Raw genomic sequence first — 40,676 nt, 5'->3', positions numbered from 1 at the left:
GCGCTTGCCCGCAAATTGCTCGCCATCGCAAACGCCATCATCAGGGACAAAACAACCTTCCGACGAACCACCTGACAAACACAGTTGCCAGCCAGCCCAAGTCATTGGACTGGAGGGACGATTCAGTACAGCAGACGCGGCGCTGCCGAGATCAGAAATTCTCCCAATCGGCGGGCACGAGTGCGAGGTTGGATCTCGTGCCGCCGCGCAGCGCCTTCGCGGTCGGGTGCAGTTGCGTGGCCGGATGGGGTGCCCTGTTGTCGCTTGCGGACGGCGCTTCCCCTCCGATGCGGAACTGACGGAGCATGGCGTGCAGCGCGTCGGCCTCTTGAGACATCCTGTGGCTCGCGGCCGTGCTTTCCTCCACCATGGCGGCGTTCTGCTGCGTCGTCTGGTCCATTGCATTGACCGCCTGATTGATCTCCTTGAGGCCGGTCGACTGCTCTCGGGCGGCTTTCACGATCGCCGACACGTTGTGATTTATCTCCTGCATCTGCGCCAGGATGGTCTCCAGGGCGGTCCCGGTCTGACCGACCAGCGATACGCCGTTCCTCACATGCTCGCCTGAAGCGGTGATCAGGGCCTTGATGTCCTTTGCGGCGCTTGCCGAGCGCTGCGCCAGCTCGCGGACCTCCTGAGCCACCACGGCAAAGCCCTTGCCGGCCTCTCCGGCACGTGCCGCCTCGACGCCGGCATTCAGGGCCAGCAGGTTCGTCTGGAAGGCGATGTCGTCGATGACGCCGATGATGTTGCTGATCTCGCGCGAGGACTGTTCGATCTGATCCATGGCGCTGATAGCGTTTTTGACGACGAGGCCGGAACGCTCGGCGCCGTCCTTCGTCTTCGCAACCAGATTGCCTGCCTCCTCAGCGCGGCGGCTCGAGCCTGTCACGGTCGTGGTGATCTCGTCCAGTGCTGCGGCCGTCTCTTCAACGGAGGCCGCCTGCTGTTCTGTGCGCTTCGACAGATCGTCGGCAGCCGATCGGATCTCGCGCGATCCAGCGGCGATCGCGCTGGCGTTCTCGCCGACCGTCTGCATGGCCCGACAGAGGCGCACAAGCGCTTCGTTGAAGTCCTTGCGCACCCTTTCCATGCTCGGAACGAAGGGTGTATCGAGCGATTGTGCCAGATCGCCCTCGGCAAGCGCACGCAGGCCGGCGCCGAGGGAATTGATTGCAGCCATGCGCTCGGTGACGTCGGTCGCGAACTTCACCACCTTGCAGACCCGGCCGTTCGGATCGCGGATCGGGTTGTAGGCTGCCTGGATCCAGACTTCCTTGCCGCCCTTGCCATAGCGGACGAACTCGTTGGCGATGAATTCTCCCTGGGCGAGCCGCTTCCAGAAGTCTGCATATTCGGTTGTGGCGGTATATGTCGGTTCGCAGAACATGCTGTGGTGCCGGCCCTGAATTTCGGAGAGGTGGTAGCCAAGCGTATCGCAGAAGTTCTCGTTGGCGCTCAGGACCTCGCCGGTCGGGGTGAACTCGATCATCGCCTGCGAGCGGGAAATGGCATCGAGTTTGCCGGCATTTTCCGTGGCCTTCATCTTGGCTGCGGTGATGTCGGCTGCGAATTTGACGACCTTGTAGGGCTTGCCGTTGCGGAAGACTGGATTGTAGCTCGCCTGGATCCAGACCTCCCGTCCGCCCTTGGCGAGACGTCGATAGGCATTGCTGTCGAACTCGCCGCGGCCGAGGCGAGCCCAGAAGTGGCGATACTCCTCGGACGCCACGAAATCGGGGGCGCAGAAGATGCTATGGTGTTGGCCCGTGATCTCTTGCAGGCTGTAGCCGAGCGTCCTGCAGAAGTTTTCGTTCGCGTGGATGACTTTGCCGGTCAGATCGAACTGAATGATGGCCTGCGACTTGGACAGGGCTTCGATGATCTGCCGTGCGTCCAGGCTCCTGGTGAAAGAGAACATGATCCCCTCTGAAATTTTTGATGCGCGCGCAGGTCCGCATTGTCGGCGGACGATTCGTTTTGCCGAACCGTTCTCAGAAAGCTGACGATGCGCAGGCTCAGGCGGCCAGTTCGTCGTTTTCCCGCTCCTTGAACATGCGGGCGAGATTGAGGAAGCAGATCATGCCCTGATCATTGGCGATGATGCCTTCCGCAAAGCTCTTGTCGAAAGAGGCGGTGACTTCCGGCACGGGCTGCACCTGGCTGCCCTGCACGGTCAGAATGTCGGAAACGCGGTCGACGACGAGCCCGATGACCATGTTGTGGACCTCGGCGACCACGATCGCGCTGCGTTCGTTGGTGACGGTCGACTTCATGCCGAGCTTGTGAGCGAGGTCTATGATAGGGATCACCGTACCGCGCAGATTCATAACGCCGATCACCTCCGGCGGAGCATGCGGAATGGGCGTCGACGGGGCCCAGCCGCGGATCTCGCGGATCGTCGTGGTCTTGACGCAAAATTCCTGTTCGTGCAGGCGGAACGCTATGATCTCAAGCGTCTCGCCGTCAAATGCGGCTGCTTTCGGCATGGTTGTCATCGAAAGTCCTTTCAGCTTTCAGTAGACGCTCCCCTGGATGCTGCAGGCGCAGTGCTCATCCGGGAGTGGTGGTCCGCCGATGACATCCGGCGCGGCGCAAGCCGCTTCATGCGCGGAGAATCCGCTTTGCGCTCTGTATGCCTATTCTAAGCGCGGATTCGTTAAGCTTTTGCTGAAGATGGTCGTCCCGTTGGAGCGGAGCCGAGCCGAGCATCAGCATCAGGCGGCGCGGGTCGGGCGGTCCAGGATGCGGCGGCCGAAGAGGCTTGCGGTCAGTTCGACCAGGATGCGCGCGCTTTTTCCCCGGTCGTCGAGAAACGGATTGAGCTCGACCACGTCGAGCGACGAAACGAGGCCGCTGTCGCATAGCACCTCCATGATAAGATGTGCCTCGCGAAACGTCGCACCGCCAGGGACCGTCGTGCCGACGCCAGGGGCAAGCTCCGGATCCATGAAATCCACGTCGAGGCTGACATGCAGGAGGCCGTTGGCAGCCCGTACCTCGTCGACGATCTGGCGGATAATATGAGCCATGCCCATCTCGTCGATGGTGCGCATATCGAAGACATTGACGCCGTGCTCTGCGATCTCCTCGCGCTCGCGGGCATCCACCGAACGGATCCCGACCTGGTAAACCCTCTTCGGATCGACCAGCGGCCGGTCTCTCGGAAGGATCGGAGCGAACTCCGCTTCGCCGCAAAAGAAGGCGACGGGCATGCCGTGCATATTCCCCGAGGGCGAGGTCACCGGCGAATTGAAGTCGGCATGCGCATCGAGCCACAGGACGAAGAGGGGCCGTCCGACCTCATGAGCATGCCGCGCCATGCCGGAAACGCTACCCATCGAAAGGGCGTGGTCGCCGCCGAGAATGATGGGGATATTTCCCTTGCGCGCGGTGTCATGCACGGCTTCGTCGAGCGCCCGGGCGAAAGCCGCAACGGTCTGCAGATTGTTGGCGCCCGGATGTTTGGCGAGGTCTCGCGCCGGAACCGGCTTCAGGTCCCCCTCGTCGGTGACCGTATGGCCCAGTTCCGCAAGGACGGTGTCTATGCCTGCTATCCTGAGCGCCGTCGGCCCCATGCCTGCGCCGCGGCGGCCGGAGCCTTCCTCTATGGGTGCGCCGATCAATGTGATGGTTTTCATGTCCGCATCTTCCCTTTGCTGGTCTTGTGAGTCCGGAGCCCCGTAAAACCCGGCAGATTATCGTCAAAAAGCGTGTCGGCAAAAAGATGGAAAACTGCCGATCGGCAAGTTAAGATGTGCAAAGTGAGAAGCCCGTTTCGACAAAATGACAAGATGGATGATCTCGATCAGGCGCTCATCGGCGCCCTCCGGCAAAATTCCCGCATGCCAGTCTCGACGCTTTCGGCGATCACTGGCGTCTCGCGTGCGACAGTCGCTGCGCGCATCGACCGTCTGGTGGCCAATGGCACGATTGCCGCCTTCACCATCCGCACCGGCGCCGAAATACCCGCTTCCGGCGTCCGGGCCATCGTCATGATCGAGGTTCACGGAAAGATGGCAGACCGTGTCGCGGAGCAATTGCGCGGGCTGCCGCAGGTGCGGGCCCTGCACAGCACCAACGGCCGGTGGGACTTCATCGCCGAGCTTGAGGATCGGGATCTTGCGAGTTTCGACGAGACCTTGCGGCGCATTCGATTGATCGATGGAATTACCGTGACCGAAACGAACATCCTGTTGAAGACCAGCAAGCTGACAGGGGCGTGGTGAGCGCAGCCGCGTCCCCGCACGACAGCAGTTCATAGTCTTTTTGTTCTTGATTTGTTCATGTCTTCCGGTAAGATGTTCGTCTCAGCAAACAAGAGAGGCATGAGTACGGGCGCGGTCTTCGCGGCGGTCTCATTATTGAACAATGGCGTTTTTGGTCCCGGGTTCCACCCGCCCGAAATCATCGCGTGCCAGGGAGGTTGCCATGGCCAGTTATTCCGGCGCGCCGTCGGTGCGTCAGATCTGCATAAAGCTCTTCGTCAGGCATGGGGACGAAGAGCGGGCGATTGCGTTCTACCGCGATGTGTTCGGCGCCGAATTGCTTCAGAAGCATGAGTGGAGCGGCATTCTGACGAGCGCCGATCTCTCCATCGGCGACTCGGTTTTCCGGGTGGCCGGTGCCAATCCGCGCCGGGACGCCGAACCGCGGCTCGGCGGCCCGCGATCTCCGCACGCCCTCGGCACGACCGCGGCAATCCTCGAACTTCATGTGGATGATGTGGACCGCGTGCTCGAGCGTGCCATCGGAAGTGGCGCCAGTCTGCGCAACGTGGCCGAAACGCTGCCGACCGGCGACCGCGTCGGCGCTCTCATCGATCCGTTCGGTCACATCTGGGCGTTGTTCACGGCAACGGGCGAGAGCGAGGCGCTGGATGCGTTCGGAGTCGACCGCAATGCCGCGTGAGGCGGGCGGAAAACCGCACACACTTTTCGCGCTTTAAGGCAGGCTCCGTCATCCGAACCGCTGAATGATCGGCGCAATGCACAGTCCGCCGTGACCGATCGGCGGACCGAGTCATTTCGGTGAATCAATATTCCCTTTCGAAGAATATGCCACCGGCGGCCGAGCCGTCCCCGGCTGCTTCGCCCTTCAGTTTCACGCCCCGGCCGATATCGAGATTGATGATCGCTTTGCTGGAGGCCGAGTCGGAACCCTGCTGCAATTCGAGATAGGTCCGGTCGTTCAGATATTTTCCGGCGCGTACCTGAGCGCCGCCGCTCTCGTCGGTCGTGACGTCGAGATCGTCGACGCCGAGCTTGTTGCGCAGCCCGTCGAGCAGCGACGTGGAGCCGCCGCCGGCAAGCTGGCCCACGGCCGAAGCGAGCTGTGCGATCTGGAAGGCGGAGAGATTGTTGAGCGACCGGTTGAAGATGAGCTGCGCCAGGATCTCATCCTGCGGAAGCGCAGGAGACGAGGAGAAGGTCACCCTCGGGTTGTTTGCAGGACCGGCGACGTTGACGGTAATCGTCGTCGAGCCGGCGCTCGACGTGGCGTCGAGATCAAGCGTGGGAATGAGGTCTCCGCCGAAGCCGATGTGACCGTCGGTAAAGGTCAGGCGTTTGCCGAGAATCTCAAGGCGCCCGCGGCGCATGTCGAATCCGCCGGAAACGATCGGCTGGACGGCAGTGCCGCGGATCGTCAGATCGCCGCCGAGTTCGGCATCGATGCCGCGCCCGCGTACGAAAAACTGGCCCGGTGAATTGACCGCGAGATCGAAGGCGATGGCGCCGCTCGCCTCGGTGCCTGCGGACGTATCCCGGCGCAGGTCTTTCGTCATCTGCCGAACGCTAGCCGGGGCGTTGCGATGCTTGATGTCGATTTCCGAGAGCGAGGCCGGCAGCCTCTCCGGTATGGTGATCGCGGCCCTGCGGATCGTCAATCTTCCACCAAGCACGGGCGACGAGACGAGCGGGCCGTTGAGCGTCAGGTCGCCGGCCAGGTTTGCGGTAAACAGCGTGCCGTCGACATAAGTAGCGTCGTTGAGCCGGATTCTGAGGTCTGCGGGGAAGCCGGAGCCGGGGACGATGCCAATGGTTCCGCTCGCCGCGACCGATCCGCCGCTGGCGAGATTGGCCGAGAGGCGCGAGATCGTCGCCTGTCTTCCGTCGAGCGCGACATTGGCCGTTAGGTCGTTGAGCGCGAGATTGCGGCGAACGTCCACCAGCCGGGCGCCAGAAGTAGAGACGGTGCCGGCAATCTGCGGCGCCCTTGCCGAGCCGGAGAGCGCCAGATCGACCCGGGCCGACCCGGTCAGGGTAAAGCCCTGCTGCGCCATGATATTGGCAAGCAGAGCGAACGGCACGTCGCCGGCGAACTTCATCGAGATAGGCATGTTGCCGCCGAGATCGACATTGCCGCCGCCTCGGAAGGAGAGATTTCCCGGACCGGAGACAGTGGCATCGACGGTCACCCGGTTGTCTGCGAAGCGGCCCTTTGCCGCAACGTCCAGCGAGGACACGCCGGCGCCACGTGCCGCGGCAACCGAGGCGCCGCTCCATCTCAGGTCGTAGACGACGACCGGAGCCGCCGCCGTTCCGTCCAGGTCCACCGTACCGGCGATCGTGCCTTCCGCTCCGAGCGTCGGGGCGAAGGTGTTGATCAGCGCGGCGGGCAGCGCGTTGAGTTTGGCCGAGATGTCGAGCGTCTGTCCCGCTGAGCCGGCCACCGTGACGGTTCCCTTCGATGCCTCGATGGTCAGGGCATCGAGAAGCACTGTGCCGTTGTCGATGGCGACGATGGTAGGACGCGCAAGTTTCAACGGTATTCGCTTCGGACTTGCCGCGAATGAAGCCAGCCGGATTTCGGTGCGTCCGCCGCTTGCCGTCATGTCGCCTCTCGCCGAGAGAGGTCCGCCATCATATCTGCCGTCGATGGCAAAGCCGGTTCTGCCCCCCTGCTGATTGAAGGTGAGATTGAGCCCGGTGACGCGATTCTGACCCTGGGCCAAGCTTTCCGCCTTGACGCTTCCCCGTATCGCGAGTGCCGCCACATCGGCGATGCTGATATCGGCAACCGGCTTTGCGATCGTAAGATCACCGCGTTTGATGCCGCTGCCGCTCGCCTTCAGCGATACCGAAGTTACACCGTCCGCCGTTCTGATAGATGCGGAGCCGGAAAGATCTCCGGAAACCCTCTCGCCGGCCATGGCGGCTAGCAGGCCGAGATCGGGGAGGTTGAAGTCGATCGTACCCTCCGGCTTGAAGCCTGTCGCCAGGTCGATCCGGCCCGTCAACCGGTTATCGCCGATCTTCGCCTCCAGGGTCGGAATCGAGGTTTGGCCGTCTTTCGAAACCACTTCGGCCTTGACGTCGATCGGCTGACCGTCGAGGGCTCCCGTCGCTGTCAGCTTTGCCTGCGGGCTGCCAGGTCTGGCGGTCGCGTCGGCCGTGATCACGAAATCCGAGAGCGTTCGCCCGGCGAGAGCCGCGCCGCTGGAGGTCACTTCCGCCTTGACGCCGAGCGCATCGAGCGGCCCGGAGACGTCGGCGGTAAAGATGGCTCTGCCTTTGGCGTCGGCGAGCAGTTTGCCGAGGTCCGGCAATGCGCCCTCGATCTCCGCCGTCAGTGCGCCTTCGGCGAGTGCGGCGGAGCCGGTGGCGTTGACGGTACCGGATCTGACCTCGAGCGCGCTCAGTTCGATCCTCCCGCCGGCCCCTGTCGCGACCTTGCCCGAGACGTTGACCGGCGCATCGAACTTCGCGCCGATGCCGGCCGGGAGAACGACGGGTTCGGCAACGAACTGGAAATCCGCTTCGGCCGTCATGTCGGCGCGGTCGAGGCTTGCCGTCATATCGCCGCGAAAACCCGCGCGTTCGATGGCCAGGGGATTGAGGCGGATGCTGTCCTCGGCGACCGTCACGGTCCCCTTCGCGGACAGGTCCTCTGCCTCTACGCCGGCCGACCGCACGGAGGCGATCGAAGCGCCGCTCCAGGTGAGGTCGTAGCGCACGACCGGTGTCCCGGCGTCGCCGGCGACGTCGACCTTGCCTCCAATCGAGCCCTCGGCCCCGAGCGTCGGTGCGAAGCTGTTGATCAGGGTGGCGGGCAGGCCGTTGATGTCAGCCGAGATCTCCAAGGCTTCGCCGGCGGTGCCGGTGACGGAGACCGTACCCGTCGAGGCCTGGATCGTCAGCCCGTCGATACGCACGACACCGTTTTCGACCGCGACGACGCTGGGTCTGGCAAGCTGCAGTGGAATGCGCTTGACTACAGCCGAGGCCGATGCGAGGCGGATCTCGGTTCTGCCGTCAAGGCTCGCCAGATCACCGGTCGCTGCCAGCGGCGCGCCGTCATACTCCGCATTGATCGAGAAGCCCGTTCGGTCTGCCTGCTGCTCGAAAGCGATGTCGATGTCCGTCAGGCGATTCTCGCCCTGTGCGGCGCTCTCGGCCTTGATGCCGCCCTTGATCGCCAGTTTTGCAATATCGGAGACGTTGACGTCGACCACGGGCGCGGCAACCGTCAATGCGTCGCGCTTGATGCTCTCGCCGCGAGCTGTCAGCGCGAGCGACGTAACGCCCTCTTCGGTCCGGATCGTCGCGGATCCGGCGAGATCGCCGGATGCCTGCTGCCCGGCCATGGCGGCGATGAGGCCGAAATCGGGCAGGTTGAAGTCGATTTGTCCGTTCGGCTTGAAGTCGGAGGTCAGGTCAATCGCCCCGGTCAGCCGGTTTTCGCCGACCTTGGCTTCGAGAGTGGGGATCGAGGTGCGGCCATCCCTGGATACCACGTCGGCGCGAAGGTCGATTGCCTGACCGTCGAGGGTGCCGGTTGCCGTCAGCTTCGCTTCGGGACTTTCCGGCATGATGGTCGCATCGGCATTGACGACGAGATCGTCCAGCGTGCGGCCGGCAAGCGTCGCACCGTTGGAGGTTATCTCCGCTTCGATGCCGAGCTTGTCGAGCGGGCCGGATGCGAGCGCATGGAAGGCGGCCGAGCCCTGCGCATCGGCGAGAAGCCGTCCGAGATCGGGAAGCGTTCCCTCGATGTCCGCAGTCAATATGCTCCCCGCAAGTGCAACGGTGCCAGAGGCGTCGACCGCACCGGATTTGACGTCCAGTCCGCTCAACCGGACGCTGCCGTCCTGCTCCACGACTGCGTTGCCGGAGAGAGCGATCGTCCTGTCGAATTTTTCGACAAGCGCCGGGGGCAGTACCTCTCTCACGGCGAAGACCTTGAACGCCGCCTCAAGCGTTGTCTCGGCGCGATCGAAACTGCCGGAGACCGTGCCGCCAATGCTTGCGCTCTCGATCGTCAGCGGATCGAAACGGATGTCTTCCGGAGCGATGGCAATAGTGCCGTCCAGCTTGACCGGTGCCTGTACGGCCCGGTCGAGATCGGCATTTGCGAAGCGGCTCTCGGCGATCTCTACGGTCGTCTTCAAGGGGCCCGACCGGGTTTCCAGATTGAAGGCGTCGCTCTGGGCCGAAAGCCGGATGCCGCCGAGGCGGGCCTGCGGCAGGTTCACGGAGGATATGTCGGCTGCGATGTCGAGGATGGCGGATTGTCCGTCGCCGATCAGCGACACGTTTGCCGTATCGATAAGCGCCTGCAACTCGCCATCCTTCAACGGCCAGCGGAAATCGAACGGGCCGCTGGTGCCGGTGAGACTTGCCTTGAGATTGTTTTCGCCTCGGCTGTCGACGGTACCGGAAATGTCGAGCGTCAGAGCGCCGGTCGAGACCTTGCCCGTTTCGATCCGGACCATGCTTCTGCCATCGAACGCCGCCCTTAGGTCGATTCTGCTAGTCCCCTCGAAGAGCGGCCTGAACGCGGGCGGCATCAGCGTGGCGAAGGCGCCGCCGCCGGAAACCGTCAGCTGGTGCGTCTCCTCGGCGGCGAGCACGTGCCGGCCGTCAAGGCGAAGGATCTCGCTTCCGTCGAGCGAAACCGTGCCTGAGCCCGTCCAATCGGAAAGCGGCCCCTGTCCGGTCACGGTCATGTTGACGGCAGGTTCTCCGGGGAGGCGCAGCAGCCTCGCCAGAAGGCCGCGCTTCGGCTCCGTCAGTTCCGCTTCGAGTTTCAGCTGGTTGCCGGCCGGATTGAAGACGAGATCGGCGGTTGCTCGCGCATCCGGGCGGTCCCGTTCGGCGGCATCGAGCACGAGAGCGACACTGGAATTCGTCGCGTTCAGCTCGCCCTGGGCCGTCAGGAAATGGTCCTCGCCGGCGATCTGCTTGCCGAGGACGACTTCCTTGAGATCGAAGGCGTCGATTTTCACGTCGACCGGAAGGGCGAAGGTCGAACGGACCTTCCTGGTCTCGGTCGAGGGGACCGGCAGCCGCTCTACTCGGATCGAACCAGCCGTAATCCTGCTCGCGTCGAAGCGAAGTGAGAGAAGCTCGGCAGGCGACCAGTCCACCGAGAGGTCGCGGACCTCCGCATAAATGCCTTTGCCATCGAAGAGCGTAATGGTGCCGGCGGTGAAATCGCCGGTCAGGAGGGCGCCCGGCTCGGAGATGCGCACGATCTGGTCGGGGGTTGCCGCGTATTTCTCGATCGCCCAGGCGACGACGCGGGCGCCGGGTACCGTGAAGCCCAGAAACGCCACGAGCAGGAGGAGAACGACCACGAGGGTGCCGAGGGCGGCAAAGAAGTACCGCAGCGCAGATCGAAGGAAGCGGGTGACCTGATTCATGTCCTATCCATAGTCCATGTTGCGCCGCTGTGGAATCGGCAGGGCGGCAACGCATCGCCAGCAGGCAGGACCTTGCTCATCTTACCACGGTGTCGCTTCATGCATCAGATAGATTGGGCATCAGAAGCACTCTGCATCAGAAGGACTGGCCAATCCCTGCATAGATTCCGTAATCGGTGCCGCCCGGATATTTGTTGAGCGGCACGGCGAAGTCGAGACGGATCGGCCCGAAAGGCGTCGCATAGCGCAGGCCGATGCCGGCGCCGGCCCGGATGTCGGAGAAATCGGGCGTCGTACTTTCCGAAACAGTTCCGAAATCGACAAAAGGTACGATGCCTATCGTATCGGTGACGCCGATGCGGGCTTCGAGGGAGCCGCTCACATAGGAGCGGCCGCCGGTCAGCTCGTTTTCGGCGTCGCGCGGGCTGATTTCCTGGTAGGAGTAGCCACGCACCGACCCGCCGCCGCCGAGAAAGAACCGTCGGGTTGCAGGAATGTCGGAGAGTTCGTCTCCGCCGACAAGCACGCCGGCGCCGAGCTTGCCGGCGAGCACGAAGCGATTCTCCGTTCCAGGCGCGTAATAGCCGGATGCGGACGCTTCGAAGGAGCTGAAGAAGGTCTTCCCCTCGATCTCGTAGCTCGGCTTGGCATTGATCAGCGCCCGGTAGCCCTCCGTGGGGTTCAGCTTGTCGTCGCGCGCATCGTGGACATATTCGAACGGAAGAGCTGCGGTGATGTAGGAATTGGAGCCGAATGCGTCGTCCACATCCGCCCAGCCCACTTCCGCACCGACGGAGAAGGTGTCCTCGGGCGATAGCTCGAAGCCGGCGCCGATCGCGGCGGTCACCGTCTTGGCGCTATAGGCGTCTGGGTCGACGATTGCCGCCTTAACGCTGGCCGTGAAGGTCGACGCGGGTCCGAAGGCGCCGGGCTTGGCGAAGAGGATGCCGGCCGAGTAGTCGAGCCCGGTAACGTCTTTGGTCTCGCCGAGCCGGTCTACTGAACCCTCGATCCGGAGCGACTCGGCGCGTCCGAAGAGATTGCGATGGCCCCAATAGCCCTGGAGGCCGAGGCCATCCGTGGTCGAGACCTGACCGCCAAAACCGAAATAGCGGTGCTTGCCTTCAGAGACCTGGATATTCATCGGTATCGTGCCGTCGGTCGCGAGTCCATCGGCTTCATTGATGGTGACGCTGGAAAAGACGTTCAGTTGCCGCAGCCGCTCTGCGGCCTTTCGGATATTCTCCGGCGAGTAGGGACGGCCGTGGTTCAGGCGGGAATAGTCCTTGACGAAATCCGGATCGACGGTTTTGGCCCCGCTGACGGTCAGGTCGCCGACGGGCGCGACCGGCCCGCCATCGGCGCTGATCGTCACGTCGACGGTGGTGGTCGCATGATCGGCGACGACGCTGCGCTCGGAGAGCTTCGCCAGCGGCCGGCTCTGTTCCTTGAGATCGTCGACGATTTGCTCGCCGGCCTTGATGATCAAGGTCGAGTCGGCGCGGGCGCCACGTTCGAGGCCGTAGGCTGCGGGATCGAGCCGCGCGGCGTCTCCTTCGAGCCGCACGGAGCCAAGCTTGAAAGCCGCGCCCGGAGTAACGCGAACCACGACCGGCACCGGCTGCCCGTCCGGGAAGGCGGGATCGGGGGGCAGGCTGTCTATGTCCTGGCCGTTGATGAGGATGCTGACCGTGCCGCCGTAGCGCGCCTTTTCGTAGAGCACCGCCAGCAGCCGATCTCGGTCGTCGCGTGCCTTGATCGCCAGCCCGAGATCGCCCGAGACCGGTTCTTCCTGATCCTGTACCAGCCGGGAGCCGTTCTCCAGCGCCTCGCGCAGCTCTTCGTCATCCGTTCCTGCCTCGAAAGCAAGCGTATAGCGGACGGGGTCTACGACCTGCACTTCGTCTTCGGCGCTTTCGAAGAAACGCATGCCGAAAATCTTGAACGCATAGGCCTCGCCAACGGAAAACGGGCCGAGCACCGCCGAAGCCACGATTGTGAGCGCGGTCGCTGTCTTCCAGTGCGCAATACTCGATCGTGGTGGAGACATTCCTCTCCGCATCCCGTTTCAGGCGACTCTGTACCAACTGCCTGCATACGCGGCGTCGGCCAAGCTAGCAGGACATAGTTTTCCATCTGTTAACGATGACCGCCCGCCGCATCCACCCCGAATTGGCGATTCGGTGACGAATTTTCGACAAAAGGACTCGTTCTGTGATGCATCAGGCACAAGGCCGAAGTTTGCGCTTATGCAGCATAAGCGCAAACCTCGTAAGGGCGGGAAGCCAGCTGAGATCGGAGGAGGGGTGTCTCACCCCGGTGCCGCGCGCGTGAGGAAATCCCGTGAGAGGGAAACGACCTCGGACAGGTTCGTCTCCAGCAGCCAATGGCCTCCGTCGAGCAGATGCAATTCGGCGTCGGGCAGATCGCGGAGATAGGCTCGAGCAGAGCCCTCGGGCATGTAGCCGTCCTGTGGACCCCAGACGATCAGCGTAGGCGGCCGATGCTCATGCAGATAGGCCTGATAGCGGGGGAACCATGCGAGATTTTCCCGCAACCCGGCGATGACGTCTATCGCGATCTCCCGCCGCCGGGCCGTCGTCAGCGACCAATGAAGTTTCCAGAGGTCGGGAGAAATCCGTTCGGCAAGTTCGGGCCGGACATCGTTGAGAAACTCGTCGCGGTATCCCTCCTCGCTGACGGCTTTACCGAGCATGGATCGGCCTTCCGGCGTAGGATTGCGGAAATAGGCCTGCAACGGCGCGTATTTCGGACCAAGCTCATCTTCGTAGATGTCGCCATTTTGAATGATAAGCGCCGTAATCCGCTCAGGACGGCGCATCGCCAGCCGAAGCCCGATCTGCGATCCGAAATCATGCAAATAAAGTGCGAATCTCTCCAGGCCCAGGCGCCGGATGAAGGCATCGAGCAAATCGGTGAACCCGTCGAAGTCGTAGGCGAACCCGCCCGGCGTGTCGCTATATCCCGACCCGGGAAAATCCGGAGCGAGGAGCCTCCAGCGGTCGGCCAGGCGCGGCATGAAATTGCGGAACTCGTATGACGAGCAGGGATAGCCGTGCGGGAGGAGCACTACCGGCGCGTCCTTCGGTCCGGCTTCGCGATAGAAGACGCGTAGGCCGTCCAAATCGGCGAAACGGTGTTTTACGGAAATTTCTGACTTCATCGTCGCGGCACCTCGTAATGGTTCGACGAGGTCGAACACTGTATGCAAGCGATGGTTCCGTGGCCGTTGACATAGAAGTACCGTGTCGGCTCCTTTACAAGCGGTCACTAATTTGAATAGGCGATTGCCCCCGGCTGCGCTAGAATCCGCCTGGACCCCTCATGATGTCGCGGTCCGTAAAAAGGGCGATTCCTCCACTCGTTTTATTGGCAAACCGATGGAACAGAGATTAGCCGCAGTGCTTGCAGCCGACATGGCCGGCTATAGTCGCCTGATGGAGGCCGATGAAGCGGGTACGCTCGCCCGCCTCAGAACCCACCGGATAGAACTCATCGATCCGGCAATAGAGAAGAACAAGGGCCATCTCATCAAGACCACGGGCGACGGAATGCTGGTCGAGTTCCAGAGCGTTACCGATGCGGTGAAATGCGCCGTGGAGATCCAGAGCCGCATGAAGCGGCGCAATGCCGACGTCGCGCAGGACAGGCGGATCGAGTTCAGGATCGGCATCAATCTCGGCGACATCATTTTCGAGGACGACGATATTTTCGGCGACGGCGTGAACATCGCCGCTCGTATCGAGCAACTGGCAGATGTAGGCGGGATCTGCGTGACGGCTGCGGTCGCAATGCAGGTCGCCGACCGGCTCGAGGTTTCGATCGAAGATCTGGGCGAGAAGATGCTGAAGAATATCAGCCGACCGATTCATCTTTTCCGCGTGGCGCTCGAGGGCACCCTGCCGGTGTTCCCGGAAACGGCCGATGCGGGGCGCTCCGTTTCGAAACCCGCGATCGTTGTGCTGCCTTTCGACAATATGAGCGGCGACCCTGACCAGGAGTTCTTCGCCGATGGCCTGACCGAAGACATCATCACCGAGCTGTCGCGCCGGCACGAGCTTTTCGTCATCTCGCGCAACTCCAGCTTCGTCTACAAGAACCAGCCCGTAAATGTGCGTGAAGTGGCCGAGAAGCTGGGAGCGCAGTACCTGGTAGAGGGCAGCGTCCGCAAGATCGGCGACAGGGTTCGCGTGACGGTTCAGCTCATAGATGCGGTCAACGACGCCCATATCTGGGCAGATAAATACGATCGCAGACTAGACGACATTTTTGCTATTCAGGACGAGGTGACGTCGGCGATAGCGGCAACGCTCCCCGGGCGCGTCGAGGCCGCGCAACGAGACCTGCTCGCCCGCACGAAGCCGGCGAACATGGCTGCCTACGAGTGTGCGCTTGCCGCGAAAGTGCTGCATCACAGGAGCACGGTGGCCGACAACCGGCAGGCTCGGGCCCTCATAGACAGGGCTGTCGCGCTTGATCCAGGCTATGCGCACGCGCATGCCTGGCGGGCATGCATCCTGGGCCAGGCCTGGGTGCATGGCTGGTGCGATGACAAGGATGCAGCCTGGGCCGAGATCGTTTCCGAGTTGGACCGGGCGCTGGCGCTCGACGACAATGATGCCGATGTTCATCGCATCCTCGCCGCCGTGAATGTGAACAACAATGCGCTGACCACCGCGCGCTACCATCAGGAGCGGGCCCTTTCTCTCAACCCCAATTACGATCTGGTGGTGGTTCAGCAGGGCGAATTACTGATGTGGCTGGGGCGGCCGGAAGAGGGCATCGAGTGGATTCGCAAGGCGATGCAGCTCAATCCTCATCATCCGGAACGGTTCTGGAGCCATCTCGGCAAGGCCTGTTTCTCGGCCCGGCAGTATGGAGAGTCGATCGAAGCCTTCATGCACCTTTCGGTGATGGACCACGCCCAGCATGCATTCGTCGCTGCCTGCTATGGCTGTCTCGGAGATGACATTGCCGCTCAGGCGCACATGGCGAAGGTTCGGGCGCTGGCACCCGAATTCGACATCGACGCCTTCCTTGCCACGCAGCATTACGTGCAGGAATCAGACTTGCAACGTCTCCGCAACGGGCTTGTGAAAGCGGGAGCGGGTAGCGGTTCGGTGGCGAGCGAGATCGCGGCGCAGTAGAGCGCGATGAGGAAAGTGTATGCTTTTTTCCGCCCGCATCCCGCGGCCCAAATCTTTTGAATCGATCACGATGTTTCAGGTCGATTGACCTGAAACATCGTGATCTCGAGGTTTCCAGTGTTCGACAGGCCCCGGATCCTTCCGGGGCCTGTGATCCCTGCCGTTGCTCGATCAGCAGCGGTCGATGTAGCGGCGGCCGTAGCGGTCGCGGTAGTAGCACTGGCCGGGCTGATCGGTAACGTGGCCGATAACAGCGCCGGAAACGCCGCCGATCGCCGCACCGACTGCCGCGCCACGGACATCGCCGGTGACTGCGCCCCCAATGATCGCCCCTGAAACGGCGCCGATGCCGGCACCCTTTTCGGTTTGCGTGCAGCTGGCTACCGACAGGGCGACCAGCACAAGCGCGAAGGCTTTCTTCATAATGTCCTCTCCGATTTCAACGAATTCAGCATGCCGCCTCGTCCGTCCTATGATGATGGGAGGGTGCGAAGCGCTGCCCTCCACTTGAACTTGCATCAGGAACATAACGCGCCGCCGCGGAAAATGCACGGATATGGCGAGATCGTCCTTATGCAACATAATGCGATCCTTCCTGAACGGAACATGAAGGCGCTGTTTCCTGCGTCACATCCAAACCAGCTTTTTTTTGCCCGTTGCCGCGTGAAACGGTTGCGGCAACCCAAAAAAAAGACAAATGTTACAACGTCGCCACGCGGGCTCGGGAGGAGCGGACCCCGCTGGCGGAAGGGCATTTGATATCGGTCGGCGCGTGCTTCCTGTCGCGTGAACGCATCTCACCCGATTTGAAACCGTGCTCGACTCTGGACCGACCCGGAGGAGCGAAATGGCGAAAATAACAATGACGGTCAACGGCCGTCAGGTAAGCGGGACTTGCGACGACCGAACGCTGCTGGTGCACTTTATCCGCGAAAATCTCGGCCTGACCGGCACCCATGTCGGCTGCGACACGACCCAGTGCGGTGCCTGCGTCGTCCACATCGACGGGCAATCGGTGAAAAGCTGTTCCATCCTTGCCGCCCAGGCGGCCGGTTCGTCTGTGACGACGATCGAGGGGCTGGCGTCCAACGGCGAGCTTCATCCGGTGCAGGCGGCCTTCAAGACACATCACGGACTGCAATGCGGCTTCTGCACGCCGGGAATGGTCATGGCGGCCGTCGATATGATCCGTCGCCACGGCAGCAGTCTTGACGAGGCGACCGTGCGCACCGAGCTCGAAGGCAATATCTGTCGTTGCACCGGCTATCACAACATCGTCCAGGCGATCCTGGCCGCCGCGGCCGAGACGGGCGGCGTTCGGCAGGCTGCCGAATGAAGAAATCCCTGAGGGAGCGCGATGCGGGGGGAGCGCCGCCGCATTTTTCGTCATTCCGCAAACGGAAATTCGTTACTGGATTTCGGGAGGAGACAGGCAATGGGTGTTGAAGGCATCGGCGCGCGCGTGGCGCGTAAGGAAGACAAACGCTTCCTGACCGGAAAGGGGCGCTACACGGACGACATGGTCGTTCCGGGCATGAAATATGCGGCTTTCGTCCGCAGCCCGCATGCGCATGCCACGATAAGGAGCATCGACGTGGCATCGGCCAAGGCCATGCCAGGGGTGATCGACGTCCTCGACGGCAAGCAATTGCTGGCGGACGGGATCGGCAATCTCATCTGCGGCTGGATGATCCATTCGAAAGACGGCTCTCCCATGCGCATGGGCGCCTGGCGGCCGCTCGCGGACAAGACGGTGCGTTATGTCGGAGACGCAGTGGCGATCGTTGTCGCCGACAGCGTTGCGGAGGCGCGCGACGCGGCGGAAGCTGTGGTCATCGATTACGAAACCCTGCCGGTCGTCACCGACCTTGTCGAGGCGCTGGGCGAAGGCCAGCCGCAGATCCATCCGGAAGCACCGGGCAACCTGATCTTCGATTGGGAAATCGGCGATGCCGGCGCGACCGACCAGGCGATCGCCGCTGCGGCGCACGTGACGGAGTTGAAGATCGTCAATAACCGCCTGTCTCCAAATGCGATGGAGCCGCGTGCGACGCTCGGAATCTACGATGCCGGCGACGACCATTTCACCTGCTACACCACGAGCCAGAACCCACATCTTGCGCGGCTGGTGATGAGTGCCTTTTATAATGTCGCGCCCGAGAACAAGCTGCGGGTAATCGCTCCCGACGTCGGCGGCGGATTCGGCTCCAAGATTTTCATCTATCCGGAAGAGATCGTCTGTCTCTGGGCCTCGAAGCGCACCGGCGTGCCGGTGAAATGGACGGCGGACCGTACCGAGGCCTTCCTGACGGATGCGCACGGCCGCGACCATGTGTCTACCGTGAAGATGGCCTTCGACAGCAGCAACCGGATCACGGCGCTGAAGGTCGACACCATCGCCAATCTCGGCGCCTATATGTCGCTGTTTTCCTCCTGTGTGCCGACCTATCTCTATGCGACGCTCCTTTCCGGGCAATATGCGATTCCGGCGATCCACGCGAATGTCCGCACGGTCTATACCAATACCGCACCGGTGGACGCCTATCGCGGTGCCGGGCGGCCGGAAGCCACCTACCTTCTGGAGCGCACGATGGAGACGGCCGCGCGCGAGCTCGGGCTTTCTCCCGCGGAACTCAGACGCATCAACTTCATCCGTTCATTCCCGCATCAGACGCCGGTGATCATGAACTACGATGCCGGCGATTACGAAGCATCGCTCACGGCGGCAATGAAGACGGTCGACTGGGACGGCTTCGCCGCACGCAAGGCGGAAGCCGAGGGTCGGGGGATGAAGCGCGGCATCGGCATGAGTTGCTATATCGAGGCCTGCGGACTGGCTCCGTCGGCAGCCGTCGGCTCGCTCGGCGCGGGCGTCGGCCTGTGGGAATCGGCCGAGGTCAGGGTCAACGCGGTCGGTACAATCGAGGTGATGACAGGCTCTCACAGCCACGGCCAGGGGCACGAGACGACCTTTGCCCAGGTTGTGGCGGAGCGTTTCGGTGTGCCGATCGACAGTGTCAATATCGTCCATGGCGATACGGACAAAGTGCAGATGGGCATGGGTACCTATGGTTCCCGCTCCGGCGCCGTCGGGATGTCGGCCGTCTTCAAGGCGCTCGACAAGGTAGAAGCCAAAGCGAAGAAGATCGCGGCGCACCTGATGGAGGCCGACGAGAGCGATATCGTCATCGAGAACGGCGCCCTCAAGGTCGCCGGCACCGACCGGGAGGTCCCCTGGTCGCAGGTGGCGCTCGCCTCCTATACGGCCCATAATCTGCCGCCCGGCATGGAACCGGGTCTGAAGGAAGGTGCCTTCTACGATCCGAGCAATTTCACCTTCCCGGCCGGCTGCTATATCTGTGAAGTGGAGGTGGATCCGGAAACAGGTCAGACGAAGATCGTCCAATTCGTCGCGGCAGACGATTTCGGCAATATCATCAACCCGTTGATCGTCGAAGGGCAGGTGCATGGGGGACTGGCGCAGGGCATCGGCCAGGCGCTGCTCGAAGGGGTGCATTACGACAAGAGCGGCCAATTGCTGACGGCGAGCTATATGGATTATGCCATGCCGCGCGCCGACGATCTGCCTTCGTTCAAGGTGACGACTTCGAACACGCCCTGCCCGAGCAACCCGCTCGGCGTCAAGGGCTGCGGCGAGGCGGGGGCGATCGGCTCGCCGCCAGCCCTGATCAACGCGATCACCGACGCCATCGGCAACAACGAGCTCACCATGCCGGCGACGCCACAGAAGGTCTGGGCCGCGGCGCGGGCCATATCTTGATTGGGAGGACGACATATGTACGAGACCAACTATCATAGGGCCGCCTCGATCGAGGAGGCGGCAAAGCTGATGGGGACCGTGGCGGAGGGCAAATATCTCTCCGGTGGCATGACGCTCATTCCCACGATGAAGCAGCGGCTTGCCGCGCCGAGCGACCTCGTCGATCTCCGGCACATTGCCGAGATGAAGGGCGTCACCGTCGACGGCCGCGCGGTGAGGATCGGCGCGGCGACAACGCACGAGGAGGTCGCGACGTCAGCCGCAATCGCCGCCGTCTGTCCGGCCATTTGCGGGCTTGCCAGCCACATCGGCGACCCGCATGTCCGTCATATGGGTACGATCGGAGGCTCCATCGCCAACAACGATCCGGCCGCAGACTATCCGGCCGCTATGCTGGCACTGGACGCGGTAATCATGACCGACAGGCGAGAGCTCAGGGCCGAAAACTTCTTCACGGGCCTTTTCGAAACGGCGCTGGAGGAGGACGAGATCGTGACTGCCGTCCGCTTCGAAGCACCGGTGAAGGCGGCCTATCAGAAGTTTGCCAATCCGGCATCGCGCTACGCGATGACAGGCGTCTTCGTCGCCCGCCGCGACGATGGCGTCGTGCGTGTTGCGGTCACCGGAGCCGGGTCGAGCGGCGTCTTCCGCCATCAGGGCCTTGAGACGGCACTTTCGGCCAATTGGTCTCCGGCTGCGGTCGCCAATGTGACAGTGGACGATTCGGACCTGCTTTCCGATATTCATGCAAGCGCGGCCTATCGGGCCAATCTCGTCAAGGTGATGGCGAAAAGGGCAGTAGCGGCTGCCTGAAGGCAAACTTTGGTATCAAAAAAGGGCGGCCGTGGCCGTCCTTTTTGCGCCGCTGCTTGACTTCGTTAAAAGTTCGAGAGAATGAGTTTGTAGCCATTTTGGAATAGTTCAAAACTGAGCTTCATGGGCTCGGCGTAGATGTCGGGCCTGATTACCGTGGAAAGATTTGAAAATGTATCGGCGTTTTCGAGCATCTTTCCAGCTTGCCAGGCACGGGGCGTGCCGCGAAGAATGCCCAAGGCTTGGAGGCTGAGAGGCCTTTTGCCGCAGCCCACGCGGCGGAGCCTGTCCGGGGTTGACCCCTGATCGCTTTGAAGGAAGAAAGGCGGCAGGGCACTGGAGATGATGATGGATTTCGAGAGTTTCTTCAAAAACGAGCTGGATGGGCTGCATCAGGAAGGTCGATACAGGGTTTTCGCCGATCTCGCCCGTCATCGCGGCAACTTCCCCAAGGCGACGCGCTATACGGCCGAAGGCGCCCAGGAAGTGACTGTCTGGTGCTCGAACGATTATCTCGGCATGGGTCAGTGTCCCATCGTCACCGACGCGATGAAGCAGGCGATCGACGAATGCGGCGCCGGCGCCGGCGGAACCCGCAACATTTCCGGAACCAACCATTACCATGTGATGCTCGAGCGCGAACTTGCCGACCTGCACGGCAAGGAATCGGCGCTTCTGTTCACCTCCGGTTACGTTTCGAACTGGGCAGCGCTCGGGACGCTCTGTTCCAAGCTTCCCGGCGTCATCGTCTTTTCAGATGCCGGCAACCACGCTTCGATGATCGAAGGCATTCGTCACTCGAAATGCGAGCGGGTCATTTTCAAGCACAATTCGGTGGCGGATCTCGAGGCGAAGCTTGCAGCCGCCGATCCGCGCGCGCCAAAGATCATCGCCTTCGAGTCCGTCTATTCGATGGATGGCGACATCGCGCCGATCAAGGAATTCTGCGACCTCGCGGACAAATACGGGGCGATGACATACCTGGATGAAGTGCACGCGGTCGGCATGTACGGGCCGCGCGGCGGCGGCATCGCCGAGCGCGAAGGGCTGATGCACCGGCTGACCGTCATCGAAGGCACGCTCGGCAAAGCCTTCGGCGTCATGGGCGGCTACATCACCGGATCGGCCGCGCTCTGCGATTTCATCCGCTCCTTTGCGTCCGGCTTCATCTTCACCACGGCGCTGCCGCCGGCGCTTGCCGCCGGTGCGCTCGCCTCCATTCGCCACCTCAAGGAAAGCCAGACCGAACGCTTCGCGCATCAGGAGCGCGTGCGTCGGCTGCGCTCGCTGCTCGATCAGCGCGGCATTCCGCATATGGTGAATCCCAGCCACATCGTGCCGGTCATCGTCGGCGATGCGGCCAAGTGCAAATGGATTTCCGACCTGTTGCTCGACAATTTCGGGGTTTATGTCCAGCCAATCAACTATCCGACGGTGCCGAAGAAGACCGAACGCCTGCGCATCACGCCGACCCCCTTGCATTCGGATGCCGATATCGACCACTTGGTGGGCGCACTGCATTCGCTCTGGTCGCGCTGCGCGCTCGCAAGGGCGGTGGCGTAAGGCTCACCCGGCCTCTCTCAATCGCGGCAACGCTTGTGTGGGGCGAGGCGCACCGCCACTTGTCCCTTTGCCCGGCCTGCGTCCAGAAGGTCCGGCAGGCGGATAAGGGGCAGGTTTCCCGACAATCTCTAAGGGATCATCCCAGCGGCCGCCTGCCTGGCCTGCTCATCCGCCGCGAAAACGTCGTCCATGCTCGTGGCGGCCGGCAGGCCGGCAAGATCGTTCATCACCTCTTCGACGATTTCAGCCATGTCGAGGAAGCCGACCCGGCCTTCGATGAAGGCCCCCAGCGCCGTTTCCTTGGCACCGTTCAGCACTGCGCCCTGTAGGCCGCCTTCCTCCATCGCACGGCGTGCGAGCCTGAGCGCCGGGAACCGCACCTCGTCCGGCGCCTCGAAATCGAGCCGCGCGAGCCTGGCGAAGTCGAGCCGTTCGACTGGCAGATCGCAGCGTCTGGGGTAGGAAAGGGCGTAGCCGATCGCGGTGCGCATGTCGGGGCAGCCGAGTTGTGCCAGCACCGAGCCGTCCGCGTAACCGACCATCGAGTGGACCACCGATTGTGGATGAACGATCACCTCGATCTGATCCGGTCGCAGGTTGAAAAGGTGGCGCGCCTCGATCATCTCGAGCGCCTTGTTGAACATCGAGGCACTGTCGATCGAAATCTTGAGCCCCATCGACCAGTTCGGATGGGCGCGGGCGGCCTCTGCGGTCACGTGCTGCATCTCGTCGAGCGACTTGGTGCGAAAGGGGCCGCCGGAGGCGGTGAGCACGATGCGTTCCACGGCATGACGCTGATCGTTCTCCAAGACCTGAAAGATTGCATTGTGTTCGCTGTCGACGGGCAGCAGCCGGCCGCCGCCCTCGGCCACGGCATCGATGAAAAGGCTGCCGGCGGAAACAAGGCATTCCTTGTTGGCCAGCGCGATGTCGGCGCCGCGACGGGCAGCTGCAAGGGTGGGGCCAAGGCCGGCATTCCCGACGATGGCGGCCATCACCCAGCCGGCATCGCGCTCTGCCGCCTCGCTCAGACCAGTTCGGCCGGCCGCGACCTCGATGCCGCTGCCGCTCAACGCATCCTTGAGTTCGCCATAACGATCCCCGTCTGCGGTGACCGCGAGCTCTGCACCCATACGGCGGGCCTGCGCGGCAAGCAGCGGTATGTTGCCGTTACCCGTCAGTGCAGCAACCTCGAACCGATCGCGTCCGCCGAGCCGCTCGATCACGTCGAGCGTGCTGGTTCCGATCGATCCGGTGGAGCCCAATATCGTCAGGCGGCGCTTCAACTCATCGCCGGATGCCATTGCCAATCCCGTATTCTTCTCGTTTTATCGATTTAACTAGGCTCTACAGCCGAACGCTCCCGGCAACAAGGGCGGAGTCATTGCCCTTCTCTAAGAGACAGTGCTCGGGTAAGAATCGATAGCACCGCCTAACGATGATTAAACTTAAGGAGTTCCTGGATGCTGCAAGCCCTGACCGCCGCATCCTGCGCTTGCGTGCTGATAGAACTTGCCTCGATGCAGACGGTTGCCGCCGAAAAGGTCCCGGAGCAGCTCGTCGGGTCCTGGCTGGCCGAAGACATGGGCGGTCGTGGTGTGATCGACGATCTTCAAACCACCCTTGAGATCCGCGAAGACGGGACCTATGGCGGCATGGCCGGCTGCAATCATTTTACCGGGGCGTTCAGCCTTTCGGGCGCAACGATCTCGTTCGGCTTCGCAGCGGCGACACGCAAGATGTGCGTACCCGCGGCAATGGATCAGGAGCGCAAATTTCTGAATGCTCTCGGAGACGAACTGAGTTGGAAAATAGAGGGGAGCAAGCTGACGCTCGCGAGGCCGAACGGCCCGCCTGTCATTCGCTTGACCTTCATGGATTCCCGGGCCTCGGGCGGTGCCGAACTCAAGCTCCGCATCCCCGGCGCCGACGCCGTCGAGCGGCAGATCGTCCGCTATCAATGTGCCGGCAAGACGGTCCAGGCGGAGTATATCAATGCCGGTCCCGTTTCGCTCGCGACACTGGCGATCGAGGGCACCTTCATCGTCGCGTCGAACGTCATTTCCGGATCGGGTGCCAGATATGCCGGCGGGCAGTATGTCTGGTGGACGAAGGGCGACGAGGCGAGGCTTTTCGATACGATGGAGGGCGAGGAAGACCCGGGAATCCTGTGCAGGAAAACGGAATAGTCTGACGGCTCAGTCGTTTCGCAGGTCAAATCTGACCGCTTTCCATTCCGCCTGACCTATGCTCATCTGGTCCAGTGTTTGGTACGGCATACTATCGGAGACGGGGAGCCATGATTGCAGCCTATATCGATGAGATCATCATGTTTTGCGCCGGCCTGTGGATGACGTCAGTGGGTTTCGGATACGTGCAGCTATCCGGTAACCCGGCCACCCGGTCGCCTTGGGTGACGACCTTGAGCGGTCATTTCAAATGGATGGGCCCCCTATTGCTCGTCATTGCGGCCGCTCTGGCAATAGCCTCCTAGGTCACGATGTTTTTAGGTCGGATCGACCTAAAGACATGAACGTAATTCCAAAGATTTGAGTCGCGGGGTGGGGGCGGAACACTGCAATCAGTGTTGCTCATCCCGCCCCCAGCTTCCGGTCTCTCGCACCCTCACACCCAATAGGGCGCAATTCCGTAGTAATCGTAGACCCGGCGGCCGCTCTCAGGGCTCCAATCATAATCCTGTCCCGCAGGATATCTCGGAGCACCTTCGACCTGCTCCTTGGTGATGTTCACCTGGAACCCGCCAAGGCTGGTATCGTAATCGAGCATTTCCCAGGGAAGCGGGTAATGCTCATGTCCGATGCCCAGTATGCCGCCGAAGCTCATCACAGCATAAGCGACGCGGCCACCGCGCTTTTCCAGGATGATCCGTTCGATAGAGCCGACGTTCTCGCCGTTCATGTCATAGACGGTGGTGCCAACCACCTTATCACTTGCGATAAGATCGTGAGATTCATGTAGATCCGGGTTCACCATGTTCTTTCTCCTTCGGTTTCGGCGTGACGGGCTGGAGGTCTAACGGGGGGGCAGGGCGGCTTGTTCCGTTCAGAGTTTTGGTGGGGCTCAGGCGTTCTGGAGTGAAACAATCCTCTGTTTTGGCGGTTATTAGCCCATTCGAGGCCGGCAAGCCGCCGATCGAAGGCGCAGCAATGGCGACGAAGGCCGAAGCTTACGGTTGTCGGCTATGGGTTCCGTGCAGATTCTGGAGGCACCATGCTGACTGAGGAACAAAAATTGAAGTTGGAGCAAAACGTCCGCGATCTCCTTCAAGACTTCGATCAGAGCGGCGCCGCCTTCACGACGCCGATGCTTGTCTCAGCCCTTCGGGAAAACGGCAGGGCTGAAGACGAGCGTCTGCTGGACGAGGCCGACACAGAGGCGTTCATCGCCGATATCGTCACCCGCCGGCGCGACGAGCTGGATGGAGGTCCGCGCCAGATCGTCGTTCTGGAGGAGGATCCGGAGTCCAAATGGGGGTTCAAGGATGCATAGACGGGGGTCGAGCGGAGGCTTGAAACGAGGGTGTTTCCGCCGCCGCACTGCAGTTTGAGCGTTTACTTCCGGCATCGAAGAGCGATGAACAGATTGCGGACGGCGCTTTCGAGCTATAGGCTGCCCCGCGACGGCGATCGGCCGTGAAAAATCGAGGATGAGTTATGGCCACTGGCACCGTTAAGTTCTTCAATGGCGACAAGGGATTTGGCTTCATTACGCCCGAGAATGGAGGCACAGACGTGTTCGTTCACGTGTCTGCCCTGCAGGAGGGCGGTTCGCTGAGCGAAGGGCAGCGGGTGAGCTACGAGATTGGTCAGGATCGTAAGACCGGAAAATCGAGAGCCGAAAACGTCCGCGTACTCAGCTGATTTCCTCAGCTTGTGGCTGCTATGTCTGCTCTTGTGAACGCGGCTCACATCGCCGCGGACGTGTGAGCAGGCTTAACTGTCACCTTCTGTCGCTGCCGACTGGAAGTGCATAGGTAGCAGGTTGGAGCGTTTCAGTTTTTCAACGAAATACTGGAACGCTCCAGAGCGGCCGATAAGCCGCCTTGGGCGCTCGTCGTTATCGTCAGGAAAAATGGTGATCCCGGCGCGATTCGAACGCGCGACCCCCAGATTAGGAATCTGGTGCTCTATCCTGCTGAGCTACGGGACCACTTGGAATAGACCCATACAAAAGCGCAGCCTCTTCGCCAAGTGTTTTTCAGCAGATTTCGGTCTATTTGCGGCGGCTCGCCGGTTCTCGGGGGCTAGCGCCATCAATGTCTCAAATGCTAAGCAGATGCCGCCTCCGCGGAGGCTGGCTCACCTTTCTTGACAGCATTTTCATTCTAAAGATCCTGACAGATGTTTATCGGAATTGACTGGGGCGGCACGAAAATGGAGGTCATCGCGCTTGATCGCGGAGGCGAGACGCGTGCGCGGCATCGCGTTCCAACGCCTACGAGCGGCTATGACGATTGCATCCGAGCCGTCGTGGAACTCGTCGCGGCGGCCGAAAGCACGGCCGGCGAGCGCGGCTCGATCGGCATCGGCATACCCGGAAGCCCCAATCCGCGCACCGGCATCGTGCGCAATTCCAACGCAGTGCTCATTAACGGAAAGCCGCTCGGGCGGGATCTCGAAGCGGCTTTCGGCCGTCCGGTGCGTCTTGCAAACGATGCCAATTGCCTCGCCGTGTCCGAAGCCGTGGACGGCGCGGGCAAGGACGCAAAACTCGTCTTCGGCGTCATCGTCGGAACGGGCCATGGCGGGGGGCTCGCGATCGATCGGAGGGTTCATGCCGGGTATCAGGGTATCGCCGCCGAGATCGGCCATTATCCTCTGCCCTGGATGACCAGGGACGAATATCCGGGGCACAGGTGCTGGTGCGGCAAGCTCGGTTGCCTCGACATGTATGCCTGCGGCACGGGACTTGAACTCGACTACCGCCTGACGACCGGCATGGAACGCCGCGGACGGGACATTATCGAAGCGAGCCGCTCGGGCGATCCGGCGGCATCCGGTGTCTACGAGCGATTCGTCGACCGGTTGGCCCGCAGCCTCGCGCTCTTGACGAATATCGTCGACCCCGACGTTTTCGTGCTTGGCGGGGGCATGTCCAATGTCGACGAGATCTACGCTGAACTGCCGGCATTGATTACGAAATATCTTTTCGGCGACAGTTTCGAAACGCCGATTCGCAAGGCAGTGCACGGCGACAGCTCCGGGGTGCGCGGCGCCGCATGGCTTTGGAAGGAATAGAGAGTGTCGAGCCTCGGCGGGCGCGAGACATCCCATCGTACGGATCACGACAAGCGGAGGCATCATGAACATAGATAACGATCTGCGCCGGATTGCGCTGCAAGAGCAGCAATTGCAGTTCGAGCGCTTCGATCTCGACACGGCGTGGAAACTCGGCGTAACGCTTCGCCGCATGGCCGCGGAGCGCAAGCTCGGCTGCGTCATCGACATCACGCTCTTCTCCATGCAGGTCTTTTATGCCGCGCTCGACGGGGCGACACCGGACAATCCGAACTGGGTACGCCGCAAGCGCAACACCGTGTTCCGCCTGTTCAAAAGCAGCTACGCCACGGGCTTGAGCCTCCTCAAGCAGCAGACGAACCTGCAGGCGAAGCTCGGCCTGGCTGATGCCGAGTTCGCCGCCCATGGCGGCAGCTTCCCGATCGTCGTCAAGGGAACGGGCTGCATAGGTGCAGTGACCGTTTCCGGCCTGCCGCAGCGAGACGATCACAATCTCGTGGTCGAGGCACTGGCGGAACTCCTCGGCGCGAACCACGACGAATTGAAACTCGAGAGCTGACGGAAGCGCATAGGGAATGGATATTCATCTCCAGGCAGGTGCGCTCTCGGGATGGCTGACGGAGGCCGCTCTGCCGCTCTGGCGGCAGAAGGGCTTCGACGGCGGCTTCGTCGAAACGATCCATATGAACGGCGAACCGACGCGCGCCGACCGGCGCTCTCGCGTGCAGCCCCGTCAGGTCTATTGCTTCGCGGCGGCGGGGCGGCGCGGCTGGACCGGGGACTGGCGGATGGCCGCCGAAGACGGCCTTCGCTATTTTGACCGCGTCTACGGACAGCCGAGCGGCTTCTACGGGGCCCTGGCAAATGCGGATGGCGAACTGATCGATCCCTCCTTCGATCTGTACAACCAGGCCTTCGCCCTGCTTGCCTTCGCCCATATGGCGGAAGCCTTGCCGGAGCGCAAAGCCGAGATGGTGGAACGCAGCGACAATCTCAGGCGAAAACTCTGGAGCCATTGCAAACACCCGCTCGCCGGCTTCGAGGAAGATAACCCTCCACGCCTGCCGCTCGGCTCCAATCCGCACATGCATCTCTTCGAGGCCTGCCTTGCAAGCCAGGAGGCGGAGGGATTCGATCGCAACGCCTGGACCGATCTCGCCGACGAGATCGCAAATCTAGCGATGGACTGCTTCATCGACGCCGAAAGCGGCGCGCTGCGCGAATTCTTCGACCATGACTGGCGACCGTTTCCGGGCGCGAAGGGCCGCATCATCGAGCCGGGCCACCATTTCGAATGGGCGTGGCTGCTCCTGCGCTGGGCGGAACGGCGCGGCAACGACCGAGCGATCCTCAAGGCGCGGCGGCTCTTCGAAATAGGGGAGACGCACGGGCTGTGCCCGGGCCGCGAGGTGGTGGTCATGACGCTGCTCGATGATTTCTCGATCGCCGATCCGGTCGCACGGCTTTGGCCGCAGACGGAGTGGCTGAAGGCGGCGATCCGTTTCGCGGCTCTCACGGACGGCGCCGAGCGGCAGCGTTATCTGACTTCGGCCAGACGCGCCACCACGGCGTTGCAGCGCTTCCTGGACGTGCCTGTTCGGGGCCTCTGGCGCGACAAGCAGAAGGCGGATGGCAGCTTCGTCGAAGAGCCGGCGCCGGCGAGCACGTTCTATCATATTCTTTGTGCGATCCATGAGCTGGAGGATTGCCTTAAGCGAATGTGACGGGCCGAAAACGCCGCACACAATCTTAGTCGTCCCGCTTTTGAACGGCCCGCCGCACACGCCGGCGGGCCGTTTTGCCGTCCGGTCTCCAAACGTGACCGACACGTATGTTGACATAAAGATATGTTTATGTGAGTAAATCAATAATCATTTGTCGTTTTCAGAACGGGAGATCTCCCATGTCCGCCTCCGACGACCTCTTTGGACACGTTTCGCCCAAGCCGGATGGCTCGGAAATCTTCCGCCAGCTCGCACAGGCGGCCGCCGAGCGTATCCTCATCATGGACGGCGCAATGGGGACGGAGATCCAGCAGCTGGGTTTCGTCGAGGATCACTTCCGGGGCGAGCGTTTCGGCGCCTGCAATTGCCATCAGCAGGGCAACAACGACCTTCTGACGCTCACGCAACCGAAGGCGATTGAAGAGATACATTATCATTACGCAATCGCCGGTGCCGACATTCTGGAGACCAACACCTTCTCCTCGACCCGGATCGCCCAGGCCGATTACGGCATGGAGGACATGGTCTACGACCTCAATCGCGATGGCGCGCGGTTGGCGCGGCGTGCTGCGCGGCGGGCCGAGGCAGAGGACGGCAGGCGGCGCTTCGTGGCTGGCGCACTCGGGCCGACCAACCGCACAGCCTCGATCTCGCCGGACGTCAACAATCCCGGTTATCGTGCCGTCAGCTTCGATGATCTGAGGCTTGCCTATTCCGAGCAGGTGCGTGGTCTGATCGATGGCGGTGCCGACATCATCCTGATCGAGACTATTTTCGACACACTGAATGCCAAAGCCGCGATCTTTGCGACGCAGGAAGTGTTCGCGGAGAAAGCTGTTCACCTGCCGATAATGATATCAGGCACGATCACCGATCTTTCCGGCCGCACACTCTCGGGACAGACGCCAACGGCTTTCTGGTATTCGGTGCGTCATGCATCGCCGTTTACGATCGGCCTCAACTGCGCGCTCGGGGCCAATGCGATGCGTGCCCATATCGACGAGCTCTCGGCGATAGCCGATACGCTGGTCTGCGCCTATCCCAATGCGGGCCTGCCCAACGAATTCGGCCAGTACGACGAAAGCCCCGAGCAGATGGCGGCGCAGATCGAGGGCTTCGCCCGGGACGGCCTCGTCAATGTCGTCGGTGGCTGTTGCGGCTCGACCCCGGCTCATATCCGCGCCATCGCCGAAGCGGTTGCCAAATATCCGCCGCGCCGGGTGCCGGAGACCGAACGCCTGATGCGGCTTTCCGGCCTCGAGCCCTTCACGCTCACCGACGAGATCCCCTTCGTCAATGTGGGAGAACGCACCAATGTCACCGGCTCGGCGAAGTTCCGCAAGCTGATCACTGCCGGGGACTACGCCGCCGCACTCGAAGTCGCGCGCGATCAGGTGGCGAACGGCGCCCAGATCATCGACGTCAACATGGACGAAGGCCTCATCGATTCGAAGCAGGTCATGGTCGAGTTCCTGAACCTCGTTGCCTCGGAGCCGGATATCGCGCGCGTGCCCGTGATGATCGACTCGTCCAAGTGGGAGGTCATCGAAGCAGGACTCAAATGCGTCCAGGGCAAGGCGCTGGTGAACTCCATCTCGCTCAAGGAAGGCGAGGAAGCGTTCCTGTATCACGCCCGTCTCGTGCGCGCCTATGGCGCCGCCGTCGTGGTGATGGCGTTCGACGAGAAAGGGCAGGCCGACACGAAGACCCGCAAGGTGGAGATCTGCCGCCGCGCCTACCGCTTGCTGACGGAAGAGGTGGGCTTTCCGCCGGAGGACATCATCTTCGACCCGAATATCTTCGCGGTCGCGACCGGCATCGAGGAGCACGACAATTACGGCGTCGACTTCATCGAGGCGACGCACGAGATCGTCGCGGCGCTGCCGCACGTCCATATCTCCGGCGGCGTGTCGAACCTGTCCTTCTCCTTCCGCGGCAACGAGCCCGTGCGCGAGGCGATGCACGCCGTTTTTCTCTACCATGCGATCCAGGCCGGCATGGACATGGGCATCGTCAATGCCGGGCAGCTCGCCGTCTATGATGCGATCGACGCGGAGCTGCGCGAAGCCTGCGAGGATGTCGTGCTCAATCGCCGGTCCGATGGAACCGAGCGCCTGTTGGAAATCGCCGAACGCTATCGCGGGCAGGGCGGGAGCCAGGGCAGGGAGAAGGATCTAGCCTGGCGCGAATGGCCGGTCGAGAAAAGGCTCGAGCATGCCCTCGTCAACGGCATTACCGAATTCATCGAAGCCGATACCGAGGAAGCCCGGCTCTCTGCCGAGCGGCCGCTGCATGTCATCGAAGGGCCGCTGATGGCCGGGATGAACGTGGTGGGCGACCTCTTCGGCTCGGGGAAGATGTTTCTGCCGCAGGTGGTCAAATCCGCGCGCGTGATGAAGCAGGCCGTTGCGGTGCTGCTCCCCCATATGGAGGCGGAAAAGCGTGCCAATGGCGGCGGCGAGGCGCGCGAGAGCGCCGGCAAGATCCTGATGGCGACCGTCAAGGGCGACGTGCACGATATCGGCAAGAACATCGTCGGCGTCGTGCTCGCCTGTAACAACTACGAGATCATCGATCTCGGCGTCATGGTATCCTCGGCCAGGATTCTCGAAGTGGCGCGCGAGCAGAAGGTTGATATCATCGGCCTTTCCGGCCTCATTACGCCATCGCTGGACGAGATGGCGCATGTCGCTTCCGAGCTGGAACGGGAGGGCTTCGACCTGCCATTGCTGATTGGCGGCGCGACGACCAGCCGCGTGCACACGGCGGTAAAGATCAATCCGCGCTACAGCCTCGGCCAGACGGTCTATGTCACGGACGCAAGCCGTGCCGTCGGCGTCGTATCGAGCCTGCTCTCGCCGGAGGTCCGCGACGGCTACAAGGAAACCATCCGCGCGGAATATCTCAAGGTTGCCGAGGCGCATGCGCGCAACGAAGCCGAGAAGCGTCGTCTGCCTCTCTCGCAGGCACGCGCGAACGCGGTAAAGATCGATTGGGAGGCGCATCGGCCGAAAGTGCCGTCCTTCCTCGGCACGCGCGTTTTCGACGGATGGGATCTTGCCGAACTCGCCCGCTATATCGACTGGACGCCCTTCTTCCAGACCTGGGAAATGAAGGGCGTTTATCCACGCATCCTCGACGACGAGCATCAAGGGGCGGCTGCCCGCCAGCTCTTCGAAGACGCGCAGGCGATGCTGGCGCAGATCGTGGCGGAAAAATGGTTCGCCCCCAAAGCCGTGGTCGGCTTCTGGCCGGCCGGCAGCGTCGGCGACGACGTCCGCCTCTTCACAGATGAGACGCGCAAAGGTGAGCTTGCCACCTTGTTCACGCTCCGCCAGCAACTGGTGAAAAGAGACGGACGTCCGAATGTCGCCCTGGCCGATTTCGTTGCTCCGGCCGAGAGCGGCAAGCGGGACTATGCCGGCGCTTTCGTCGTCACCGCCGGTATCGAGGAGGTGGCGATCGCCGAACGCTTCGAGCGCGCCAACGACGACTATTCTTCGATCATGGTCAAGGCGCTGGCCGACCGCTTCGCCGAGGCCTTCGCCGAGCGGATGCATGAATATGTGCGCAAGGAGCTTTGGGGCTATGCCGCGGATGAAGCCTTCACGCCGCAGGAATTGATCGGCGAGCCCTATGCCGGCATTCGGCCTGCTCCCGGCTATCCGGCACAGCCCGACCATACCGAGAAGGAGACGCTTTTCCGGCTCCTGAATGCCGAGGCAGCGATCGGCGTGAAGCTCACCGAGAGCTATGCCATGTGGCCGGGCTCCTCTGTATCTGGCCTCTATATCGGTCACCCCGATTCCTACTATTTCGGCGTCGCCAAGATCGAGCGCGATCAGGTGGAAGACTATGCCGAGCGCAAGCAGATGAGCGTGCGGGAAGTCGAGCGCTGGCTGTCGCCGGTCCTCAACTACGTGCCGGCCCCGGAGGCCGAGGCGGCGGAATAGACTGAACGGGCAGCGGAAAACGGCTACGCACTTTTCCTAGTTGCTCTAGCGATCTGCAGCCAGGATCATCTCGGCTGCCTTTTCCGCGATCATGATCGTCGGCGAATTGGTGTTGCCCGAGGTGATGGTCGGCATGATCGACGCGTCGGCGATCCGCAGGCCGGCGAGGCCGCGCAGCCGCAATTCCGGATCGACGACGCTCGCCTGGTCGCCCCCCATGCGGCAGGTGCCTACCGGGTGGAAGATCGTCGTTCCGATCTCGCCCGCGGCGCGCTTCAGGTCTTCATCCGTTTCGTAGCTCGGGCCGGGCTTGAACTCGACCGGTTTGTAGCGGGCGAAAGCGGGCTGCGAGACGATGCGGCGGGTGAGCCGGATCGCCTTCACGGCCACCTCCCGGTCGGCCTCGGCCGAGAGATAGCGCGGACGGATATTCGGCGCCGCGGCGAAATCCGGGCTCTTCAGATGCACCGAACCACGGCTTTCCGGCCTCAGATTGCAGACGCTTGCCGTAATTGCGGGGAAGGGATGCACCGGTTCACCGAACTTTTCGAGCGTTACCGGCTGTACATGATACTGCAGATCCGGCGTTTCCTTTTCCGGACCTGAGCGCGTGAAGATGCCGAGCTGGCTCGGCGCCATTGCCATGGGGCCGGAGCGGCGGACGAGATATTCGAGACCGATCGCAGCCTTGCCGAAGAGCGAAGTGGCTTTTTCGTTGAGCGTAGGCACGCCCGTGACCTTGTAGGCGAGGCGCAATTGCAAATGGTCCTGCAGGTTCTCGCCGACGGCGGGCAGCTCATGGCGGACCTCGATGCCGTTTTCGCGCAGCACGTCGGGTCGGCCGATGCCGGAGAGTTCCAGGATGTGCGGAGAACCGATTGCGCCGGCGGAAAGCACCACCTCTCGACGGGCCAGCACGCTTTTGGTGACCCCGTCATGCTGGAACTCGACGCCGGAGACACGTCGATCATTGAGAACAAGTCGGCGGACATGGGCTTTCGTGAGGATTGTGAGATTGCGTCGGCGCATCGCAGGCCTGAGAAATGCCTTGGCCGTGTTCCAGCGGATGCCGGACCGCTGGTTGACGTCGAAATAGCCCGAACCCTCGTTGGTTCCGCGGTTGAAGTCGTCTGTCTCGGGGATGCCGGCTTCGGTGGCGGCCTTCTGGAAAGCGTCGAGCACGGCCCATCGGACGCGCGCCTTCTCGACCCGCCATTCGCCGCCTGCGCCGTGCATTTCGTCGGCGCCGCGATGGTGGTCCTCGCATTTCCTGAAGAGCGGCAACACGTCATTCCAGCTCCAGCCGGCGCAGCCGAGCTGGCGCCAGAGGTCGTAGTCGCGCGCCTGCCCGCGCATGTAGATCATTCCATTGATCGAGGAGCAGCCTCCGAGAACCTTGCCGCGAGGATAACCGAGCGACCGGCCGTTGAGCCCTTCCTCCGCGGCCGTGGTGAAGCACCAGTCGGTGCGGGGATTGTTGATGCAATAGAGATAGCCGACCGGAATGTGGATCCAGTGATAATTGTCGCTGCCGCCGGCCTCCAGCAACAGAACGCGGCGATCCGGGTTTTCCGACAGGCGATTGGCGAGCACGCAGCCGGCACTGCCCGCTCCGACGATGATGTAGTCGAACGTGTCCATGCTTTTCTCTTTGTCGAGGTCCCGATGGTTCGGACCGATGCTCGATCACGATGTTTTTAGGCCGGGTCGGCCAAAACATGACTCCAGTAAGTGAGAGCGGAATACGGGCGGAAAACCGCACATTTTTCCTCATCTCGCTCGAGGTCAGTGCTTGTGCCTGTGCTCGAAGCCGAGCTTGCGGCCCAGCCGGGAGTTGTAAAACTCACCAACGATGCCGCGGCGGAACAGAAGCACGCAAACCATGAAGACGACTCCGGTGATGATGGTGACCGGGAATTCCGACGTCGCCAGGTAGTTCTGCAGCGTGACGACGAGGCCCGCCCCGAAGATCGGTCCGATCAGCGTTCCGATGCCGCCGAGAAGCGTCATGAGGATGACCTCGCCCGACATCTGCCAGCTGACGTCGGTCAGCGTCGCGAACTGGAAAACGAGCGCCTTCAGACCGCCGGCGAGACCGGTAAGTGCCGCCGACATGACGAAGGCTGCGAGCTTGTAGTTTCTTACCGAATAGCCGAGCGACACCGCCCGCGTCTCGTTTTCGCGGATCGACTTCAAGACCATCCCGAAGGGCGAATTGATGATCCGCCAGATGATTGCGATGCCGATGACGAAGACGGTGAGCACGAAATAATACATGTTCGTCGGCTGCAAGAGATCGATGACTCCGAGGAGATGGCCGCGAGGCACCGACTGAATTCCGTCCTCGCCTCGAGTGAACCCGGACTGGAGGCAGAAGAAATAGAACATCTGCGCCAGTGCCAGTGTGATCATGGCGAAGTAGATGCCCTGCCGGCGAATGGCGAAGAAGCCGATGACGGCGCCGAGCAGCGCCGCGCCGAAGACGCCGACGAGGATTCCGAGTTCGGGTGGGACGCCCCATTCCTTCACGGCATGGGCGGTGAAATAAGCCGCCCCGCCGAAAAAGGCAGCGTGGCCGAACGAGAGTAGCCCCGTATAGCCGAGCAGCAGATTGAAAGCGCAGGCGAACAGCGCGAAGCACAGAAGCTTCATCAGGAAAACGGGATAGAAGAACAAGGGAGCAAGCAGGAGGCAGGCAAGGCCCACGCCGAGGAACACCGTCTGAACGATGAACGGCGAACGCTCCTTCCGCTTGGCGAGATCGAGTGTCAATGTCATATCAGGCATCCCGGCCGAAGAGACCCGCGGGCCTCAGCAGGAGAACGATGGCCATGATCACGAAGATCACGATGTTGGAGGCTTCCGGGTAGAAGACCTTGGTCAGTCCTTCGGCGACCCCGAGCAGGTAGCCTGTGACGATTGCGCCCATGATCGAGCCCATGCCGCCGACGACGACCACCGCGAAGACGACGATGATGATGTTCGAGCCCATCAGCGGCGAGACCTGATAGATCGGCGCGGCAAGGACTCCGGCAAGCGCGGCGAGCGCTGCGCCGAGCCCGTAGGTCAGTGTCAGCAGGAAGGGCACGTTGATGCCGAAGGATTGCACCAGAACCGGGTTCTCCGTTGCGGCGCGCAGATAGGAGCCGAGCTTGGTCTTCTCAATGACGAGCCAGGTGCCGAGGCAGACGATCAGCGAGAAGACGATGACCCAGCCGCGATAGATGGGAAGGAACATGAAGCCGAGATTGGCTCCGCCGGCCAGCAGCGCCGGTGTCGCATAGGGCTGGCCGGATGCGCCGTAAATATAGCGGAAGGTGCCTTCTACGGTCAGGGCCAGGCCAAAGGTGAAAAGGAGACCGTAAAGTGGGTCGAGAGAATAGAGCTGCCTCAGCATCGTGCGTTCGATCGCGGCGCCGATGAGACCGACGAGGAGCGGCGCAAGAACCAGTGCCGGCCAATAGCCGATTCCGAGATAGGAGAGCAGCAGCCAGGCGATGAAGGCGCCGAGCATGTATTGAGCGCCATGGGCGAAATTGATGACACGCAAGAGCCCGAAGATGATGGCGAGGCCGAGACTGAGGAGTGCGTAGAAGGAGCCGTTGATGAGCCCGATCAGGAGCTGCCCTAGGAAAGCCTGAAGTGGGATTCCGAAAATCATCGTCATGGCTTACACCCCGAGCACATCATGCAGCATTTCCATGCGCCCGGAAAGCTCCGAGACCGGGAACTCGCCGGCGACACGCCCATGATCCATCAGGTAGAAGCGGTCCGCGACCTTGCTTGCGAACCGGAAGTTCTGTTCCACCAGCAGAACGGTCATGCCCCTTTCCTTCAGCTTCTTCAGCACCTCGCCGATACGCTGGACGATGACGGGGGCGAGTCCTTCGGTCGGCTCGTCGAGCAGCATCATCCTGACCCCGGTACGCAGGATGCGGGCAATGGCCAGCATCTGCTGCTCGCCGCCGGAGAGCTTGGTTCCGGTGCTGTTACGGCGCTCGTGGAGATTGGGAAAGAGCTCGAAAATCTCGTCGATCGTCATGCCGCCCTTAGCGAGCGCGGGCGGCAGCACAAGATTCTCATAAACGGAAAGCGTCGAGAAGATGCCACGCTCCTCCGGGACGTAGCCCAGGCCACGGCGGGCGACGCGGTGAAGGGGCACACGCATCAGGTCCTCGCCGGCAAAGCTGATTTCGCCCTTGCGCTCGCGCACGATTCCCATGATCGCGCGCAGCGTCGTCGTCTTGCCGACGCCGTTGCGGCCGAGCAGCGTGACCATTTCTCCCTCGCCGACGGTCATGTCGACGCCGTGCAGGACATGGCTTTCGCCGTACCAGGCGTTGAGGCCAGCCACCTTGAGAAGCGGTTTCATCAGGAAGTCTCCTCCGTGCCCATATAGGCGGTGCGCACGCGTGGGTCCTCCGACACCGTTGCATAATCCCCTTCGGCGAGGATCTCGCCACGCTGCAGGACGGTGACGTGGTGGCAGAGCGTGGCGACGACCGAGAGATTGTGCTCGACCATCAGCACGGCACGCTCGCGTGCCACTTCGCGGATAATCTCGGCGACCATGCCGACATCCTCATGCCCCATGCCCGCCATCGGCTCGTCGAGCAGCAGCACCTTCGGCTCGAGCGCCAGCGTGGTGGCGATCTCGAGCACGCGCTTGCGACCGTAGGAAAGGTCCGCGGCAACGGCGTTCACTTCCTTCTCGAGACCGACCGAACGGATCAGTTCCTCGGCCTTGCCGTTCAGCGCGTCCAGCGCCGAAAGAGGTTTCCAGAACTGGGTCGCGAGGCGGTTCGGCCGCTGCAGCGCCACCCGGACATTGTCGAGCACTGTGAGGTGCGGAAACACTGCCGAGATCTGGAACGAGCGCACGAGGCCCATGCGGGCGACCTTGTCGGGTGCAGTCTTGGTTATGTCTTCGCCGAGCAGGGTAATCGTGCCGTGTGTCGGCTGCAGGAACTTCGTCAGCAGATTGAATACGGTGGTCTTGCCGGCCCCGTTCGGGCCGATCAGCGCATGCACGCGGGCATGATGGACGTCGAGGTCGACGTCCTTGACGGCGGTAAAGCCGCCGAAGTCGCGGCGCAGCCCGCGGGCGGAGAGGACCACCCGCGGCGCTTCGTTCACCAGAGGCGTGGCGACAGCCATCGTCGTGCCGGTCAGGACTTCACGAGTTCGCAGCCGCTCTGGGCCGGATCCATGAAGGCTTCCTTTCCGGGGATGGTCGCGAGCACCTTGAAGTAATCCCAAGGCTCCTTGCTCTCGTCCGGTTTCTTCACCTCGAGCAGGTACATGTCGTGGACCATCCGGCCGTTCGGTGCGACCGTCCCGTTCTTGGCGAAAACGTCGTCGACCGGCAGCGCATGAAGTTCCTTGGCGACTGCTTCGGTTTCGTCGGTGCCGGCCTTCTCGATCGCCTTCAAATATTGCAGCACGGCCGAGTAGGTGCCGGCATGAACCATGTTCGGCATCTTGCCGGTGCGCTCCATGAAGCGTTTGCCGAACTTGGCGCTCTCCTCATCGCGGTTCCAGTAGAAACCCTCCGTCAACGTCAGCCCCTGCGCGGCTTCAAGGCCGAGGCCGTGGACTTCGGCAAGCGTGAAGAGCAGAGCCGCGAGGCGCTGGCCGCCCTGAACGATCCCGAATTCGGCCGCCTGCTTGATGGCGTTGGAGGTGTCAAGGCCGGCATTGGCAAGGCCGATCACCTTGGCTCCCGAGGACTGCGCCTGAAGGAGGAAGGAAGAGAAATCGGTGGAGGCGAGCGGATGGCGGACGGCACCGACGACGGTACCGCCGTTCTCCTTGACGTAGTTGCCGGTATTTTCCTCGAGCGAATAGCCGAAGGCATAGTCAGCGGTCAGGAAGAACCAGCTGTCTCCGCCCTGTTTGACCAGCGCACCGCCGGTGCCGACTGCGAGCGAATGGGTGTCATAGGCCCAGTGAAAACCATAGGGGCTGCACTGTTTGCCGGTCAGCTCCGTCGTCGCCGCTCCGGTTACGATGTCGATCTTCTTCTTCTCCTTCGAGATCGCCTGGACCGCGAGCGCAACGGAGGAGGTGGTCAACTCCATGATACTGTCCACCTGTTCGGTGTCGTACCATTGCCGAGCAATATTCGAAGCGATGTCCGGCTTGTTCTGGTGGTCTGCCGTAACCACCTCGACAGGAACGCCGAGCACTTTGCCGCCGAAGTCTTCGACCGCCATGAGCGCCGCCTCGTAAGACGATTTGCCGCCGAAATCGGCATAGACGCCGGATTGGTCGTTGAGGATGCCGATCTTCACCTTGCCGTCGGATGCGTCGGCAAGGGCGGCCGTGCTGCTGGCGAGCACCATTGCCAGCGTGGCGATCAGTTTCTTATGCATTTTTCCTCCTCCCAAAGGTTGTTCCGTGCGACGGGAGCCGCCGTGCCAAAACAGATAGAGCTCGCCGGCGTCCTTTCGAGGCCCCGGTCGTCTCCGATGTCGCTCTGTTCAAATTTGGCCAGACATACTCCTCCAATGCCGGCCGAGTATTTACCATCCAGAAAATTTTGCTTGGAAGCAAGGCGGGTGCCCCGTAAATTGCAAACAGCATCTGTTCATTTTTGAACAGGAAGGGAGGGGCATGAATCCGAATTTTACCTGGGACGACCTGCAGTTCTTCCTCGCCGTCGCGCGGACGGGGCAGCTTTCGACCGCGGCGCGGCGCCTGAGGACGAGTCACGCGACGGTGTCGCGCCGTATCGACCGGCTCGAATTCGCACTCAAAGTAAAGCTATTCGAGCGCAATCCGCGCGGGTATGTGCTGACCACGATGGGGCAGCGGTTTGTCGAGACAGCTGAGCGGATCGAGCGGGAGACCGAGCAATTGCAGCTCGACATCAGTGACGGCATGACGGCGCAACGCGGCGTTGTTCGGCTGAGCACGCTCGAAGGCTTCGGCAACTTCTTCCTTGCGGACCGGCTATCGGACTTTGTGGGCCGCTATCCCAACATCTCGCTCGAACTGGTGGCGATCCAGCAGATCATGTCGCTGTCGCGCAAGGAGGCCGATGTCGCGGTAGCGCTCGCCGCACCGAAAGCAGGGCCTTACCATTCGGAAGTGCTGACACCCTATACGCTGCATGTCTATGGCGCACGCAGCTATCTCGCGGGTCATCCGCTGATCCGTACACGCAACGATCTCGGTTCGCACCGCTTCGCCGGCTATATCGACGACATGATCTTCACGCCGGGGCTCGACTATCTCGGTGAATTACAGCCCGGGCTCCGGGCCCATTTCCAAAGCTCGAGCATTCTCACCCAGTTGAAGGCGGTGCGACAGGGATTGGGGCTCTGCGTCCTCCCGCACTTCATGGCCAAGGATGAGCCTGATCTCGAAATCGTGTTGCCGGACGAGATCGCACTCCAGCGGACCTATTGGCTGATCTGCCACCGCGACCTGATCGGGATGCCCCGGGTGAAGGCCCTGCGCGATTTCCTTGTCGATTCCGTTGCCGCGAACCGGGGCTGCTTCCTGCGTGAAATCCTGTCCGCTCCGGCGGGTTCACGTCGGGCCCTTGAACATCAATAGGTCGTTAACCATATAGGACCGGCAGGCACGGACTTTCCTGGGCGCGAGCGCTCAAAAAAACGATCGCCACTCTGCCCGGTTTCGGATCAGTTCGCGGCCGAAAGAATAATTCCTTCAAAAACAGCCACTTACGATTTTCTCGTAATTTTTTGAAATTGGTTGTTGACTGGGGAAAGGGCTGGGGTCTATAAGCCCGATCACTGACGAG

At 62.0% G+C, this 40,676-nt stretch carries 31 protein-coding genes and 1 tRNA gene; 16 read left to right on the top strand and 16 right to left on the bottom strand.

Going from position 1 to position 40,676, the window contains the following annotated elements; genetic code table 11:
• Window positions 1-151 precede the first annotated feature (151 nt).
• From FB009_RS29985 to rocF, 3 genes are all read right to left on the bottom strand, one after another.
• Window positions 152-1,921 carry a methyl-accepting chemotaxis protein gene (locus FB009_RS29985; RefSeq protein ID WP_012067106.1) on the bottom strand — a complete coding sequence of 590 codons (1,770 nt, stop codon included), beginning with the start codon at window positions 1,919-1,921 and terminating at the stop codon, window positions 152-154.
• Between the two features lie 97 nt (window positions 1,922-2,018).
• The gene (locus FB009_RS29980; RefSeq protein ID WP_012067105.1) at window positions 2,019-2,498 is read right to left on the bottom strand and encodes a chemotaxis protein CheW; all 480 of its coding nucleotides are present in this window, start codon (window positions 2,496-2,498) and stop codon (window positions 2,019-2,021) included.
• A gap of 219 nt (window positions 2,499-2,717) precedes the next feature.
• Window positions 2,718-3,641 (bottom strand): arginase, encoded by a 924-nt coding sequence (gene rocF / locus FB009_RS29975; protein ID WP_012067104.1) that lies wholly within the window; start codon window positions 3,639-3,641, stop codon window positions 2,718-2,720.
• Between the two features lie 153 nt (window positions 3,642-3,794).
• Here rocF and FB009_RS29970 point away from each other — a divergent pair, with 153 nt between their 5' ends.
• Window positions 3,795-4,229, top strand: a complete 435-nt coding sequence (locus FB009_RS29970; protein ID WP_012067103.1) for an Lrp/AsnC family transcriptional regulator — start codon at window positions 3,795-3,797, stop codon at window positions 4,227-4,229.
• Window positions 4,230-4,431: 202 nt separating this feature from the next.
• Window positions 4,432-4,911 (top strand): VOC family protein, encoded by a 480-nt coding sequence (locus FB009_RS29965; protein ID WP_012067102.1) that lies wholly within the window; start codon window positions 4,432-4,434, stop codon window positions 4,909-4,911.
• A gap of 124 nt (window positions 4,912-5,035) precedes the next feature.
• On the opposite strand, the gene FB009_RS29960 is transcribed toward FB009_RS29965, so the two are convergent.
• The 3 genes from FB009_RS29960 to FB009_RS29950 all read right to left on the bottom strand — a co-directional run bounded on the left by FB009_RS29960 (window position 5,036) and on the right by FB009_RS29950 (window position 13,829).
• Window positions 5,036-10,645 (bottom strand): translocation/assembly module TamB domain-containing protein, encoded by a 5,610-nt coding sequence (locus FB009_RS29960; protein ID WP_127581973.1) that lies wholly within the window; start codon window positions 10,643-10,645, stop codon window positions 5,036-5,038.
• A gap of 136 nt (window positions 10,646-10,781) precedes the next feature.
• Entirely contained in the window at window positions 10,782-12,695 is a 1,914-nt protein-coding gene (locus tag FB009_RS29955; protein ID WP_012067100.1) for an autotransporter assembly complex protein TamA, read from the bottom strand.
• 261 nt (window positions 12,696-12,956) lie between these two features.
• Window positions 12,957-13,829, bottom strand: a complete 873-nt coding sequence (locus FB009_RS29950; protein WP_012067099.1) for an alpha/beta fold hydrolase — start codon at window positions 13,827-13,829, stop codon at window positions 12,957-12,959.
• A 217-nt stretch (window positions 13,830-14,046) separates the two neighbouring features.
• Here FB009_RS29950 and FB009_RS29945 point away from each other — a divergent pair, with 217 nt between their 5' ends.
• On the top strand, window positions 14,047-15,813 hold the full coding sequence (locus FB009_RS29945) for an adenylate/guanylate cyclase domain-containing protein (protein WP_018010667.1): 1,767 nt from the start codon (window positions 14,047-14,049) through the stop codon (window positions 15,811-15,813).
• Window positions 15,814-15,984: 171 nt separating this feature from the next.
• Here FB009_RS29945 and FB009_RS29940 read toward each other — a convergent pair whose 3' ends face one another.
• Window positions 15,985-16,236 (bottom strand): glycine zipper domain-containing protein, encoded by a 252-nt coding sequence (locus FB009_RS29940; protein WP_024312335.1) that lies wholly within the window; start codon window positions 16,234-16,236, stop codon window positions 15,985-15,987.
• A 424-nt stretch (window positions 16,237-16,660) separates the two neighbouring features.
• Between FB009_RS29940 and FB009_RS29935 the strand changes: the two genes are divergently transcribed.
• The 4 genes from FB009_RS29935 to hemA all read left to right on the top strand — a co-directional run bounded on the left by FB009_RS29935 (window position 16,661) and on the right by hemA (window position 21,970).
• Complete coding sequence (locus FB009_RS29935) at window positions 16,661-17,149, top strand: (2Fe-2S)-binding protein (protein ID WP_012067096.1); 489 nt, start codon at window positions 16,661-16,663, stop codon at window positions 17,147-17,149.
• A 99-nt stretch (window positions 17,150-17,248) separates the two neighbouring features.
• The gene (locus FB009_RS29930; protein WP_012067095.1) at window positions 17,249-19,594 is read left to right on the top strand and encodes a xanthine dehydrogenase family protein molybdopterin-binding subunit; all 2,346 of its coding nucleotides are present in this window, start codon (window positions 17,249-17,251) and stop codon (window positions 19,592-19,594) included.
• A 15-nt stretch (window positions 19,595-19,609) separates the two neighbouring features.
• On the top strand, window positions 19,610-20,407 hold the full coding sequence (locus FB009_RS29925) for an FAD binding domain-containing protein (RefSeq protein ID WP_012067094.1): 798 nt from the start codon (window positions 19,610-19,612) through the stop codon (window positions 20,405-20,407).
• A gap of 348 nt (window positions 20,408-20,755) precedes the next feature.
• Window positions 20,756-21,970 (top strand): 5-aminolevulinate synthase, encoded by a 1,215-nt coding sequence (gene hemA / locus FB009_RS29915; protein WP_024312336.1) that lies wholly within the window; start codon window positions 20,756-20,758, stop codon window positions 21,968-21,970.
• 128 nt (window positions 21,971-22,098) lie between these two features.
• On the opposite strand, the gene dxr is transcribed toward hemA, so the two are convergent.
• The gene (gene dxr / locus FB009_RS29910; RefSeq protein WP_012067092.1) at window positions 22,099-23,274 is read right to left on the bottom strand and encodes a 1-deoxy-D-xylulose-5-phosphate reductoisomerase; all 1,176 of its coding nucleotides are present in this window, start codon (window positions 23,272-23,274) and stop codon (window positions 22,099-22,101) included.
• A 159-nt stretch (window positions 23,275-23,433) separates the two neighbouring features.
• Between dxr and FB009_RS29905 the strand changes: the two genes are divergently transcribed.
• Both FB009_RS29905 and FB009_RS29900 read left to right on the top strand, forming a co-directional pair.
• Window positions 23,434-24,159 carry an META domain-containing protein gene (locus FB009_RS29905; protein WP_024312337.1) on the top strand — a complete coding sequence of 242 codons (726 nt, stop codon included), beginning with the start codon at window positions 23,434-23,436 and terminating at the stop codon, window positions 24,157-24,159.
• 110 nt (window positions 24,160-24,269) lie between these two features.
• A complete protein-coding gene (locus FB009_RS29900) occupies window positions 24,270-24,464 on the top strand; it encodes a membrane protein (protein WP_012067090.1) in 195 nt (64 codons plus the stop codon).
• Between the two features lie 131 nt (window positions 24,465-24,595).
• Here FB009_RS29900 and FB009_RS29895 read toward each other — a convergent pair whose 3' ends face one another.
• Window positions 24,596-24,964, bottom strand: coding sequence for a PRC-barrel domain-containing protein (locus FB009_RS29895; protein WP_012067089.1), 369 nt, complete (start codon window positions 24,962-24,964; stop codon window positions 24,596-24,598).
• Between the two features lie 258 nt (window positions 24,965-25,222).
• Here FB009_RS29895 and FB009_RS29890 point away from each other — a divergent pair, with 258 nt between their 5' ends.
• A complete protein-coding gene (locus tag FB009_RS29890) occupies window positions 25,223-25,480 on the top strand; it encodes a hypothetical protein (RefSeq protein WP_225996774.1) in 258 nt (85 codons plus the stop codon).
• A gap of 164 nt (window positions 25,481-25,644) precedes the next feature.
• Window positions 25,645-25,851, top strand: coding sequence for a cold-shock protein (locus FB009_RS29885; RefSeq protein WP_012067087.1), 207 nt, complete (start codon window positions 25,645-25,647; stop codon window positions 25,849-25,851).
• Window positions 25,852-26,063: 212 nt separating this feature from the next.
• Here the strand turns inward: FB009_RS29885 and FB009_RS29880 are convergent.
• A tRNA-Arg gene (locus FB009_RS29880) sits at window positions 26,064-26,140 on the bottom strand.
• A gap of 191 nt (window positions 26,141-26,331) precedes the next feature.
• Here FB009_RS29880 and FB009_RS29875 point away from each other — a divergent pair.
• The 4 genes from FB009_RS29875 to metH all read left to right on the top strand — a co-directional run bounded on the left by FB009_RS29875 (window position 26,332) and on the right by metH (window position 32,905).
• A complete protein-coding gene (locus FB009_RS29875) occupies window positions 26,332-27,228 on the top strand; it encodes an ROK family protein (protein ID WP_012067086.1) in 897 nt (298 codons plus the stop codon).
• A 64-nt stretch (window positions 27,229-27,292) separates the two neighbouring features.
• On the top strand, window positions 27,293-27,787 hold the full coding sequence (locus FB009_RS29870; RefSeq protein WP_012067085.1) for a heme-degrading domain-containing protein: 495 nt from the start codon (window positions 27,293-27,295) through the stop codon (window positions 27,785-27,787).
• 16 nt (window positions 27,788-27,803) lie between these two features.
• The gene (gene pmi, locus FB009_RS29865) at window positions 27,804-28,952 is read left to right on the top strand and encodes a mannose-6-phosphate isomerase Pmi (protein ID WP_012067084.1); all 1,149 of its coding nucleotides are present in this window, start codon (window positions 27,804-27,806) and stop codon (window positions 28,950-28,952) included.
• Between the two features lie 179 nt (window positions 28,953-29,131).
• Complete coding sequence (metH, locus tag FB009_RS29860; protein WP_028054246.1) at window positions 29,132-32,905, top strand: methionine synthase; 3,774 nt, start codon at window positions 29,132-29,134, stop codon at window positions 32,903-32,905.
• A 45-nt stretch (window positions 32,906-32,950) separates the two neighbouring features.
• On the opposite strand, the gene FB009_RS29855 is transcribed toward metH, so the two are convergent.
• The 6 genes from FB009_RS29855 to FB009_RS29830 form a co-directional block, all read right to left on the bottom strand.
• Complete coding sequence (locus FB009_RS29855; RefSeq protein ID WP_012067082.1) at window positions 32,951-34,546, bottom strand: GMC family oxidoreductase; 1,596 nt, start codon at window positions 34,544-34,546, stop codon at window positions 32,951-32,953.
• Window positions 34,547-34,690: 144 nt separating this feature from the next.
• Window positions 34,691-35,683: a branched-chain amino acid ABC transporter permease gene (locus FB009_RS29850; protein WP_012067081.1), complete on the bottom strand. Its 993-nt coding sequence runs from the start codon at window positions 35,681-35,683 to the stop codon at window positions 34,691-34,693.
• 1 nt (window position 35,684) lies between these two features.
• Window positions 35,685-36,572 carry a branched-chain amino acid ABC transporter permease gene (locus FB009_RS29845; protein WP_012067080.1) on the bottom strand — a complete coding sequence of 296 codons (888 nt, stop codon included), beginning with the start codon at window positions 36,570-36,572 and terminating at the stop codon, window positions 35,685-35,687.
• Window positions 36,573-36,575: 3 nt separating this feature from the next.
• Entirely contained in the window at window positions 36,576-37,277 is a 702-nt protein-coding gene (locus FB009_RS29840; RefSeq protein ID WP_012067079.1) for an ABC transporter ATP-binding protein, read from the bottom strand.
• Complete coding sequence (locus FB009_RS29835; RefSeq protein ID WP_012067078.1) at window positions 37,277-38,062, bottom strand: ABC transporter ATP-binding protein; 786 nt, start codon at window positions 38,060-38,062, stop codon at window positions 37,277-37,279. Before FB009_RS29835 ends, FB009_RS29840 begins: the two co-directional genes overlap by 1 nt.
• 11 nt (window positions 38,063-38,073) lie before the next feature.
• Window positions 38,074-39,279, bottom strand: a complete 1,206-nt coding sequence (locus FB009_RS29830; RefSeq protein ID WP_012067077.1) for a beta-hydroxybutyrate-binding protein — start codon at window positions 39,277-39,279, stop codon at window positions 38,074-38,076.
• Between the two features lie 241 nt (window positions 39,280-39,520).
• Between FB009_RS29830 and FB009_RS29825 the strand changes: the two genes are divergently transcribed.
• On the top strand, window positions 39,521-40,468 hold the full coding sequence (locus FB009_RS29825; RefSeq protein ID WP_012067076.1) for a LysR family transcriptional regulator: 948 nt from the start codon (window positions 39,521-39,523) through the stop codon (window positions 40,466-40,468).
• The last annotated feature ends 208 nt before the right edge of the window (window positions 40,469-40,676 follow it).

The sequence above is a fragment of the Sinorhizobium medicae genome (assembly GCF_007827695.1).
In the GTDB taxonomy this organism is placed as follows: domain Bacteria; phylum Pseudomonadota; class Alphaproteobacteria; order Rhizobiales; family Rhizobiaceae; genus Sinorhizobium; species Sinorhizobium medicae.
The sequence above is the reverse complement of the archived record's forward strand: the minus strand, read 5'-3'. Positions and strand labels throughout refer to the sequence as shown.

What these genes read in the sequence shown, in the direction of transcription:
- FB009_RS29850 (WP_012067081.1), bottom strand. Translation starts at nt 35,683, where the DNA reads ATGACATTGACACTCGATCTCGCCAAGCGGAAGGAGCGTTCGCCGTTC.
- FB009_RS29935 (WP_012067096.1), top strand. Translation starts at nt 16,661, where the DNA reads ATGGCGAAAATAACAATGACGGTCAACGGCCGTCAGGTAAGCGGGACT.
- FB009_RS29855 (WP_012067082.1), bottom strand. Translation starts at nt 34,546, where the DNA reads ATGGACACGTTCGACTACATCATCGTCGGAGCGGGCAGTGCCGGCTGC.
- FB009_RS29960 (WP_127581973.1), bottom strand. Translation starts at nt 10,645, where the DNA reads ATGAATCAGGTCACCCGCTTCCTTCGATCTGCGCTGCGGTACTTCTTT.
- dxr (WP_012067092.1), bottom strand. Translation starts at nt 23,274, where the DNA reads ATGGCATCCGGCGATGAGTTGAAGCGCCGCCTGACGATATTGGGCTCC.
- FB009_RS29895 (WP_012067089.1), bottom strand. Translation starts at nt 24,964, where the DNA reads ATGGTGAACCCGGATCTACATGAATCTCACGATCTTATCGCAAGTGAT.
- metH (WP_028054246.1), top strand. Translation starts at nt 29,132, where the DNA reads ATGTCCGCCTCCGACGACCTCTTTGGACACGTTTCGCCCAAGCCGGAT.
- FB009_RS29940 (WP_024312335.1), bottom strand. Translation starts at nt 16,236, where the DNA reads ATGAAGAAAGCCTTCGCGCTTGTGCTGGTCGCCCTGTCGGTAGCCAGC.
- FB009_RS29900 (WP_012067090.1), top strand. Translation starts at nt 24,270, where the DNA reads ATGATTGCAGCCTATATCGATGAGATCATCATGTTTTGCGCCGGCCTG.
- FB009_RS29970 (WP_012067103.1), top strand. Translation starts at nt 3,795, where the DNA reads ATGGATGATCTCGATCAGGCGCTCATCGGCGCCCTCCGGCAAAATTCC.
- FB009_RS29955 (WP_012067100.1), bottom strand. Translation starts at nt 12,695, where the DNA reads ATGTCTCCACCACGATCGAGTATTGCGCACTGGAAGACAGCGACCGCG.
- FB009_RS29885 (WP_012067087.1), top strand. Translation starts at nt 25,645, where the DNA reads ATGGCCACTGGCACCGTTAAGTTCTTCAATGGCGACAAGGGATTTGGC.
- FB009_RS29965 (WP_012067102.1), top strand. Translation starts at nt 4,432, where the DNA reads ATGGCCAGTTATTCCGGCGCGCCGTCGGTGCGTCAGATCTGCATAAAG.
- FB009_RS29930 (WP_012067095.1), top strand. Translation starts at nt 17,249, where the DNA reads ATGGGTGTTGAAGGCATCGGCGCGCGCGTGGCGCGTAAGGAAGACAAA.
- FB009_RS29825 (WP_012067076.1), top strand. Translation starts at nt 39,521, where the DNA reads ATGAATCCGAATTTTACCTGGGACGACCTGCAGTTCTTCCTCGCCGTC.
- FB009_RS29945 (WP_018010667.1), top strand. Translation starts at nt 14,047, where the DNA reads ATGGAACAGAGATTAGCCGCAGTGCTTGCAGCCGACATGGCCGGCTAT.
- FB009_RS29980 (WP_012067105.1), bottom strand. Translation starts at nt 2,498, where the DNA reads ATGACAACCATGCCGAAAGCAGCCGCATTTGACGGCGAGACGCTTGAG.
- FB009_RS29835 (WP_012067078.1), bottom strand. Translation starts at nt 38,062, where the DNA reads ATGGCTGTCGCCACGCCTCTGGTGAACGAAGCGCCGCGGGTGGTCCTC.
- FB009_RS29950 (WP_012067099.1), bottom strand. Translation starts at nt 13,829, where the DNA reads ATGAAGTCAGAAATTTCCGTAAAACACCGTTTCGCCGATTTGGACGGC.
- FB009_RS29905 (WP_024312337.1), top strand. Translation starts at nt 23,434, where the DNA reads ATGCTGCAAGCCCTGACCGCCGCATCCTGCGCTTGCGTGCTGATAGAA.
- pmi (WP_012067084.1), top strand. Translation starts at nt 27,804, where the DNA reads ATGGATATTCATCTCCAGGCAGGTGCGCTCTCGGGATGGCTGACGGAG.
- FB009_RS29870 (WP_012067085.1), top strand. Translation starts at nt 27,293, where the DNA reads ATGAACATAGATAACGATCTGCGCCGGATTGCGCTGCAAGAGCAGCAA.
- FB009_RS29925 (WP_012067094.1), top strand. Translation starts at nt 19,610, where the DNA reads ATGTACGAGACCAACTATCATAGGGCCGCCTCGATCGAGGAGGCGGCA.
- FB009_RS29985 (WP_012067106.1), bottom strand. Translation starts at nt 1,921, where the DNA reads ATGTTCTCTTTCACCAGGAGCCTGGACGCACGGCAGATCATCGAAGCC.
- FB009_RS29830 (WP_012067077.1), bottom strand. Translation starts at nt 39,279, where the DNA reads ATGCATAAGAAACTGATCGCCACGCTGGCAATGGTGCTCGCCAGCAGC.
- rocF (WP_012067104.1), bottom strand. Translation starts at nt 3,641, where the DNA reads ATGAAAACCATCACATTGATCGGCGCACCCATAGAGGAAGGCTCCGGC.
- FB009_RS29840 (WP_012067079.1), bottom strand. Translation starts at nt 37,277, where the DNA reads ATGAAACCGCTTCTCAAGGTGGCTGGCCTCAACGCCTGGTACGGCGAA.
- hemA (WP_024312336.1), top strand. Translation starts at nt 20,756, where the DNA reads ATGGATTTCGAGAGTTTCTTCAAAAACGAGCTGGATGGGCTGCATCAG.
- FB009_RS29845 (WP_012067080.1), bottom strand. Translation starts at nt 36,572, where the DNA reads ATGACGATGATTTTCGGAATCCCACTTCAGGCTTTCCTAGGGCAGCTC.
- FB009_RS29875 (WP_012067086.1), top strand. Translation starts at nt 26,332, where the DNA reads ATGTTTATCGGAATTGACTGGGGCGGCACGAAAATGGAGGTCATCGCG.